Annotated in this window: 56 protein-coding genes and 1 pseudogene (2 of these 57 only partly in view); 26 read left to right on the top strand and 31 right to left on the bottom strand. The window is 72.1% G+C overall.

Going from position 1 to position 56,244, the window contains the following annotated elements:
- The 7 genes and pseudogenes from DEI85_RS03280 to DEI85_RS03255 form a co-directional block, all read right to left on the bottom strand.
- A protein-coding gene (locus DEI85_RS03280; RefSeq protein ID WP_502868687.1) for an ABC-F family ATP-binding cassette domain-containing protein crosses the window boundary here: on the bottom strand, positions 1-20 show its start. It extends 1,336 nt beyond the left edge of the window; only the first 20 of its 1,356 coding nucleotides appear in the window; the start codon lies at positions 18-20; its stop codon lies off the left edge, out of view.
- Positions 21-43: 23 nt separating this feature from the next.
- A pseudogene (locus DEI85_RS17635) lies at positions 44-512 on the bottom strand (ATP-binding cassette domain-containing protein); the annotation flags it as partial.
- Between the two features lie 167 nt (positions 513-679).
- On the bottom strand, positions 680-1,078 hold the full coding sequence (locus DEI85_RS03275) for a PLDc N-terminal domain-containing protein (protein WP_110858893.1): 399 nt from the start codon (positions 1,076-1,078) through the stop codon (positions 680-682).
- A gap of 154 nt (positions 1,079-1,232) precedes the next feature.
- Complete coding sequence (locus DEI85_RS03270; protein ID WP_111123840.1) at positions 1,233-1,673, bottom strand: molybdenum cofactor biosynthesis protein MoaE; 441 nt, start codon at positions 1,671-1,673, stop codon at positions 1,233-1,235.
- Positions 1,670-2,182, bottom strand: a complete 513-nt coding sequence (locus DEI85_RS03265; protein ID WP_027465087.1) for a MogA/MoaB family molybdenum cofactor biosynthesis protein — start codon at positions 2,180-2,182, stop codon at positions 1,670-1,672. The genes DEI85_RS03270 and DEI85_RS03265 overlap by 4 nt, the downstream gene beginning before the upstream one ends.
- Entirely contained in the window at positions 2,179-2,715 is a 537-nt protein-coding gene (moaC, locus tag DEI85_RS03260; RefSeq protein ID WP_111123839.1) for a cyclic pyranopterin monophosphate synthase MoaC, read from the bottom strand. Before moaC ends, DEI85_RS03265 begins: the two co-directional genes overlap by 4 nt.
- Positions 2,712-3,956 carry a molybdopterin molybdotransferase MoeA gene (locus DEI85_RS03255; protein WP_258376365.1) on the bottom strand — a complete coding sequence of 415 codons (1,245 nt, stop codon included), beginning with the start codon at positions 3,954-3,956 and terminating at the stop codon, positions 2,712-2,714. The genes moaC and DEI85_RS03255 overlap by 4 nt, the downstream gene beginning before the upstream one ends.
- A gap of 106 nt (positions 3,957-4,062) precedes the next feature.
- Here DEI85_RS03255 and DEI85_RS03250 point away from each other — a divergent pair, with 106 nt between their 5' ends.
- The 8 genes from DEI85_RS03250 (at position 4,063) to DEI85_RS03215 (ending at position 13,309) form a co-directional block, all read left to right on the top strand.
- Entirely contained in the window at positions 4,063-4,953 is an 891-nt protein-coding gene (locus DEI85_RS03250) for an MTAP family purine nucleoside phosphorylase (protein ID WP_111123838.1), read from the top strand.
- Complete coding sequence (locus DEI85_RS03245; RefSeq protein ID WP_110858889.1) at positions 4,950-6,020, top strand: NAD-dependent epimerase/dehydratase family protein; 1,071 nt, start codon at positions 4,950-4,952, stop codon at positions 6,018-6,020. Before DEI85_RS03250 ends, DEI85_RS03245 begins: the two co-directional genes overlap by 4 nt.
- A 386-nt stretch (positions 6,021-6,406) precedes the next feature.
- Entirely contained in the window at positions 6,407-7,156 is a 750-nt protein-coding gene (locus DEI85_RS03240) for a glycosyltransferase family 2 protein (RefSeq protein WP_110858888.1), read from the top strand.
- Positions 7,153-7,830: a TIGR04282 family arsenosugar biosynthesis glycosyltransferase gene (locus DEI85_RS03235; protein ID WP_258369777.1), complete on the top strand. Its 678-nt coding sequence runs from the start codon at positions 7,153-7,155 to the stop codon at positions 7,828-7,830. Before DEI85_RS03240 ends, DEI85_RS03235 begins: the two co-directional genes overlap by 4 nt.
- Positions 7,827-8,489 (top strand): class I SAM-dependent methyltransferase, encoded by a 663-nt coding sequence (locus DEI85_RS03230; RefSeq protein WP_110858887.1) that lies wholly within the window; start codon positions 7,827-7,829, stop codon positions 8,487-8,489. Before DEI85_RS03235 ends, DEI85_RS03230 begins: the two co-directional genes overlap by 4 nt.
- A gap of 126 nt (positions 8,490-8,615) precedes the next feature.
- Complete coding sequence (locus DEI85_RS03225; RefSeq protein ID WP_110858886.1) at positions 8,616-8,861, top strand: hypothetical protein; 246 nt, start codon at positions 8,616-8,618, stop codon at positions 8,859-8,861.
- A 145-nt stretch (positions 8,862-9,006) separates the two neighbouring features.
- Positions 9,007-10,626 (top strand): phosphoglucomutase (alpha-D-glucose-1,6-bisphosphate-dependent), encoded by a 1,620-nt coding sequence (pgm, locus tag DEI85_RS03220; RefSeq protein ID WP_111123837.1) that lies wholly within the window; start codon positions 9,007-9,009, stop codon positions 10,624-10,626.
- A 223-nt stretch (positions 10,627-10,849) separates the two neighbouring features.
- On the top strand, positions 10,850-13,309 hold the full coding sequence (locus DEI85_RS03215; RefSeq protein ID WP_111123836.1) for an MDR family MFS transporter: 2,460 nt from the start codon (positions 10,850-10,852) through the stop codon (positions 13,307-13,309).
- 116 nt (positions 13,310-13,425) lie between these two features.
- On the opposite strand, the gene DEI85_RS03210 is transcribed toward DEI85_RS03215, so the two are convergent.
- From DEI85_RS03210 to DEI85_RS03200, 3 genes are all read right to left on the bottom strand, one after another.
- Positions 13,426-13,932 (bottom strand): hypothetical protein, encoded by a 507-nt coding sequence (locus DEI85_RS03210; RefSeq protein WP_071248253.1) that lies wholly within the window; start codon positions 13,930-13,932, stop codon positions 13,426-13,428.
- A gap of 40 nt (positions 13,933-13,972) precedes the next feature.
- Positions 13,973-15,781 (bottom strand): alpha/beta hydrolase, encoded by a 1,809-nt coding sequence (locus DEI85_RS03205; RefSeq protein ID WP_111123835.1) that lies wholly within the window; start codon positions 15,779-15,781, stop codon positions 13,973-13,975.
- A gap of 101 nt (positions 15,782-15,882) precedes the next feature.
- Positions 15,883-16,773, bottom strand: coding sequence for a DNA-methyltransferase (locus DEI85_RS03200; RefSeq protein ID WP_111123871.1), 891 nt, complete (start codon positions 16,771-16,773; stop codon positions 15,883-15,885).
- Positions 16,774-16,900: 127 nt separating this feature from the next.
- On the opposite strand from DEI85_RS03200, the gene DEI85_RS03195 reads away from it, so the two are divergent.
- On the top strand, positions 16,901-17,191 hold the full coding sequence (locus DEI85_RS03195) for a GNAT family N-acetyltransferase (RefSeq protein WP_111123834.1): 291 nt from the start codon (positions 16,901-16,903) through the stop codon (positions 17,189-17,191).
- Between the two features lie 28 nt (positions 17,192-17,219).
- Here DEI85_RS03195 and DEI85_RS03190 read toward each other — a convergent pair whose 3' ends face one another.
- From DEI85_RS03190 to DEI85_RS03180, 3 genes are all read right to left on the bottom strand, one after another.
- Entirely contained in the window at positions 17,220-17,549 is a 330-nt protein-coding gene (locus DEI85_RS03190; protein WP_110858882.1) for a hypothetical protein, read from the bottom strand.
- A gap of 166 nt (positions 17,550-17,715) precedes the next feature.
- Positions 17,716-18,765: a lipoate-protein ligase LplAB gene (gene lplAB, locus DEI85_RS03185; protein ID WP_027465073.1), complete on the bottom strand. Its 1,050-nt coding sequence runs from the start codon at positions 18,763-18,765 to the stop codon at positions 17,716-17,718.
- 131 nt (positions 18,766-18,896) lie between these two features.
- On the bottom strand, positions 18,897-19,766 hold the full coding sequence (locus tag DEI85_RS03180) for an alpha/beta hydrolase (RefSeq protein ID WP_111123833.1): 870 nt from the start codon (positions 19,764-19,766) through the stop codon (positions 18,897-18,899).
- An 87-nt stretch (positions 19,767-19,853) separates the two neighbouring features.
- Between DEI85_RS03180 and DEI85_RS03175 the strand changes: the two genes are divergently transcribed.
- From DEI85_RS03175 to DEI85_RS03165, 3 genes are all read left to right on the top strand, one after another.
- Positions 19,854-21,011: an inorganic phosphate transporter gene (locus tag DEI85_RS03175; protein WP_111123832.1), complete on the top strand. Its 1,158-nt coding sequence runs from the start codon at positions 19,854-19,856 to the stop codon at positions 21,009-21,011.
- Between the two features lie 11 nt (positions 21,012-21,022).
- Positions 21,023-21,292 carry a hypothetical protein gene (locus tag DEI85_RS03170; protein ID WP_111123831.1) on the top strand — a complete coding sequence of 90 codons (270 nt, stop codon included), beginning with the start codon at positions 21,023-21,025 and terminating at the stop codon, positions 21,290-21,292.
- Between the two features lie 130 nt (positions 21,293-21,422).
- Positions 21,423-22,385: an acetamidase/formamidase family protein gene (locus DEI85_RS03165; RefSeq protein ID WP_111123830.1), complete on the top strand. Its 963-nt coding sequence runs from the start codon at positions 21,423-21,425 to the stop codon at positions 22,383-22,385.
- 177 nt (positions 22,386-22,562) lie between these two features.
- Here the strand turns inward: DEI85_RS03165 and DEI85_RS03160 are convergent, their stop codons facing one another.
- A complete protein-coding gene (locus tag DEI85_RS03160) occupies positions 22,563-23,315 on the bottom strand; it encodes an SDR family NAD(P)-dependent oxidoreductase (protein WP_071406021.1) in 753 nt (250 codons plus the stop codon).
- 95 nt (positions 23,316-23,410) lie between these two features.
- Between DEI85_RS03160 and DEI85_RS03155 the strand changes: the two genes are divergently transcribed.
- Together DEI85_RS03155 and DEI85_RS03150 are read left to right on the top strand one after the other, a co-directional pair.
- A complete protein-coding gene (locus DEI85_RS03155) occupies positions 23,411-23,821 on the top strand; it encodes a MarR family winged helix-turn-helix transcriptional regulator (RefSeq protein ID WP_110858879.1) in 411 nt (136 codons plus the stop codon).
- On the top strand, positions 23,818-25,155 hold the full coding sequence (locus DEI85_RS03150) for an MFS transporter (RefSeq protein ID WP_181435573.1): 1,338 nt from the start codon (positions 23,818-23,820) through the stop codon (positions 25,153-25,155). The genes DEI85_RS03155 and DEI85_RS03150 overlap by 4 nt, the downstream gene beginning before the upstream one ends.
- A gap of 168 nt (positions 25,156-25,323) precedes the next feature.
- On the opposite strand, the gene DEI85_RS03145 is transcribed toward DEI85_RS03150, so the two are convergent.
- On the bottom strand, positions 25,324-26,217 hold the full coding sequence (locus DEI85_RS03145) for an alpha-E domain-containing protein (RefSeq protein WP_110858878.1): 894 nt from the start codon (positions 26,215-26,217) through the stop codon (positions 25,324-25,326).
- A gap of 130 nt (positions 26,218-26,347) precedes the next feature.
- Here DEI85_RS03145 and DEI85_RS03140 point away from each other — a divergent pair, with 130 nt between their 5' ends.
- A complete protein-coding gene (locus DEI85_RS03140) occupies positions 26,348-26,866 on the top strand; it encodes a MarR family winged helix-turn-helix transcriptional regulator (protein WP_110858877.1) in 519 nt (172 codons plus the stop codon).
- A gap of 10 nt (positions 26,867-26,876) precedes the next feature.
- Positions 26,877-27,080 (top strand): hypothetical protein, encoded by a 204-nt coding sequence (locus DEI85_RS03135; protein WP_027465064.1) that lies wholly within the window; start codon positions 26,877-26,879, stop codon positions 27,078-27,080.
- A gap of 9 nt (positions 27,081-27,089) precedes the next feature.
- Here the strand turns inward: DEI85_RS03135 and DEI85_RS03130 are convergent, their stop codons facing one another.
- The 6 genes from DEI85_RS03130 to DEI85_RS03105 all read right to left on the bottom strand — a co-directional run bounded on the left by DEI85_RS03130 (position 27,090) and on the right by DEI85_RS03105 (position 33,241).
- The gene (locus DEI85_RS03130; RefSeq protein WP_258376369.1) at positions 27,090-27,926 is read right to left on the bottom strand and encodes an NAD(P)-dependent oxidoreductase; all 837 of its coding nucleotides are present in this window, start codon (positions 27,924-27,926) and stop codon (positions 27,090-27,092) included.
- Positions 27,927-27,999: 73 nt separating this feature from the next.
- Complete coding sequence (locus DEI85_RS03125; protein WP_220038940.1) at positions 28,000-28,614, bottom strand: M23 family metallopeptidase; 615 nt, start codon at positions 28,612-28,614, stop codon at positions 28,000-28,002.
- 286 nt (positions 28,615-28,900) lie between these two features.
- Positions 28,901-29,245, bottom strand: a complete 345-nt coding sequence (locus DEI85_RS03120; RefSeq protein ID WP_111123677.1) for a hypothetical protein — start codon at positions 29,243-29,245, stop codon at positions 28,901-28,903.
- Positions 29,246-29,380: 135 nt separating this feature from the next.
- Positions 29,381-30,127 carry a lysophospholipid acyltransferase family protein gene (locus DEI85_RS03115; RefSeq protein WP_027465061.1) on the bottom strand — a complete coding sequence of 249 codons (747 nt, stop codon included), beginning with the start codon at positions 30,125-30,127 and terminating at the stop codon, positions 29,381-29,383.
- Between the two features lie 87 nt (positions 30,128-30,214).
- On the bottom strand, positions 30,215-32,083 hold the full coding sequence (gene recQ, locus DEI85_RS03110) for a DNA helicase RecQ (RefSeq protein ID WP_110858873.1): 1,869 nt from the start codon (positions 32,081-32,083) through the stop codon (positions 30,215-30,217).
- Between the two features lie 9 nt (positions 32,084-32,092).
- Positions 32,093-33,241, bottom strand: coding sequence for a CPBP family intramembrane glutamic endopeptidase (locus tag DEI85_RS03105; RefSeq protein ID WP_146249000.1), 1,149 nt, complete (start codon positions 33,239-33,241; stop codon positions 32,093-32,095).
- A gap of 36 nt (positions 33,242-33,277) precedes the next feature.
- Between DEI85_RS03105 and DEI85_RS03100 the strand changes: the two genes are divergently transcribed.
- Positions 33,278-34,204, top strand: a complete 927-nt coding sequence (locus DEI85_RS03100; protein ID WP_146249001.1) for an EamA family transporter — start codon at positions 33,278-33,280, stop codon at positions 34,202-34,204.
- A gap of 45 nt (positions 34,205-34,249) precedes the next feature.
- Here the strand turns inward: DEI85_RS03100 and DEI85_RS03095 are convergent, their stop codons facing one another.
- On the bottom strand, positions 34,250-34,708 hold the full coding sequence (locus tag DEI85_RS03095; RefSeq protein WP_110858870.1) for a GNAT family acetyltransferase: 459 nt from the start codon (positions 34,706-34,708) through the stop codon (positions 34,250-34,252).
- Between the two features lie 94 nt (positions 34,709-34,802).
- Between DEI85_RS03095 and DEI85_RS03090 the strand changes: the two genes are divergently transcribed.
- Positions 34,803-35,612: a class E sortase gene (locus DEI85_RS03090; RefSeq protein WP_258369776.1), complete on the top strand. Its 810-nt coding sequence runs from the start codon at positions 34,803-34,805 to the stop codon at positions 35,610-35,612.
- Complete coding sequence (locus DEI85_RS03085; protein WP_181419972.1) at positions 35,609-35,785, top strand: hypothetical protein; 177 nt, start codon at positions 35,609-35,611, stop codon at positions 35,783-35,785. The genes DEI85_RS03090 and DEI85_RS03085 overlap by 4 nt, the downstream gene beginning before the upstream one ends.
- 17 nt (positions 35,786-35,802) lie before the next feature.
- Here the strand turns inward: DEI85_RS03085 and DEI85_RS03080 are convergent, their stop codons facing one another.
- The 4 genes from DEI85_RS03080 to DEI85_RS03065 form a co-directional block, all read right to left on the bottom strand.
- Positions 35,803-38,793: an AAA family ATPase gene (locus DEI85_RS03080; protein ID WP_111123680.1), complete on the bottom strand. Its 2,991-nt coding sequence runs from the start codon at positions 38,791-38,793 to the stop codon at positions 35,803-35,805.
- Positions 38,793-39,956, bottom strand: a complete 1,164-nt coding sequence (locus DEI85_RS03075; protein ID WP_111123681.1) for a metallophosphoesterase family protein — start codon at positions 39,954-39,956, stop codon at positions 38,793-38,795. Before DEI85_RS03075 ends, DEI85_RS03080 begins: the two co-directional genes overlap by 1 nt.
- A gap of 72 nt (positions 39,957-40,028) precedes the next feature.
- Positions 40,029-41,219 (bottom strand): S24/S26 family peptidase, encoded by a 1,191-nt coding sequence (locus tag DEI85_RS03070; RefSeq protein WP_111123682.1) that lies wholly within the window; start codon positions 41,217-41,219, stop codon positions 40,029-40,031.
- A 68-nt stretch (positions 41,220-41,287) separates the two neighbouring features.
- The gene (locus tag DEI85_RS03065; protein ID WP_110858866.1) at positions 41,288-41,887 is read right to left on the bottom strand and encodes a M73 family metallopeptidase; all 600 of its coding nucleotides are present in this window, start codon (positions 41,885-41,887) and stop codon (positions 41,288-41,290) included.
- 208 nt (positions 41,888-42,095) lie between these two features.
- Here DEI85_RS03065 and DEI85_RS03060 point away from each other — a divergent pair, with 208 nt between their 5' ends.
- Together DEI85_RS03060 and DEI85_RS03055 are read left to right on the top strand one after the other, a co-directional pair.
- Positions 42,096-42,674 carry a MarR family winged helix-turn-helix transcriptional regulator gene (locus DEI85_RS03060; RefSeq protein WP_111123683.1) on the top strand — a complete coding sequence of 193 codons (579 nt, stop codon included), beginning with the start codon at positions 42,096-42,098 and terminating at the stop codon, positions 42,672-42,674.
- Positions 42,675-42,710: 36 nt separating this feature from the next.
- The gene (locus tag DEI85_RS03055; protein WP_111123684.1) at positions 42,711-43,220 is read left to right on the top strand and encodes a mycothiol transferase; all 510 of its coding nucleotides are present in this window, start codon (positions 42,711-42,713) and stop codon (positions 43,218-43,220) included.
- Between the two features lie 253 nt (positions 43,221-43,473).
- Here DEI85_RS03055 and DEI85_RS03050 read toward each other — a convergent pair whose 3' ends face one another.
- A complete protein-coding gene (locus DEI85_RS03050; RefSeq protein ID WP_111123685.1) occupies positions 43,474-45,702 on the bottom strand; it encodes a DEAD/DEAH box helicase in 2,229 nt (742 codons plus the stop codon).
- A 270-nt stretch (positions 45,703-45,972) separates the two neighbouring features.
- Positions 45,973-46,827 (bottom strand): PPK2 family polyphosphate kinase, encoded by an 855-nt coding sequence (locus DEI85_RS03045; RefSeq protein ID WP_181436386.1) that lies wholly within the window; start codon positions 46,825-46,827, stop codon positions 45,973-45,975.
- Positions 46,828-46,937: 110 nt separating this feature from the next.
- Here DEI85_RS03045 and DEI85_RS03040 point away from each other — a divergent pair, with 110 nt between their 5' ends.
- Positions 46,938-47,954: an alpha/beta hydrolase gene (locus DEI85_RS03040; RefSeq protein WP_111123686.1), complete on the top strand. Its 1,017-nt coding sequence runs from the start codon at positions 46,938-46,940 to the stop codon at positions 47,952-47,954.
- 110 nt (positions 47,955-48,064) lie between these two features.
- Positions 48,065-48,361 (top strand): hypothetical protein, encoded by a 297-nt coding sequence (locus tag DEI85_RS03035; protein ID WP_110858861.1) that lies wholly within the window; start codon positions 48,065-48,067, stop codon positions 48,359-48,361.
- Here DEI85_RS03035 and DEI85_RS03030 read toward each other — a convergent pair.
- The 3 genes from DEI85_RS03030 to yczR form a co-directional block, all read right to left on the bottom strand.
- Positions 48,358-51,750 (bottom strand): efflux RND transporter permease subunit, encoded by a 3,393-nt coding sequence (locus tag DEI85_RS03030; RefSeq protein ID WP_258376351.1) that lies wholly within the window; start codon positions 51,748-51,750, stop codon positions 48,358-48,360. The genes DEI85_RS03035 and DEI85_RS03030 overlap by 4 nt on opposite strands.
- 63 nt (positions 51,751-51,813) lie before the next feature.
- Positions 51,814-52,488 carry a DUF6518 family protein gene (locus tag DEI85_RS03025; protein WP_110858859.1) on the bottom strand — a complete coding sequence of 225 codons (675 nt, stop codon included), beginning with the start codon at positions 52,486-52,488 and terminating at the stop codon, positions 51,814-51,816.
- 171 nt (positions 52,489-52,659) lie between these two features.
- Positions 52,660-54,111, bottom strand: coding sequence for a MocR-like transcription factor YczR (gene yczR / locus DEI85_RS03020; RefSeq protein WP_258376352.1), 1,452 nt, complete (start codon positions 54,109-54,111; stop codon positions 52,660-52,662).
- A gap of 61 nt (positions 54,112-54,172) precedes the next feature.
- Here yczR and yczE point away from each other — a divergent pair, with 61 nt between their 5' ends.
- The 3 genes from yczE to DEI85_RS03005 form a co-directional block, all read left to right on the top strand.
- Positions 54,173-54,850: a membrane protein YczE gene (gene yczE / locus DEI85_RS03015; protein WP_181419959.1), complete on the top strand. Its 678-nt coding sequence runs from the start codon at positions 54,173-54,175 to the stop codon at positions 54,848-54,850.
- Between the two features lie 156 nt (positions 54,851-55,006).
- Positions 55,007-55,867 (top strand): DUF4097 family beta strand repeat-containing protein, encoded by an 861-nt coding sequence (locus tag DEI85_RS03010; protein WP_110858858.1) that lies wholly within the window; start codon positions 55,007-55,009, stop codon positions 55,865-55,867.
- Positions 55,864-56,244 carry the 5' portion of a PadR family transcriptional regulator gene (locus tag DEI85_RS03005; protein WP_027465044.1) on the top strand. It continues 201 nt past the right edge of the window, so 381 of the gene's 582 nt are visible here — the first part of the coding sequence; the start codon lies at positions 55,864-55,866; its stop codon lies beyond the right edge, outside the window. Before DEI85_RS03010 ends, DEI85_RS03005 begins: the two co-directional genes overlap by 4 nt.

Raw genomic sequence — 56,244 nt, 5'->3', positions numbered from 1 at the left:
GACGACCAGCGGCGGTTGATGTGCCCGGCGAGCCACTCGATGCCCTCGACGTCCAGGTGGTTGGTCGGCTCGTCAAGGAACAGGACGTCCCAGTCGCCGACCAGCAGCCGCGCGAGTGCCACACGACGACGCTGCCCACCGGACAGGTCGTCGACGCTGACGTCCCACGGGATGTCCGAGACCAGACCGCCGATGATGTCGCGGATCTTCGGGTCACCGGCCCACTCGTGCTCCTCGAGGTCGCCGACGACGGTGCTGCCGACGGTCGCGCCCTCGGGCAGGATGTCGCGCTGGTCCAGGTAGCCGATGGTCAGCCCGCGGCGGTGCGTAACGCGGCCACCGTCCGGCTCGAGTCGCTGGGACAGCAGTGCGAGGAGGGTCGACTTGCCGTCGCCGTTCCGGCCGACGACGCCGATCCGGTCACCCTCGTCGATGCCGAGGGTGACGTTGTCGAAGACGACCTTGGTGGGGAACTCGAGATGCAGGTTCTCGGCGCCGAGGAGATGTGCCACGCGTCAAGGGTAGGTGGCGCGGCGGGGTGGTGGGTGCGGGTCGGGTGGTGCGGCTGGTGCGGCTGGCTCGTGCGCGTGGTGCGCGTGCAGGTGGTCGGCCCGTGCGCGTGGGCTCGCGCGGTGCGTCGGCGGCGCGGCGCGCCGGTGCGTCGGCCTGGAGGCCCGGGTCAGCTCGCGGGGGTGACGTCGCCTTCGCCCGCGGCCTCCTTGGCGCGCTTCAGGCGGGCCTGCGCCTCCCAGTACTCGATCTCGCGCTCGAGCTCGGCGAGCTCCTGCTCGGTACCGGTGACGCGCTTGGCGCCGTGGGCACTGCGGGCGTCGCCGAGGGTGGCGTACCGGTCCTCGTGGCGGGTGGGCTCGATGTAGCGACCGTGGTTGCGTTCGCCCGGAGCCCAGTCGTGGCCGATGGCGAACCAGACGATGCTGCCCACGACGGGGACCAGGATCACGAGGATCACCCACGCGATCTTCGGCAGGCCGCGGATCTGGTCATCCGTCTTCGTCAGGATGTCGATCAGGGCGAAGACCAGCAGGATGACGGTGATCCCGGGCAGCAAGACGCTCATGTTCGCGATTCTATGGATCCGCTTGGAGTCTCACCATGCCCCGAACGAGCGTCCCGGTTGCGAAGGTGCTCAGGGTGGGCGTCGAGCGGCCGGCGGGCGAGGCTGCAGGATCAGCGCGCCCGATGGCCGGCGGTCGCGGTCTGGGCGGAGGCGGTCACAGCGCCGCGACCCACTCGTCCGTCCCGTCGGTGAACCGCTGGTGCTTCCAGATCGGCACGCGCTCCTTCACCAGGTCGACCAGGGCACCGCACGCGGCGAACGCCTGCGCCCGGTGCGACGACGACACCGCTGCGGCGAGCGCGACGTCCCCGATCCCGAGCGCCCCGACCCGGTGCAGCACGGCGATCCGGACGTCGGGGTGGTCCTCGGCGATGGTGCGGGCGACCTCGGTGATGACGTCGCCGGCGCTGGGGTGCCGCTCGTAGTCGAGCGCGGTGACGCCCTTGCCATCGTCGTGGTCACGGACGATTCCGGCGAAGGTCACCAGAGCGCCGTCCTGCTCGGTGGCCACCGCGGCTGCGACCTCGTCGACGCTGATGTCGCGGTCGACGACGTCGGCGAGCACGACACGTGCGACGGCCTCGGTGGTGCTCACGAGGCGCTCCGCGGGGCGTGGCCCTCGCCGTGCACCTGTGCGACCACGTGGTCGAGCACACCGTCGAGCACAGCGAGCCCGTCGGACACCCCGCCACGCGACCCGGGCAGGGTGACGAGCAGGCAACCGGCGTTCGTGACCCCGGCGACGCCGCGGGTGAGCAGCGCGGTCGGGCCGGCACCCGCGAGTCCGCGCCGACGGATCTCCTCGGTGATGCCGGGCAGTTCGAGGTCGATCAGCCCCGCCACCGCCTCGGGGGTCCGGTCGGTCGGGGTGACCCCGGTGCCGCCGGTGGTGATGACGACACGTGCGTCGGCCAGGAGTTCGGCGGTGACGGTCTCGGTGATCGCGCCGCCGTCGGGGACGATGATCGGGTCGCTCGTGGTGAATCCGCGGTCGCGCAGCCAGTCGACGATGACGGGCCCGGTGCGGTCGAGTGCGGGGTCGGCGGCGGCCTGCGTGGACACCACGACGACGGCGGCCCGGCCCCTGGTCGGCTCGGCGGTCATCGGTTGCTCCAGTCTCCGGAGCGCCCGCCGTGCTTCTCGAGCACGCGGACGTCCGTGATCACGGCCGCTCGGTCGACGGCCTTCACCATGTCGTACACCGTCAGGGCGGCGACACTCGCCCCGGTCAGGGCTTCCATCTCGACGCCGGTGCGCGAGGTCGTGCGGACCGACACCTCGATCAGCACGCGGTCGTCGGAGCCGGTGATGTCGACCTGCACGCCGGCGATCGGCAGCGGGTGGCACAGCGGGATCAGGTCGGAGGTCTTCTTCACCGCCATGATCGCGGCGATGCGGGCGGTGCCGACGACCTCGCCCTTGGGCAGCGAGCCGTCCAGGATGCGTGCGACGACGTCGGGGCGGGTGACGACGGTGGCGGTGGCGGTGGCGGACCGGTCGGTGACGTCCTTCGCGGAGACGTCGACCATGTGTGCGCTGCCGTCGGCGCGGACGTGCGACAACTCGTCGGCCGGCGACAACTCGTCGGTCGGCGACGGTCCGGGCCGCACCTGGTCAGAGGCGGACGGGTCGGTCATCGGAGGCTCCAGACGGTCAGGGGGTCGCCGGGTTCGACGGTGTCGACGCCGACGGGGACGTGCACCAGGTGGGTGGCGGCGGCGTAGTGCACGAGCAGGTGCGAACTCGGCCCACCGACGAAGTGCACGGCCCCGTCCTGCACCCGGCCGCGACGGACCTGGTGCTTGCCGACGGGTGAGCCGGCAGCGGACGCCGCTGGCAGGACCTGGGTGGGACGGTCCGGCGTCAGCCCGACGGCGGTGGCGAGCAGCGGTCGCAGGAACACCTCGAACGAGACCAGCGCCGACACCGGGTTGCCCGGGAACGACACGACGGGCACGGAGCGACCGCCACCGGCGTCGCCAAGGAACACGACGCTGCCGAACGCCTGCGGCCCACCGGGTTGCATCGCGACCGGCGTCACCGCGAGCCCGCGGGGTTCGAGCGCCTGTCGGACGACCTCGTACGCCCCGGCGCTGATGCCCCCGGTGGTCAGCACGAGGTCGGCCCAGTCCCCCACGGCCGCATCGAGCGCCCCGACGAAAGCAGTGACCTCGTCGGGCACCCGGACGGCCCGCGATTCCGCACCGACCTGGGCCAGGGCCGCCCGAAGCGCGATGCCGTTCGCGTCGCCGATGGTCGCCGCCTCCGTGTCGGCGCCCTGCAGCTCCGAGCCGGTCGACACGACGAGGACCCGCAGCGGTCGGCGCACCGACACGGTCGTCACCCCCGCAGCAGCCAGGGCCCCGAGCAGCGCCGGCGTGACCGCGGAACCGGCCGGAGCGAGCTCGGCACCGGCGGGCAGGTCGCTGCCGGTGACCCGCACGAACGTCCCGGCGGTCAGGTCAGCGGGCACCGTCACCCGGGGCAGCTCGAGCGCCGCCGGGAACGCACCGGGCTCGGACGCCTCGACGGGGAACACCGCGTCGGCACCGGTCGGGATCCGTGCACCGGTCATGATCGGCGCCGCCGTACCGGGCTCGAGCGGTTCGGGCACCACGCCGGCCGGGATCGGTTCGACGACCCGGACCTGCTGCCCGGCCTCGGCGACCCGCACCGCGAACCCGTCCATCTGGCTGTTGTCGAAGGGCGGCAGCGGCACCGGCGACGCGACGGCCGCCGCGAGCACACGGTGTCCGAGCCCGGCGCCGATCCCCGCGCCGACGAGTTCGTCGATCGGCAGTTCTTCTGCTCCGAGGCCCGCCACCACCGGCGCGAGCAACGCCGCCAGGTCGTCGCGGTGCTGACCGATCGTTCGCACAGGTGCCTCCGAACAGGGGGTTGGTGGCGCCGCTCCCGGTTCGCCCGGTGGCGCCGTCAGTAGCGTATCCAGCGCGCAGCCCGCGCCGACGACCAACGGAGGACCTGTGGAGAACGACGAAGCCGTGACGATCGGTGTCATCGGAGGCTCCGGCCTGTACCAGCTGTTCGAGGAGGGCACCGCCGACGAGCTCGACGTCCCGACCCCGTTCGGCCCGACGTCGAGCCCGATCAGCATCGGCACGATGGCCGGACGACGGGTCGCGTTCCTGACCCGCCACGGCCGTGAGCACTCCGTCGCCCCCCACCGCATCAACCACCGCGCGAACGTGTGGGCGCTCCGTTCCCTCGGTGTCCGCGCGATCGTGTCCTCGAGCGCCGTCGGCGGCCTGCACCCCGACTACGCACCCGGCACCTTCGTCGTGACCGACCAGCTCATCGACCGCACCTGGGGACGCGCCGACACGTTCTTCGAGGACGACGTGCAGCACCTGTCCTTCGCCGACCCGTTCGACCCCACGCTCCGCCGCGCGGCGATCGACGCCGTCGCCGGCCTCGACGTGCCGTTCCGTCCGACCGGCACGTGCGTCGTCATCCAGGGCCCCCGGTTCTCCACCCGCGCCGAGTCCGTCTGGCTCCGGCAGGCCGGCGGCCACACGATCAACATGACGATGACGCCCGAGGTCCCGCTCGCCGCCGAACTCGGCATCGCCACCGTGAACCTGTCGTTCGTCACCGACGCCGACGCCGGCCTGGCCCCGACCGAGGACGAGACCGCAGCCGCAGCCGCAGCCAGCGGCCCCGACGTCGACGACGCCGGCGCCGTCGTCACCCACGCCCTCGTCATGGAACGCCTCGCCCGCGCCAACGAGGTCATCGTCCGCGCCATCGGCCAGATCGTCGCCGCCATCCCCGCCGACTTCACCCCGCGCGAACTCGTCCCGACCAGCGCGAGCGCCAGCATCATGCAGGCCCAGCCCACCACCGCCACCGCATGAGCCGCCTCCTCGTCACCGGCGGCGCCGGCTTCATCGGCTCCGCGATCGTCCGCCGTGCCCTGGCCGACGGCCACGAGGTCCGCGTCCTCGACTCCCTGCGCGACGACGTGCACGGCGACCCCGCCGATGTCATCCGCGCCCACCAGCAGCAGGGCATCGCGTTCGTGCACGGCGACGTCCGCGACCGGGTCGCCCTCGACACCGCGCTCGACGGCATCGACGTCGTGTGCCACCAGGCCGCCAAGGTCGGCCTCGGCGTGGACTTCCAGGACGCCCCCGACTACGTCTCGTCGAACGACACCGGCACCGCCCACGTCCTCGCCGGCATGGACCGGCACGACATCGGCCGGCTCGTCGTGGCCAGCTCGATGGTCGTCTACGGCGAGGGCGCGTACACCACCGTCTCCGGGGAACCCACCCGTCCGCCGGCCCGCCGCCGCGAGGACCTCGACGCCGGCCGCTTCGACCCGATCGGCCCCGACGGTCAGCCCCTGCTGCCCGGCCTGATCGACGAGTCCGCAGCGCTCGACCCCCGCAACGTGTACGCGCAGACGAAGGTCGCGCAGGAGCACCTGGCCTCGAGCTGGGCCCGTGCCACGGGAGGCCGCGCGATCGCGCTCCGCTACCACAACGTCTACGGACCGGGCATGCCGGCGAACACCCCCTACGCCGGTGTCGCGTCCCTGTTCCGCTCGGCACTGGCTCGTGGCGAGGCACCCCGCGTCTTCGAGGACGGCGCCCAGCGACGCGACTTCGTGCACGTCGACGACGTCGCCGGCGCGAACGCCGCGTCCATCGCGGCGACGGCCGACCTGCCGTCGGACACGTTCCGCGCGTACAACGTCGGCTCCGGCACCGTGCACACCATCGGCGACATGGCCGCCGCGATCGCCGGACCCGACGGCCCGCAGCCGGTCGTCACGGGCGAGTACCGCCTGGGCGACGTCCGCCACGTCACGGCGAGTTCGGCACGCATCGCCGCCGAGCTCGGCTGGCACGCCGAGGTGGACTTCGAGCAGGGCATGCGCGACTTCGCGACGGCTCCGCTCCGCAGCGCCGTCCGCTAGCCGGAACGCGTGCGCGAGCGGTTCGCCGCTGGTCGCGCCTGAGAGCGCGACCAGCCACCGGACGGGAGGCCCGTGACGGCCCCGCCCCGCGCCTCCCGTCCGCTGTCCCCGCCCCGACGGCTCCGCAAGACGCCGTCGTGTCGGCACCACGCACCCTGGTGCGTGAGACGCCGCCGCCTTCGGCGGTGTGTCGACGACACGACGGCGTCTTGCGACACCCACTCGCGCGACCCACGCGCGCGCTCTGTCCCCCGTTCTGCGGACCGCGCTCCCACAGAACGCGCTGCACGAACAGGACCCGGCAGTTTCCTGTACCCCGCAGCGCGTCGTCGTGTTACGTCGAATGCATGCCAGGACAGACCCGTCGATCCGACCGACCGCACCGAATGACGGACATGACTGTCGACGTGATCCTGCCGTGCCTCGACGAGGCGGATGCCCTGCCGAAGGTCATCGCGCGGCTCCCCACGGGCTACCGGGCCATCGTCGTCGACAACGGATCGACCGACGGATCAGCCGACGTCGCCCGCGCCCACGGTGCCCTCGTGGTGACGGAACCCGTCAAGGGCTTCGGTTCGGCCTGCGCCGCCGGGGTCGCCGCGGCGACCGCCGACTTCGTCGCGTTCTGCGACGCCGACGCCTCCATGGACCCCGCCGAGCTCCCGCCCCTGGTCGACCGCGTGGCCAGCGGCCGCGTCGACCTGGCACTCGGCCGCCGCGTCCCGACCGGCCGCGGTGCGTGGGCTCCGCACGCGCGCTTCGCGAACCGCGTCCTCGCCGTCCTCATGCACCGCGCGACCGGCTACCGACTGCGCGACCTCGGCCCGATGCGCGTGATGCGCCGCGAGGACCTCGTCTCCCTCGATCTGCGCGACCGCCGCAGCGGCTACCCGCTCGAGATGGTCCTGGCCGCCCACGCCGCCGGCTGGCGCGTCGACGAGTCCGACATCGGGTACGCGCAGCGCATCGGCGACAGCAAGGTCACCGGCACGCTCCGCGGCACGATCAACGCGGTGCGCGACATGTCCCGTCTGCTCCGTGCGTACCGCCGGGAGGCCCGTGCCCGGGTCGTCGCACCGGGGCCGCTCCGCCAGGCGGCCGAGTCCACCCCCGTGGTCGAGGAGGCCCGCTCGTGACCGTCGACCCCACCCACGTCAGCGACGCTGCAGCCGACGGCGTCTCCGTCCCGGTGACCGTCGCCGTCGTGGCGAAGGAGTGCCTGCCCGGCAAGGTGAAGACCCGGCTGACGCCGGCGCTCTCCCCCGAGGGCGCCGCGCGCGTCGCTTCCGCGAGCCTCGCCGACACCCTGGCGACCGTCCGCGCACTGCCCGCGGCCCGCCGGGTCCTGTTCTTCGACGGCGACGTCGTGCCGGCGTCGGCCGAGGGGTTCGAGGTGCTGCGCCAGCCCGGTGGCGGCCTGGACGAGCGCCTCGGGTTCCTGTTCGACGCCGTCGACGGTCCGCTGCTGCTCGTCGGCATGGACACCCCGCAGGTGTCCACCGCGGACCTCGCGCCGGTGTTCGACGACGCCGAGCGCGACGCCTGGTTCGGCCCGGCCGAGGACGGCGGCTTCTGGTCGCTGTACCTGCGACGGCCCACCGGCGACCTGCTGCGCGGCGTCCCGATGTCGCGTGACGACACCGGAGCCGTGCAGCTCGCACGCCTGACCGACGCCGGACTCGACGTGGGCGTGCTCGGGGAGCTGCTCGACGTCGACACGATTGCGGACGCCGAGCGGGTCGCCGACCTCGCACCCGACTCCGACTTCACCAGGGCACTCCGTGCCGAGACCGTGGGGAGCACCCGATGACCATGCACGCACCCGTCTCGTTCGGTGCCGGCGGCGGCGAGCCGTACGCCCGTGCCCTGCGCACCGACGGCCACCTGCGCCTGACCGACCCCGACCGGCCCGACGCCGTCACCACGATGGACGTCGGTCGCTGGAGCGCCGCCGCCGACCGCGTCGACCGCTCGCTGCTCGACGACGTCGACGGCGGGGTCATCGACATCGGCTGTGGTCCGGGCCGGATGCTCGTCGCCGCACGGTCGCGGGGCATCCCGGCGCTCGGCGTCGACGTCTCCGCCGAGGCCGTGGCCATCGCGCAGCGCGCCGGCGGCACGGCCCTGCAGGGCTCCGTGTTCGACGCGGTGCCCGACGAGGGCCACTGGGACACCGCGCTGGTGATCGACGGCAACATCGGCATCGGTGGCGACCCCACGGCCCTGCTCACCCGTTGCCGCGAGATCGTGCGCGCCGGCGGCCGGGTCATCGTCGAGACGAACCCCGAAGCCGCGGCCGACCGCGTGTACACCGCTCGGGTGGTGGACGCCGACGGCAACGAGAGCGCCGGGTTCCCGTGGGCCGAGGTCGGCCTCGACGCCCTGCACCGGCACGCGGCGGACGCCGGGATGGTCCCGCGGCAGAGCTGGACCGCCGAGGGCCGGAACTTCTGCGAGCTGCTCGCCTGAGCCTCCGACACGCGCTTGTTTTGCACCATGCAAGACAAGCGCGTAGGGTGGTGGTCATCCAGCCGACGGCGTCGCGGTCGCCGGCTCGGTGACCTGCGGACCTCGGCACGACGACGAGGAGCACCCATGCAGAACCGTCAGAACCCCCTGGGCGGCGCCTACGTGACCGGCCTCGAGACCCGCGCCGAGCTCGGCAGCTACACGGGCGACGCGACCCGCAGCCCGATCGGCAGCTACACGGGCGCCGGCATCGGACGAGCACTCGGACGCTTCGTCGACACGCAGTTCCGCCGCCCTGGCACCGCGACGTCCTCGACGCGCACCGTGACCGGCTCGTTCCGCACGGCGACGGGATCGTTCCGCACCGCCTGAGGCACCTGCCTCCACAGACCGCGAGCGGTCGTCCGACCCGGGGGTCCCCCCTCATCCCGGGTCGGACGGCCGCTCGCTCGCGTTCCGCCGAGGCACGAGTCGCTTCCCCCGAACGCGCCAGGGCCGCCGATGCCAGGATGGACGCATGAACGACCGTGCCGGCACCCCAGCGACCGCAGACGACCTCGTCGACCTCGACGAGCTCCTCGCCGCCTACCACGACCGAGTGCCCGACGTCTCGGTCCCCGAGCAGAAGGTCGTGTTCGGCACGTCCGGACACCGCGGGTCGTCGCTCGACACCGCCTTCAACGACACCCACATCGCCGCCATCACGCAGGCGATCGTGGAGTACCGCCGCGACCAGGGCACCGACGGGCCGCTCTTCATCGGCCGCGACACCCACGCGCTCTCGGCCCCCGCCGAGCAGACCGCTCTGCAGGTCCTCGCCGCCAACGGCGTGCGCGTGCTCGCCGACAGCCAGGACGGTTTCGTGCCGACGCCCGCGCTGAGCCACGCGATCATCCGCTACAACCGCGCCGGCAATCCGGACACGGCCGACGGCATCGTCATCACGCCGAGCCACAACCCGCCCCGCGACGGCGGCTTCAAGTACAACCCGCCGCACGGTGGCCCCGCCGACAGCGACGCCACGAGCTGGATCGCGAACCGGGCGAATGCGATCATCGAGGGCGGCAACGCCGAGGTGCAGCGCACCGAGGACTCCGAGCCCGAGCGCTACGACTTCCTGAACACGTACGTGGCCGACCTCGAGAACATCATCGACATCGCCGCGATCAAGCGTGCCGGCGTGAAGATCGGCGCCGACCCGCTCGGTGGCGCCTCGCTGCCGTACTGGAACGCCATCCGCGACCACTACGGCCTCGACCTGACCGTCGTGAACCCCGAGGTCGACCCCACGTGGGCGTTCATGACGCTCGACTGGGACGGCAAGATCCGGATGGACCCGTCGAGCCCCTCGGCGATGGCCTCGGTGCTTGCCCGCAAGGACGACTTCGACGTGCTCACCGGCAACGACGCCGACTCCGACCGGCACGGCATCGTCACGCCCGACGGCGGACTGATGAACCCGAACCACTACCTCGCGGTCGCGATCGAGTACCTCTACGCGCACCGGCCCGAGTGGCGCGACGACGCCGCGATCGGCAAGACCCTGGTGTCGTCGAGCATCATCGACCGCGTCGCCGAGTCCCTGGGCCGTCGCCTGTGGGAGGTCCCGGTCGGCTTCAAGTGGTTCGTCCCCGGCCTGATCGACGGCTCGGTGGCGTTCGGCGGCGAGGAATCCGCGGGTGCGTCGTTCCTGCGCACCGACGGCACCGCGTGGACCACCGACAAGGACGGCATCATCCTGGCGCTCCTGGCGTCCGAGATCGTCGCCGTCACCGGCAAGACCCCGTCGCAGCTCTACGCCGAGCTGACCGAGCGCTTCGGTGCCCCGGTCTACCAGCGCGTCGACGCCGCGGCCTCGAAGGAGCAGAAGGCCCGCCTCGGCAAGCTCGACGGCGACGCCATCACCGCGGACACCCTGGCCGGCGACCCGATCACCGCGAAGCTGTCGAAGGCGCCGGGCAACGACGCAGCCGTCGGCGGCGTGAAGGTCGTCACCGACAAGGCGTGGTTCGCCGCGCGCCCGTCGGGCACCGAGGACGTCTACAAGATCTACGCGGAGAGCTTCGTCGGGCAGGAGCACCTCGAGCAGGTGCAGCGCGAGGCCAAGGAGATCGTCGACGCAGCACTGGGCGCCTAGCGCCCTCGTCGGACGGGCTGCGGGTCTCGGACACCGCAGCCCGTCCGCCGGAACCGAGCCGGGCCTCCAGGCCGTGTGCCAGCGGGGCCCACTGGGCGTACCGTGACTGCCGATCCACTCAGGAAGCCGTCTCGGCGCGACCGAGCACTTGCGGCAGTTGTAACTTTGCAGGCAGCGCAAAAATCGTTCTGCCAGCGCATCGGTACCCCGGGAGACCCTGCTCATGACCCAGACGGCGACCGCACCCGCGGCCCCCACCACGGCGTCCAACGTCGTGATGAACCACCGACAGATCCTGTTGGTGATCTACGGCCTGATGGCCGGCATGTTCCTCGGCGCCCTCGACCAGACGATCGTCGGCACCGCTATCCGCACCATCGGCGACGACCTGCACGGACTCGACCAGCAGGCCTGGGTCACCACCGGGTACCTGATCGCGTCGACGGTGACGACCCCGATCTACGGCAAGCTCTCCGACATCTTCGGTCGCCGGCCGCTCTTCATCACCGCGATCGGCATCTTCATCGTCGGCTCGTTCGCGGCGTCGTTCTCCGACTCGATGCTCATGCTCGCCGGGTTCCGCGCACTGCAGGGCCTGGGTGCCGGTGGTCTGATGTCCCTGCCGCTGGCGATCATGGGCGACATGCTCGCCCCACGCGAGCGGGCGAAGTACCAGGGCTACTTCCTGGCGGTCTTCGGCATCTCGTCCGTCATCGGGCCGCTCGTCGGCGGCGTCTTCGCCGGTGCGGACCAGCTGCTGTTCATCGCCGGCTGGCGCTGGGTGTTCCTGATCAACGTGCCGATCGGCATCATCGCCCTGTTCATGGTGCTGACGTTCCTGCACCTGCCGAAGTTCGGCGACCGCGGCAAGCCCCGCATCGACTGGTGGGGCGCGACGCTCGTCATCGTCACGCTCGTGCCGCTGCTGCTCATCGCCGAGCAGGGCCGCGAGTGGGGCTGGGACTCCCCTGCCGCGTTCGCCTGCTACGCCATCGGCGCCCTCGGCCTGATCGCGTTCATCATCGTCGAGCGCGCGATGGGCGACGACGCGATCCTGCCGATGAAGCTGTTCGGGTCGCGGGTGTTCTCGATGTCCGCGATCCTGTCCGTGCTCGTCGGCTTCGGCATGTTCGGCGCGATGCTGACGATCCCGCTCTACCTGCAGATCGTCAAGGGCGTGACCCCGACCGAGTCCGGGTTCGCCATGCTGCCGATGGTGCTCGGCCTGATGATCTCGTCGATCGCCTCCGGCCAGATCATCTCCCGCACCGGCAACTACCAGGTCTTCCCGATCACCGGAACGGCGTTCACGGCGATCGGCTTCACGGTCCTGACGTTCCTGACCGCCGACCGGCCCCTGTGGTTCCTGATGCTCGGCATGTTCGGCATCGGGCTCGGACTCGGACAGCTCATGCAGACGCTGACCCTCGCCGCGCAGAACTCGGTGTCACCGCGGGACATCGGTGTCGCCACGAGCGCCGCGACGTTCTTCCGCCAGATCGGCGGCACGATGGGCACCGCTGTCCTGCTCTCCGTGCTGTTCACCCTGATGCCGACGAACATCAGCGCCGCGATGCAGAACGAGTCCGACCTGAAGAGCGCGCTCAACGCCGCGATGACGCCCTCGGTCGCGAACGCGTCGAAGAACCAGGGCGTGATGGACGAGATCTGGACGAAGATCGTCGACCCGGTGCAGCAGAACGTGCAGGACGGTCTCGACCAGGGCACCGCGCAGGCGAAGCAGGCCGCCGATGCCGCCGTGACCAAGCAGGTGACGGCGGCGGTGCAGCAGCAGGTCGCCGCGGGGACCGTCCCGGCCGCAGCAGCGGACACGATCATCGCCCAGCAGGTCGACGACGCCAAGCCCGCAGCCGAGCAGCAGGCGCTCGAGACCGCCGCCACGAAGGCGAACGCCTCGGTCGTCGACGGCAAGCTGCAGATCGACTACTCCGACAAGGGGCAGCGGGAGAACGTCGTCGACCAGGTCGCCCCGACGCTCATCAAGCAGCTCAAGAGCGGTGACTCGGCCGCAAGCTCGTCCACCGACTCGGCGACGAGCGACACGTCGTTCCTGAACGGGGCGGACCCCCGGCTCAGCCGTCCGTTCCTGGTCGGGTTCAGCGACTCTGCCGTCCGCGTCTACTACGTCGGCCTCGCGGTGATCCTGCTCGCGTTCGTGCTGACGTGGTTCTTCCGGGTGCCGCCGCTCCGCAAGACCTCGGCGCTGCAGGAGCAGGCCGATGCCGCGCGCACGGCTGCCGGTGCGGGGTCGGACGGGAGCGCCGCTGCAGCCGCTGCCGCCGCCGCACCTGGAGCTGCCCCGGTGCCGACGGGGTCGTCCTCTGCCGAAGTACCGACCTCGCCCGACGTGCCGACGTCGCCGGACGTACAGCCTCGTTCCTCCCGGGCCACCGGGGCGTCGGACGTCTCGGTGCTGCCGCACGGGGTCGACGACACCCGCGCGCCGCTGCCGAACGCCACGACGCACGGTGCACACTCGGCTGCTGCGCCGGTCGACGAGCCCCCGACGACGACCGGTGCCATCCGGACCCGGGCTGCCCACGCCGCCCCGGTCGTGGAGCCGGACGCCCACGGGGCCGGAGCCGATGCGGCGGAGGCGAGCCGGGCCTCCCGGCCGGACGCTGGCGACGCGCACGCGCACGGGCGGCACTCCGCGGAGTAGTCGGCGCGGGCGCTCGCTCGGTGCGTGTGCATGTTCCGACGATCCACGCGTCGAACGACTCGTGGATCGTCGCAGACCCCGCTCGCCTCAGCCCGCCTGACGATCCCGTGCGGAGGCTACGAGCGCTCTCGCTCGCGCATCTCGACGTAGTCCCCGGCAGCGCACGCCGAGGTACCACTGACCGTGTCGCCCCCGCCGAGGTCGGAGGACTGGAACCCGATGTTCGCCACGCCGTCCCCGCTGCCGTCGACGCCGCTGTAGGACGCGTCGGCATCGGAGAACCGCTTCGTGTCGAGTCCGCGCTCGCCCCACAGCTTCTCGAGCGTCCGGATCCCCTGCTCGACATCGCCGCGATCAGCGCGGGACTTGATGTACGTGTAGTTCACACCCTCGCCGACGCCGCGCTCGTCCTCGCACGTGCCGAGCCGCGGCCCTTCCTGGACCGTCCACGTCCCACCGAGCGCATCGGTCGTGTCGTCGACGAGCTGCTGGATGCTGCGCTTCGCATCGGCCGGCTCCTGGGTCGGTCGGTTCTCCATCTGTCCTCCAGAACAGCCGGCAGTCGTGCCGACGATCGCGATCGTGGTCACGGTGACTGCGATCCACTGCTTCAGGGCGGTCATCGGCGTCGGTTCTCCGTAGGGTCGTCGGGCGTCCAGCATGTCACCCTGCCGGCGTCACGCGGTCGCCGTGACCGGTCGTCGTCTTTGCCACGTTCCTCAGCGACTCCGTGCCCGGGTCGAGGTAGCCGTTGCCGCTTGCGGTGTGCACGCCGTGGTCCTTCACCGGGTCGAAGCCGTCGGCGCCGTCCGCGCCGAACGTCTCCGCGCCGAAGCTAGAGTTCGTCGGGTCGAGCCGGTACGGCACGCTGAACCCTCTGCCGATGTAGGCGTACTGGTCGCCCAGCCCGGGAATGCCGACGAAGGTGTCCTGGGCCTGCCCCGCGTAGACGTGGTCAGCCTGGATGTCCTGCGCTGTCGGGATGGTCTGCGGGATGCCGGCAGACGCGATCGACGTGAACGAGTCGACGTGGACGCCGGGTGCTGTCAGTCCGATCGACGCCGTCGTGGTGCCGTACGAGTGTGCCAGGACGTTCGTCCGGGGCATGTCGCCGGCACGAACGGCGTCGAGCCCACGGATCGATGCCGCCAGCTTCGCCCCACCGCTCTCGGCCGCGTCCTCGTTGAAGACACCGAGATCAGGCGGCGCTGGAGGCGCCTCGTAACCCATCCAGGCGATCACCGCACGGTTTCCCGGGCCGTCCACCTTGACCTGCTCGTCCGCGACGTTCTGCGCTGCTTGTACCCAACCGGTCATCGTCTTGGTACTGGATCCCATCCCCGGAACGGCCCACGTGACGTTGGTCGCGGTGTCCAGGTCTCCGATCGAGACGGCGGCCAAGGGCGGGACGTCTCCCGTCAACGAGATGAGGAACCGGTTGTCCCCCAAGCTGGCCCGGATGCTCCTCAGCGCTTCGCGCTCATCGGGATCGAGGTTCTCGCGCGCGAGACGGTCGTCGAGGACCTCTTGGTTCGCGGTGTTCCGTGCCCAGTACGGGATCCCCTCGAGGTTCCCGAGCATCGCGAGCACCTCGGGCGGCAACGCCAGGAGGTCCACCCCGTTCGCCTTCGTCAGGCCGAGACCCGCCCAGGTCGCCGCGACCTCGGCCGGCGTGGCCCCGGGTGCGAGCAGGGTTTGGAACGACGGGGGGATCGTCGCAGCAGCAGCGAAGTCGAGGACGGAGTTCGAGAGCGTGCTGATCGCGCCGGCGCGTTCGAACGCGGACGCTATCCGCTCGATCCAATCTGCATCGGAAGCGTTCTCCTGCAGGTACCGGTCGAACCCCGGGAGCAGGGTCGAACTGGACACCTCTGCCCAGGAGCAGTTGCTCGTGAAGCCGGACCATGCCGTCCGCAGCTTCACCGCATGCTCCGAGAACCCGCGATCCGAGGCCCGCGCCGACGCCACGAAGGTCCGGAGCCGCTCGGGGTCCGCCGAACTGCGACCCATGCTCGACCCGCCAGCCGTTCGCGGACGGTCCGATGCGGAGAACGACGCCGAGATCGGTGTTGGTCGGATCGGGATGTCCGAGGGCTTCGGGTCGAACATCGGAGTCGGCTTGACCTCGAAGATCCCCAGCGGTTCATCGTCGGCCTGCTGACGCGCGGTCTCGCGTCCCTGCCAGGCGTCGACGGCGGCCAGCCGTTCGCGCTCTCGCTGGGCCTCACCGGTGACGACCTGCACCGCGTCCGCAAGTCGACCGAGCGCACCGGCGAGGCGGACACGATCAGCGGCTTCGGCCACCGCAGCTTCGGCGAAGCGGTCAGCGTAGGCACCGGAGAAGTCAGTGGAAGCGTCCTCGGCAGCTGATCGACGGGCGGAAGCCGCGAACAGCAACGTGATGTCCGCTCCAGTCGCCGCCTTGATCAGGCGGTTCGCCGCGCTTTCGTCGAACGGTATGGTCCCCAACATCGCCCCCGTGATGCTCGCGTCCGCTCATCGACGGCCGAGGCCTCAACCCTACCCATCGACGACGATGTGCGGACACTCCCGTCCCGGACCCTGCCCACGCCTCAGACCGCCGGCGCCGCGTCCCCCGCCGCTGCCTCCGGTGCTCCGGCCACCTCGAACGATGCCCCCGGCAACCGCTTCCGCATCACGTCGATCGCCGCAGGGTTGTCGTCCACCAGTACGTACCGCCGCCCCAACGCCCGTGCCACGGCGCCCGTGGTCCCACTGCCCGCGAAGAAGTCGAGCACCCAGTCCCCCTCGCGTGAGGACGCCTGCACGATCCGCCGCAGCACCCCCTCGGGCTTCTGCGTGGGGTAGCCGGTCTTCTCGCGGCCGGTCGGCGAGACGATCGTGTGCCACCAGACGTCGGTGGGCAGCTTGCCGCGCTCGCGCTTCTCAGGGGTGACGAGACCCGGCGCCATGTACGGCTCGCGGTCGACGGCCTCGGAGTCGAACCAGTACCGCGCCGGGTCCTTCACGTAGACCAGGATCGTGTCGTGCTTGGTGGGCCAGCGCGTCTTGGACTTGGCACCGAAGTCGTAGGCCCAGACGATCTCGTTCAGGAACGACTCACGGCCGAACAGCGCGTCGAGCAGCACCTTGGCGTAGTGCGACTCGCGGTAGTCGAGGTGCAGGTACAGCGTGCCGTCGGCGGCGAGCAGTCGCCAGGCCTCGATGAGTCGGGGTTCGAGGAACGACCAGTAGTCCTCGAACCGGTCGTCGAAGCGCATCAGGTCGCCGCGCACCCGCTCGTAGGTCCGGCCGTGGAACCCCATCACGGGGCCGTCGGCCTTCGGCACGGCGGAGGTCGCGTGCCGACGCTGGTACCGGCCGGTGTTGAACGGCGGGTCCAGGTACACCAGCGTGAAGGAGCCGTCCGGGTACGCGGGGACCACGTCGAGGGCGTCGCCGAGGACGACGCGGTCCGGGCCTCGGTCGTCTCCCCTGCGCACGGACCCATTGTCGCGCACCGAGCGAGCACGCTCGACGCGCACCGCACCGCACCGAGCGGACGCGCAGCACACGAAGCAGGCGTGCAGCACAGAGCGCACGTCCAGGCCCCGGCGTACGGTCGAGTGCATGGCAGCAGCACCCGAGGTCCGCAACGACACCGACAAGCAGCAGTACTCCCTGATCGAGGACGGCGAGGTCATCGGCCTCGCTGCGTACGAGGTCGACGGCGACGAGATCCGCTTCGTGCACACCGAGGTCGATCCCGAGCACCGCGGTGGTGGGCACGCGTCGATCCTGGTGCAGCACGCGCTCGACGACGTGCGCGCGAGTTCGTCACGCCGGGTCGTCGCGCAGTGCAGCTACGTGCACGCGTGGATCGAGCGGCACCCGGACTACCAGGAGCTCACGACCCGCTGAGCGAGCAGCAGGTCGCGCAGCAACGCCCTCAGTACGAGCGGTCGTGCGTCCCGGCGCGGGCCTCGTGCCGCCCGGCGCTCCGCACCGTCGGCACCCGGATGAGCACGCTGCCGCTGAGCAGGTCGTGGTCGTCGTCTGCCGGCGACGGGGCCTGTTTCGGCAGGCGTGCCTGCCGTTCGTACTCGGCTTGCGTCTCGTGCCGGGTCGGTGCGAACACCTCGTCCAGCATCCCGACCATGCCTCCGGATCCACCGCTCCGCTGGGACTTGTTCGACAGGTCGATCCACCCCATGCGATCGGCGATCCACACCACGACGGCCACGGCGGCCACCGCCCCCAGGAAGATCAACCAGTTCACGGCAGCGACGCTACGTGGGCCGCGCGGCGAGCGGATCAGCCGCGCGGGGGATTCTCATCATCCACACGTCTGGTTCATGAGGTCGAGGCGCACACTCGAGTCAGCGGCGGCCGGAACGTCCCCCCTCAGGTCCGGCCGTCGCGTCCACCGTCGATCGGAACGGGGCTCACGGCACCCGCTCGAGCCACTCCTTCGTCGCGAACTTCGTCCGCACCAGCTCCTGCGCCCGCTCCCGCTCGGCCTCGGTGACGTGCCCTTCGGTCGCTCCGTACAGGCGGGTGAAGGTGCCGATCAGCCGCTCGATGATCTCGGCGCGGGACAGCCCCGTCTGCGAGCGGAGCGGGTCGACGCGCTTCGCGGCGCTGGTGGTGCCCTTGTCGCTCATCTTCTCGCGCCCGATGCGCAGCACCTGCACCATCTTCTCGCCGTCCATGTCGTAGCTCATGGTGGCGTGATGCAGCAGCGAACCGGTGCCGAGGCGCTTCTGTGCGGCCCCGCCGATCTTGCCCTTGGTCGAGGTGATGTCGTTGAGGGGCTGGTAGTACGCCTCGATGCCGAGCGACTTGAGCGCCTCGATCACCCATTCGTCGAGGAACGCGTACGAGTCGGCGAAGGTCATGCCCTGCACCAGGTCGGACGGCACGTAGAGCGAGTACGAGATCACGGCGCCCGCGTCCATGAACATCGCGCCGCCGCCGGAGATGCGTCGGACCACCTGCACGCCGTACTTCTCGGCGCCGGCGGGATCGACCTCGTTCTTCAGCGACTGGAACGAGCCGATGACGACGGCCGGCTGGTCCCACTCCCAGATGCGCAGCGTGGGACCGCGACGGCCGGCACCGACCTCTTCGGTCAGCACCTGGTCGAGCGCGAGGTGCTCGTTCGGGCTGATCGGCCCCTCGTGCACGATCTGCCAGTCGTGGTCGCGCCAGGTCGAGGCCCGCGACAGCGCGCGGCGCACCGCGACGCCGACGGACTCGGGCGTGAAGCCGAGCAGCACCGCATCGGTCGGCAGGGCCGCCCGCACGGCTGCGGCGATGCCCGCGGCGTCGGTGGTGGCGGGGAGCCCGTTCACGGCCGCGTCGATGAGCGGCAGCGCGTCGTCGGGTTCCAGGAAGAAGTCACCCGCCAGGCGGAACTGCTGGATCGTGCCGTCGACGACCTCGAGGTCGACGACGACCAGCTTGCCTCCGGGGACCTTGTACTCACCGTGCATGCCGCAACCCTATTCCGGACAGCCGACTGCCCGGCAGTGGGCCGGCCTGGTGACGGACGGGAGGCCCGTGGCGGCGTCGCCACGGGCCTCCCGTCCGTCACCGGTCGCGTCGCAGGACGCGGCGAGCGCCGTCAGCGCGCCGACACCCGGTCGAGCCACGCGACCAGGTCGCCCACGACCTCGTCGCGGTTCGTCTCGTTGTAGACCTCGTGCCGCGCGCCCTCGTACACCTGCACGGTCACGTCGGACAGCCGGCCGCGTCGGCGGTACGCCTGCGCCAGTCGCTCGACGGAGCGCGGCCCGCCGAGGGCATCGTCGGAGCCGACCTGCAGCAGCATCGGCAGGTCGTGCGGGATGCCCCGTCGCGGGACCCCGAGCAGTCGGAGGGTGTCGGCGAGCCCGAACAGCCCGATGACGTCGGCCTCGACCGCCAGGGGGTCGATCGCGACGGCGTCGATGATCTTCCGGTCGCGGGTGAGCCACTCGTACTTGGTGGGCCCCGACCCCGCGTGCCGGGCGTTGAGGTCGCCGCTGTTCATCCAGCCGGGCAGCCGGTAGGCACTCGCGGACAGGACGACGCCGTCGTAGCGGTCCGACGAGGTGTTCACGATCCGCTGCGCCATGAGCGACCCCCACGAGTGCCCGAGCAGCACGAGCGGCAGCCCGGGTTCGTCGGCCCGCGCGACCGCGCTCATCTGCTCCACCGCAGCGATCGCCGCGCGCAGGCCGCCGGGGCCGAGCCGACCGAGCTTGGTGTGGTCGCCGTCCCACTGGGTCAGCCCGGTGCGTCCGTGCCCGCGGTGGTCGTTGGCGTGCACGGTGTAGCCGGCGCGCACCAGGTCCTGCGCGAGCGGTTCGTACCGGAGCCCGTGCTCCCCGACCCCGTGCGCGATCTGCACGACGCCCTTCGGCCGCGCCGCACGCCAGGTCGAGTAGACGATCTCGACGCCGTGGGCGTCGGTGAACGAGGCGTCGCCGCGAGCGGCGGAGAAGGTGGGCACACCCGCATCTTCGCAGACGCGCTCCATCCCGGACCTGTTCACCCGGCGTTCACGCAGGGGGTTCCGGGCGGGCCTACCGTCCTGCGCATGGACGTCATCGTCATCGTCACGCTGGTGATCGTCGTGGCCCTCGTGTTCGACTTCACGAACGGCTTCCACGACACCGCGAACGCCATGGCCACGTCGGTCGCCACGGGAGCGCTCAAGCCCCGGACCGCGGTGCTCATCTCCGCCGTGCTCAACGTGGTCGGCGCGTTCCTGTCGACCGAGGTCGCCAAGACCGTGTCGCAGGGCATCATCCGCGAGGGGCAGGACGGCATCCACATCTCCCCCACGATGATCTTCGCCGGCCTCGTCGGCGCGGTGCTCTGGAACCTGGCGACCTGGTACCTCGGGCTGCCGTCGTCGTCCACCCATGCGCTGTTCGGCGGGCTCATCGGCGCCTCGATCATCGGGGCGGGTCTGAACTCGATCAGCTGGGCGACGGTGGTGTCGAAGGTCGTGCTGCCGGCGCTGCTCTCCCCGGTCATCGCCGGGGTGATCGCCCTGGTCGCGACGTACCTGGCGTACGTGCTCACGAAGAACGCGACGACGCACGGTGCCGCGACCGGGTTCCGGCACGGGCAGACGATCTCGGCGTCGCTGGTGTCGCTCGCACACGGCACGAACGACGCGCAGAAGACGATGGGCGTCATCACGCTGACCCTCATCGCCGCGAACTACCAGGCCGCCGGCACCGGTCCGGCGCTCTGGGTGATCCTGGCCTGCGGGCTCGCGATCGGCCTCGGCACGTACACGGGCGGCTGGCGGATCATGCAGACCGTCGGCAAGAAGATCTCCGACGTGCAGTCGCCGCAGGGCTTCGCCGCCGAGACGAGCTCCGCCGCGACGATCCTCATCTCGTCGCACCTGGGCTTCGCGCTCTCGACGACCCACGTGACGAGTGGCGCGGTCGTCGGCTCGGGCCTCGGCAAGAAGCTCGCCGACGTGCACTGGTCGGTCGTCGGCCGCATCGTCGTCGCGTGGGTGATCACGCTGCCCGCCGCTGCGGTGGTCGGGGCGCTCGCGACCTGGCTCGCGTCGACCTCGGCGTTCGGGCTGGTGCTCGTCGCGGTCCTCGCCCTGGCCGGCGGGCTCACCTTCTCCGTCCTCGCCAAGCGCAAGCCGATCTCGCACGAGGACATCACCACCGAGTCAGGGCCGGCCGAGCAGACCGAGCCGCAGCCGACCGGCGCGACGAACTGAGGGGAACGACGATGGACATCGACTTCACTGCGATCGGCACCGTCGCCGGCGTCGGGTTCGTGGCCGCCGTGGGCCTGGTGCTCGTGTACACGCTCGGCCTGCGGCTGCTCGGGACGGGGCAGCCGGACGACGCGGGCGGCGAGCGCACCCAGTACTCCGACGAGAACCCGCGCTCCGGGCACACCCCGCCGGTCGCCCTGGCGGGTGCGGTGTTGTGCTTCGCCGTGTGTGTCGCCGCGGTCCTGGCGGGCATCTGGTTGACGATCCCCCAGTTCCACTGAGGACGTTCCTTCCAAGAGCGCTCGCGCTGGGAAGCGGAATCGGGCGTACCTGGTCGAAACTTCCGACCAGGTACGCCCGTTCCGACCAGGTACGCCCGTTTCGACCAGGTACGCCCGGAATGATCGAGTGGTGACCGACCACACGAACGCGACCACCCACCACCACCTCGACACCGCGGTCGAGTCCGCCGTCGACGTCTTCACCGCCGAACGCCAGCCGGTCCTGACCGTGGAACCGGGCGACACGGTGACCGTCCGAACCCTGAGCGCCGCGGGCTACACGGAACGCCAGCCGGGCCCGGGCCTCGACGCCCCGACCCTGATCGACCCGCGCCGGGGGCACTGCCTGGTCGGGCCGATCGCCGTCGCGGGAGCACGTCCGGGGATGGTCCTGGCGGTGCACTTCGACGACCTCGTGCCCGACGACTGGGGCTACACGGCCTCGGGCGGGGTCGACTCACCGGTGAACCGCGCACTCGGCCTGACCGATCCGGCGTCGCGCGGCCCGCTGCTCTGGGACATCGACGTGTCCGCCGGAGTCGCCGTGAACCAGCTCGGCCTCGGGGTGCGGACGGCACCGTTCCTCGGCGTCGTCGGCGTCCCGCCCGAGCCCACCGGGGAGCACTCGACGATCCCGCCCCGCACGGTCGGCGGCGGCAACGTCGACTGCCGCGAGCTGATCGCCGGCTCGACCCTGTACCTGCCCGTGACGGTGCCGGACGCCCTGCTCCACGTCGGCGACGGGCACGCGGCCCAGGGCGACGGCGAGGTCTCCGGAACAGCGGTCGAGTGCGGCATGACCACGACGATGACCCTGACGCTCCTCGACCGGGCTCCGGTCGAGGGTGTGCACGCCGACACCCCCGCCGGACGCATCACCTTCGGCTTCGACGCGGACCTCAACGTCGCGACGGCCACGGCGCTCGACCGGATGGTCGACTGGATCGCCGGGCTGCACGGGATCGGCCGCGCCGAGGCACTCGCGATGGCGAGCGTGGCGGTGAGCATGCGCATCACGCAGGTCGCGAACCGCACGTGGGGCGTGCACGCCCTGCTCCCGCACGACGCGATCCTGACGGACGCGCGGCACTGAGGCCGGGAGGCCCGCCCCACGCGAGCCGACCGGCGCACGCTGGGCGGGCCTCCCGTCCGACGTTCCTTCCCATCGCACCCGGCCTGGAAAGCGGAAACGGGCGTACCTGGTCGAAGAATCGCCCAGGTACGCCCGTTTCGACCGGGTACGCCCGGAACGACCAGGTGCACCGAGCCGTCAGTGGGCGGAGTAGCCGCCGTCCACCAGGTGGTAGCTGCCCGTGATGAACGAGGCCTTGTCGCTCAGCAGGAACAGCACGAGCGCGGCGACCTCGGCGTCGGTGCCGAGCCGCTTCGAGGCGTGCTCGTCCTCGAGTGCCGCGATGGCCTCGGGCGAGAGCGACTTGCGGAGCAGCGGGGTGTCGATGAACCCGGGGCCCACGGCGTTCGTGCGGACGCCCTGCGACGAGTACTCCAGCGCGGCGACCTTGGTCAGCCCGGCGAGCGCGTGCTTCGAGGCGACGTAGGCCGCGTTCTGCGCCATGCCGACCGTGCCGAGCACCGACGCCATGTTCACGATCGCGCCACCGCCGGCAGCCACCATCGCGGGGATCTCGTAGCGCAGCCCGTAGAAGACGCCGTCCAGGTCGACCGCACGGACGCGGTCCCAGGCGGCGATGTCGTACTCGCCGATCGGCTGCGGTGCTGCGCCGATGCCGGCGTTGTTCACGGCCAGGTGCAGCGCGCCGAACGTGTCGACCGCGAACTGCACCATGCGCTCGTTGTCCGCGGCGACCGCGGAGTTCGCCTCGAACGCGCGGGCGGTGCCACCGGCCTCCACGATCGACGCGGCGACGCGCTCGGCGCCCGCCAGGTTGATGTCGGCGACGACCACCGTGGCGCCCGCCGCGGCGAGCTCCTTCGCGACGGATTCGCCGATGCCGCTGCCACCACCGGTGACGACGGCGACCTTGCCCTCGAACTCGGACATGTTCTCCTTCTCTCTCGGCAACACGTGTTGTCCAAGACCACGGTACACCCGAAATCAAGTTCGTTCGCTGAACTAATGAGATAGGCTAACGATCGATGACCGACGCCACCGACCTCCGCATCGCGGTGAACCGGCTGTCCCGCACACTCCGTGCCCAGAAGGCCGACACGAGCGTCACGGACGCGCAGTTCTCGGCCCTCGCCCGGCTGCACCGCGACGGCGCCATGACCCTGGCCGACCTGAGCCGACAGGACGGCGTGACCCCGCCCTCGATGACGAAGACCGTCGCGGTGCTGGTCGAGCGGGGCCTGGTGTCGAAGTGCGGGCACGGGGACGACCGCCGCAAGGTGCTGCTCGGTGCGACACCCGCCGGGGCCGCCTTCGTCGAGGAGACCCGACGCCGCCGCGACGGCTGGCTCACCCCCCGACTCGCAGCGCTCACCGCCGACGAGCGGAGCACCCTCGCCGACGCCACCGAGATCATGAGGAGGCTGGCCCAGCAGTGACCGCCATGTTCCGCTCCCTCGCCGGACGCAACTACCGGATCTGGTTCGCCGGGGCCCTGGTGTCGAACGTCGGCACCTGGATGCAGCGCACCGCCCAGGACTGGATCGTGCTGACCCAGCTCTCCGACGACGACGCCGTCGCGGTGGGCATCACGATGGCCCTGCAGTTCGGCCCCCAGCTGCTGCTCCTGCCGCTCACCGGGCTCGCCGCCGACCGGTTCGACCGCCGGAAGATGCTCATGCTCACCCAGGGCCTGATGGGGCTGCTCGGGCTGGGACTCGGCGTCATGGTCCTCACGCACACCGCCACCCTGCTCGCGCTGTACGGCTTCGCCCTGGCACTCGGCATCGTCGCCGCGTTCGACGCCCCGATCCGGCAGGCCTTCGTCTCCGACGTCGTGCAGGGCGAGGACGTCTCGAACGCCGTCGCCCTGAACTCCGCGTCGTTCAACGCCGCACGCCTGATCGGCCCCGCGGTCGCCGGGGTGCTCATCGCGGCGATCGGCTCCGGATGGGTGTTCGTCATCAATGCCGGGTCGTTCCTGGCGGTCCTGCTCGCACTCCGCTTCGTCGACCCCGCCCAGCTCGCCGAACGGGTCCGGGCGGGCCGCGGCAAGGGGCAGATCGTGGCCGGCTTCCGGTACGTCCGCACCCGGCCGGACATCGTCGTCGTGCTCTGCATGATCTTCGTCGTCGGCACGTTCGGCGTGAACTTCCCGATCTTCACCTCGACGATGGCGCGGGTCGAGTTCCACCAGGGCGCCGGCGAGTTCGGGCTGCTCAACTCGGTGATGGCGGTCGGCTCGGTGCTCGGCGCGCTGCTGTCCGCCCGCCGGGACAGGCCGCGGATGCGCACCCTCGTCCTCGCCGCCGGCGGGTTCGGGCTCGCGTGCACCGCCGCGGCCCTCGCCCCGACGTACTGGACCTTCGCGATCGTGCTGGTGTTCGTCGGGCTCGCGTCCCTGACCTTCATGACCACGGCGAACGCCCTGGTGCAGACCACGACGAAGCCCGCGATGCGCGGCCGCGTGATGGCGCTCTACATGGCGATCTTCGCGGGCGGCACCCCCATCGGCGCCCCGCTCGTCGGTGCCGTCGCCGACGCCTTCGGCCCACGCTGGGCGATCGTGGTCGGCGCGGCCTCGGGCTTCGTCGCACTCGGGATCGCGCTCGTCTGGCTCGTCCGGTACCAGCGGGTCCGGTTGCGCTACGACGCCGACTCACGGCTGCACCTGGCGATCACGCACGCCGTGCCGGTGGTCGGCTCACGCGCGGCGCTCCGCCGCGAGCTGGAACGCGACGAGACGCTCGCCGACCGCTCCAGCGCCGTCTGACGGACCGACGGGTCGACCTGTCCGTCGGCTGACGGCCCGTGACACACCGGCCGTCGGACGGGAGGCCCGCAACGGCGCCGCCACGGGCCTCCCGTCCGACGCCACCCCCGCCCACGGCCGCGGTCGCGAGGCACGGACCGACCCCGTCCCGGGCCCGCGCGCCGTCGGTCAGAGCACGGGTGCGGACGACGCGAAGACCCGCTCGTCGAGGGCCGCGGCGACGCGGTCGGCAGCCACCGCCAGCCGTTGCCCGACGTCGCCCGCCACGGCGAGCGCCGACTCCTCGGGGATGCCGTCGAGCAGGGCGCGGACCTCGTCGAACCCGGCGACCTCGTCCGCGACGCAGGACGGGGCGACGTCGGCCAGGCACTCGGCCGCGCGGTGCACGGTGAAGCGCAACGACCGTGGGCTGTGTGCGTCGAGGAGCAGGAAGGCGGCGGCGTCGGACGGCACCGGATGGTGGTCGCGTCCGCGCAGGAAGGCCTCGCCCGCGCCGCACGCCCGGAGCGCCGCCGTCCACGAGGTGACCGCGTCCGGCTCGAGCAGCCGCGACGCCAGCAGCCGTGCGGTGGAGGCACAGCGGGTGAGTGATCGTCCGAGGGTGAAGAACTCCCACACCTCGTCACGGCTGGCGTCCCCCTCGACCACCCCGATGGCGAGGGCACTGCGCTCCCGCACCCAGCCGAGGAACTCGTGCGCACGGTCGGGGGCGATCTTCCGGGGCATCCTCGACCGCGTCACGTCGAGGCAGTCCCAGAGCTCACTCGAGACGACCTCGCGGGCACGGCGTGCGTGGTCGCGGGCGACGGCGACCGCTGCAGCGATGGACGCGGGCTCGTGCCGGTCGAGCGCGAGGGCGTCGACGGTGGCGGCGCGGTCCGGGTCGTTCGCGGGGCCGGTGGTCCCGATGACGCTGCGGAGCTCGGTGGACACGAGCCGGTCGTCGTCGAGGGTGCCTGGTTCTCGGCGAGCGACGTAGACGTCGAGCAACCGTGCGACGACGTCGGTGCGCTCCACCGCGCTCCCCACGTGGAAGACGTTCCCCGCGAGGCGGCTCAGCACGGCTGCTCCTGCATGTCGAGAACCTAACGAGCCGGCGTTGCCGGGGTGTTACAGAACCGCGTCACGGGTGTTGCAGTGTCCCGTCTCCGCGCTCGCTAGACAAACTAACTAGAGCGTCTAGCATTGGGGCATGACGTCCGAGGTGATGACCAGCACCGCAGGGTACTGGTACGAGGACTCCGCGGTCTCCGCCGTGGACGTCCTCAACGCCCTGCGGCGGTACCGAACGGCCGAGAGCGCTGCCCAGCGCCGAGCGCGCGAGGCACTGGGGATCGGCGAGAACGCACTGCTGGCGCTCCGGTTCCTGATCGACGCCGAGCACGACGGCCGCACAGTCAACGCGAAGGACCTCGCCGAGCGGCTCGAGATCACGGCGGCGTCGACGTCGGCGCTCGTCGACCGGCTCGTCCGCAGCGGCCACGTCGAACGGCACGCCGACCCGAACGACCGCCGTGGCGTGATCCTCACCGCCACCGGCACCTCGATGCGGCACGCGCTCCGGGTCATCGAGGAGCTCGACGCCCGCGCGCTCGAGGTCACCGAGCACCTGCCGAGCAACGAGATGGCCGTGGTCGTGGACTTCCTGGACGAGATGGTCCGCGTCGTGGACGAGCTCGACGCCGGGTCGGACCACTCCCGTCGCGCGTAGCCTGGACCGCATGGACCCTCGCGGCGAGCACCACCCCGAGGACGACATGCCGTTCGCGGAGCTCGACTCGCGGGCCCGTGCCGACGCCGCACTCCGACGCATCCAGGCCGGGTCCGATCCGGCCCGTGAGGCGTTCGACCTCGCCAACACCATGAACGACGAGGCCGTAGGGCGGCTCACGAAGCGCCTGCGGCGGCTGTTCCGCCGGGGCTGACCGCCCGCGTCAGAACGCGGTGCCGACCGCGGCGATGTCGTCGCCCCCGTGCCCGGCTGCGCTGGCATCGGCGTAGACGCGCCCGAGTGCCTCGAGCAGCGTGGTGGACACCCCTGCGGTCCGGGCGGCATCGGTGATGAGCCCGATGTCCTTCCGCAGCCCGTCGAGTGCGAACTGCGCGGGGAACTCGCGGGCGATCATCGCGGCACCCTTGGTGTGGGCGTAGGCGGAGTCGCTCGCGCTGCCCTCGATGGCCTGCAGGAACAGCGCGGGGTCGAGCCCGAGCGCGGCTGCGAGGGCCAGGGACTGCCCGGTCGCCGCGGTGATCGACGCGATCCAGGCGTTGGCGGCGAGCTTGAGTGCGGTGCCGTCGCCGACGTGGTCGCCGGCACGGAGGGTCTTCGCGCCGATCGCGTCGAGCACGGGGTCGACACGGTCGAGCAGGTCTGCCGGTCCGGCCGCGAGCATCGTGAGCTTGCCCTGTTCGGCGGGGGCCTTCGTGCCGAGCATCATCGCCTCGACCAGGGTGATGCCGTACTTCTCGGCCAGTTGCACGACCGTCGCGGTGCCGTCGACGCCGATCGTCGAGGCCTGCACCCACACGGCGTCGGTCGGGGCGTCACCGGCGGCCTGCTCGAGGACGTCGACGACCGCATCGGTGTCGAACAGGGTGAGCAGGACGACCTCGGCGTGCTCGACGGCACTGCCCGGGTCGCTCGCCACCGTCGCGCCGCGGTCGCCCAGGGGTGCGGCCTTGTCGGCACTCCGGTTCCAGACCGTCACCTCGTGGCCGTCGCGGAGCAGTGATCCAGCCACGCCGGCGCCCATCGCACCCGTCCCCAACACCGTCACTCGCACGTGCGTCTCCGTCCTGGCGCGGCTCCGTGCCGCGACCGTCCCGACGCTACGCCCGACGCCGTCAGAGGAGCCCGCGAGCCCGCAGCCAGGCGGCCGGGTCGATCGGGGTGCCGGCCACGATGACCTCGAAGTGCAGGTGGGCGCCGGTCGAGACCCCTGTGTTGCCGACGGCCCCGAGCCGCTCCCCCACGCGGAGGACCTGGCCGGGGCGGACGTCGATCGCCGACAGGTGCCCGTACCGCGTCGCGGTGCCGTCGGCGTGCCGCAGGAGGACCTGGTTGCCGTAGCCACCGAGCACACCCGCCGAGACGACCCGGCCGGGCAGCGCGGCGACGACCGGGGTCCCGATGGCCGCGGCGAAGTCGACCCCCTGGTGGTTCGACGAGCAGGCCGCGCAGCCGACGACCCAGCGGGAGCCGAAGCCACCGGCGTCCGGGATCGCACCGGCCGTGGGGCGGACGGCTCCACCGGTCGGGCCCGAGCCACCGGGAACCCGGAGGGCTGCCGCAGCACGACCCACCGAGAAGTCGTCGCGGCCGGCGGTCGGCCCGGTCGAACCGTCGGCGACGAAGTGCTGCACGCCGGCGGATGCCGACGTGGGTTCCGGAGAGGCCGGAGCGGCGAGGGCGGTCTGCGGGGAGCCGACCGCGACGAACAGGCACGTGACGGCTGTCACCGCCGCGGCGGGCAGTGTCCGCCGGGCGGGGATCCGGAAGGACACGGAACGGCGGCGCGCGGGAGCAGCGGGCCGTTCGGGCGGGAGCGGGGTGGGCCGGGTGGAAGCCGGGGTGACGGGAGGGGGCACCGCCACCCCGGCGGCTCGGAGGGGCCCCGGCTGCGCAGCGTGCCGTGCACGGCGCAGCGGGGGCGCGGTCGGTCGGTCGGCGGTGCGGCGCTCGGCTCCGCGCGGGCGCCGGGGCAGACCGTCGTCGAGGGTCGTCATCGTGCGGTGACCGGCCCGGTCAGACGCGGACGACGCCGTCACGGGCGATCCGGTCCAGCTCGCACACGACGGCGTCGACGACCGCGCGGGTGATCGCGTCGGCGACGGTCTCGACCAGGACGAGGTGCTCGGGACGGATCGTGACCTCGGTCACGAGGGCCGATGCCACCCGCACCGGGATCTCGTCGATCGCGGCGACGAGGGCGGCCGGCACCAGCGTGGAGTCACCCGGGCGGACGGGCGCGGACATCGGTGAGGTCGGCGCCGGGGTCACGACGGCGAGCGCCGGCGACGGGGTGGAGTGCGGCGCGTCGGCCTGATCGCGGCGCTGGGCGATGGAGTCGAAGAGCGGGGTGGAGGACATGCTGCGGATGGTCCGATCTGGATGTCGTGGCTGGTCGTTATCGGGCGACCGGCGATGGCGGCGTGCCGAGCGGCACGTCCGCCATTCAACCATCGATATTTCAGATGTGCAATAGTGACCGGACAGTCGCGGTGGTCAGTCCGGGTCGACGGCAGCCGCGGTCGGGTCGTCCGGCTGCAGCGCACGACGGACCCGTTCCACGATCGTCGCCGGCGGATTGTTGTAGGCGTTCGCCGGCTCCTGGCCGCTGAGCTCCTGGATCGCCGCCATCACCGCATCGGTCGCGTGGCGCCGAGCACGTCCGGACGACGCCTCGCCGAAGGACGACAGGTCGATCGGCTGCCCGAACTCGATCGTCACGCGGGCGAGCTTCGGCAGCCGGGACCCGACCGGCTGCACGTCCTCGGTGCCGGTGAGCGCGACGGGCACCACGGGGGCGCCGCTCGTCAGCGCCAGCCATGCCACACCCGTGCGGCCCTTGTAGATCCGGCCGTCGAGCGAGCGCGTGCCCTCCGGGTAGATCGCGAACGCCTCGCCCTCCTGCAGGCGTGCCAGCCCGAGGTCGAGGGCCTGCTGGGCCGCCGCACCCGCGCCACGCTCGACCCCGATGGCGCCGATGCCACCGAAGAACGCCCGCGAGACGGCTCCCTTGAGACCCGAGCCCGTGAAGTACTCCTGCTTCGCCAGGAACGACACCTTGCGCGGCGCCATGAGCGTGATCGCGGGCGAGTCGATGAAGGAGCGGTGGTTGCTCGCGAGGATCACCGGGCCGCGCTTCGGGACGTTCCGACGACCGATGATCTTCGGGCGCCACAGCAACCGGGCGAGCGGGGTCACCACCGCGCGACTGAGCACGGTGGCGAACTTCGTCGAACCGGACACCGGACCTCCTCGTGGTGACGAGCTACCGAGTGTAATGAGGCGCGCGGAGGGCACATGCCCGGAACGGCATGCAGTGGCGGCAGAGCGTCAGTCGGCCGCCGCGACGACGTCGAGGACCGCGCGCCCGTACCGCTCGAGCTTCGCTGCGCCGACGCCGGAGATCTCGCCGAGCTGGTCGACGTCGGCGGGGCGGACGGCGGAGATGCCCCGGAGTGTCGCGTCGTTGAACACCACGTACGCGGGGACGCCCTGCTCGCGAGCCTCGGCAGCACGCCAGGCACGAAGGGCCTCGAACAGGCCGACCGCTTCCTGCGGCATGTCGGTGACGACCGTCCGTCGACTGCTGCGGCCGGCCCGCGGCGCCTTGACCGGGTCGCGACGCATCCGCACCTGCACCTTGCCCGTCAGGACCTCGGCGCTCGTGGGACTGAGGACGACGGTGCCGAAGCCGTCGCCCGACACCGCCGCGTAGCCCTGGGCCAGCACCTGTCGGGCGACCGCCCGCCACTCGGCCTCGGACAGGTCGGCGCCGATGCCGAAGGTCGCCAGGGTGTCGTGCTGCAGCTCCTGCACGCGGGGCGACCGCTTGCCGATCAGGATGTCGACGAGGTGCGCCACGCCGTACCGCTGGCGACGCTCACGCTCGAGCCGCACGACGGTGGACAGCAGCTTCTGCGCGGGGACCGTGCCGTCCCACGACTCCGGCGGCGCGATGCACGTGTCGCAGTTGCCGCACGCCGTGCTCTCCTGCCCGAAGTACGCGAGCAGCCGCACCCGGCGGCACTCGATCGTCTCGCACAGGCTGAGCATGGCGTCGAGGTGGGCGCTGAGCTGTCGACGGTGTGCTGCGTCGCCCTCGGACTGGTCGATCATCCGCCGCTGCTGCACGACGTCGTTCAGGCCGTACGCGAGCCACGCGGTGGCCGGCAGCCCGTCACGACCCGCACGGCCCGTTTCCTGGTAGTACCCCTCGACCGACTTCGGCAGGTCGAGGTGCGCCACGAACCGGACGTCGGGCTTGTCGATGCCCATGCCGAACGCGATGGTCGCCACCATGACGACACCGTCCTCGCGCAGGAACGTCGACTGGTTGCGGGCACGCACCCGGGCGTCGAGGCCCGCGTGGTACGGCAGGGCGTTGATCCCCTGCTCGGCCAGGGCCGTCGCGGTGCGCTCGACCGAGTTGCGGGACAGGCAGTACACGATGCCGGCGTCGCCGCTGTGCTCCGTGCGGATGAAGGTGAGCAGCTGCTGCAGTGCGCCGGTCTTCGGCTCGATGCGGTACTGGATGTTCGGCCGGTCGAAGTCGGCGACGAAGTGCGCGGCGTCGTCGAGGCCGAGCCGGGCGGAGATCTCGCGGTGGGTCTGCGGCGTCGCGGTGGCGGTCAGGGCGATGCGCGGCACGGTCGGCCACCGCTCGTGCAGGACGCTCAGCTCGAGGTAGTCCGGGCGGAAGTCGTGACCCCACTGGGCGACGCAGTGTGCCTCGTCGATGGCGAACAGCGAGACGCGCGCCCGGTCGAGGAGCGCTCGGGTGGACTCGAGCCGGAGCCGTTCGGGCGCGAGGTAGAGCATGTCGACCTCGCCCTGCACCACGGCACGCTCGACCCGGGACCGTTCGTCGGGGCCCTGCGTGGAGTTGAGGAACGCGGCCCGGACCCCGTTCGCCGCCAGGGCGTCGACCTGGTCCTGCATGAGGGCGATGAGCGGCGACACCACGACCCCGACGCCGTCACGGACGAGCGAGGGCACCTGGTAGCACAGGGACTTGCCGCCACCGGTCGGCATGAGCACGAGGGCGTCGCCACCGGCCACCACCTGGTCGATGATGGCCGCCTGCTCACCGCGGAAGGCGTCGTAGCCCCACACGCGGTGCAGCACGTCGAGCGCAGCGGCACGGGGTGCGGACACGGCAGCGGGAGCAGACACGGCAGCGGGCGCGGGCGTGGTGCTCATGCCACGAGCCTACGGGCGACCGGCGACACCCACCGCACTGTCCACAGCACCGTCCGTGCCGGAGTCGGCACGGTGGTCGGAACCGGCCACGTCGTCGGCGCGGGCCGGCGTGGTCGCCCAGCCCGTGCCTCCAGGCCGGAGCCAACGGGCGCCGCCCGCCCAGGCCGGGGTCACACCGCGGAACCGGGGTGCCTCGTGCCCGGCGAACCGGCGGTCCAGCTTCCGCCACCACGCCAGGAACTCGACCATGGCCCAGAACGCGAGCGACGTGCCGAGGGTGACGAGGGTCCCCTGCCACGTGCCGTTCGCGTCCGACGAGGTCAGGTCGACCTTCGACCAACCGGGCGCCTGCAGCACGAAGATCATGATGTTGTTGAAGGCGTGCTGCAGGACCGTGGCCTCGAGCCCGCCGGTCCGGAGGACGATGATCGCCGCGATCAGGCCGAACGAGCCGACGTCGAGGATGCCCCAGACGTTGTAGCCGTTCGGGATGTGCAGCACCGCGAAGACGACCGTCGAGACCGCCACGGCGATGATCGTGCCGACGCGACGCGGGATCCACGACGCGACGGTCTGCATGAGGAAGCCGCGGAAGATGTACTCCTCGGCAGCGCCCTGGAACGGGACGAGCAGGACGACGAGGACGATCGTCAGGGTGAGGGTGCCGAGGGAGACCGTCGACTGGCCGATCGCGTCGTGGTTCCAGGCGAAGCCGCCGTCGGTCGTGATCATCCCGCCGTCCCAGAACAGGCCGGTCTGGACGACGAACATGACCGCGGCGATGACGAGCGTCGGCAGCAGACACCACGCCGTCCAGGCCCACCGGACCCGGAAGCGCGTCGACGACAGGATGCCGGCCGGTCCGATCCGCGCGATCTTCACGGCGAGCAGGATCCCCGGCAGCAGGACCACGAGCGACACCAGGGTCAGCGAGAGGGTCAACGGATCGGTCGGGTCGAGGGCACCGCTCTGCAGGTCGTCGAGCAGGCCGTACAGCCCGGACGCACCCCCGACCGCGGCGACCGGGATGAAGTAGGCGACCGTGATCAGGATCTGCGACACGAGGTACCACCCCGCCAGGAACGCGAGCGCCACGAGCGGCCGCCACCACCTCCAGCGCGCGTCGATCCGGGGCAGGCGCTGGTAGGGAACACTCACGCACCGCAGGCTACCGCGCGGGGCAGGATGGGAGCCGTGCTCACCGTTTTGTTCGGCCTGTCCGGCGCGATCGTCTACGGGTTCGCCGACTTCCTGGGCGGACTCGCCTCGCGCCGGGTCCGGCCGGTCGTCGTCGCCGCGGTGGCGGCCGCGATCGGGATCGTCCCGTTGCTGGTCGGCCTGGTGGTCCTCGGTGGCGTGTTCTCGTGGCCGGCCGCGGTCTGGGGTGCGGTCGCGGGGCTCTCGGGCGGCGTCGGGGTGCTGCTGCTCTACGCGGCACTCGCGATCGGACCGATGAGCGTGCTCTCCCCCGTCACCGCCGTGTTCGCAGCCGTCGTGCCGGTGCTCGTCGCGGTGCTCCGCGGCACGGTGCTGTCACCGGTGGCCACCGGGGCGCTCGTGGTCGCGGTCGTCGCGGTGGTCCTGGTCGCGGTGGTCCGGGACGCCTCGGGCGCACGGCTGACCGCCCGAGGCGTGGCCGCCGCCGCCGTCGCCGGGTGCGGCTTCGGCGGGATCGTGCTGGCCTACGACTTGACGCCGTCGGACTCGGGCGTCGCACCCCTCGTGGTCGCGCGGGTGCTGCAGGCGGTGCTGCTGGGCGCGGCGGCGATCGTCGTCGTGCTCCGGACGGGAGGCCCGGTGCACGCCCCGACGGCGACGGCCCGCTCCGACGGGGCTGCCGCCGTCCGCGAGCCTCGGTCGGGTCGCGCATGGGGTCCGCGGCTGCTGGTCACCGTGGCCGTGTGCGGCGTCTTCGACGCCATGGCGAACGTCTTCATCCAGGCGGGGCTGCACAGCAGCGACGACCCGGCGACCCTGCCCGTCGTGAGTGTGCTCAACGCGCTCTACCCGATCGGCACGGTGGTGCTGGCCGGGGTGGTGCTCCGGGAACGGTTGACCGCGCAGCAGTGGATCGGCATCGTGCTGGCGTTCGTCGCGTCGGTGGCGCTGGCGCTGGCGTAGCGGGCGGCGCTCGGGCGCGCGGCGCTCGGGCGGGAGCGGGGGCGGTCAGGCGTCGGGGATGAGGCGCTTGCCGAGCGAGACCGTGCGGTCGTCGGTGTAGCCGAGGGACGCGTAGAACCCGAGCACCTGCTCGTTGCCCGCACGCACCTGCAGGTTGAGCTTCGGGCAGCCGAGGTCGGTCAGGAGCCGCTCGAACTCGGCCATCAGGGTGCGACCGAGGCCGGAGCCCTGCAGGTCCGGGCGCACGGCGAGGTAGTTCACCCAGCCGCGGTGCCCGTCGAAGCCGGCCATGCCCGCGGCGACCACGTCGGTGTCGGCGGTGTCTGTGTCATCGCCGTCGGTGCCGTCCGGCTCGGCGACCAGGAAGAGCTCGGGCTGGACGGTCAGCTTGCGCTCGATGTCGCGCCGGGGGTCGTTCCAGGGGCGGACGAGCCCGCAGGATTCCCACAGGGCGACGACCGCGTCGGTGTCCTCGGTGCGGAAGGGGCGGATCCGGTACTCCATGCCCCCACGTTAACGGGGGTGGGGAGAACGTCGTCACCGGCCTGTCGTCGTGATCTGATAGACCTGTCCGACCACCCAGCCGATCAGGAGCCCCGTGACCGCACACGACACCATCCCGTCGCGCCGCAGCGCACGGGACGACGAAGCCGGCTCGCGGTCCCGGCGTTCCCCGCGCAGACGCCAGACGGTCGGCGGCGCGATCGTGTCGCTCATCGCCGAGTTGCTCATCATCGCGGGCGCCGGCACCGGCCTGTACGTCGTGTGGACGGCGTGGTGGACCGACGTGGTCGCCGTGAACGAGCAGACGAAGCTCGTGCAGGGCCTCGACCAGGTCAAGACCCCGAAGGTCGAGGGCACCGAGCACCGCGGCACCGCACCCGTGCTGGACGAACCGCCGGCGTTGTCGGACGTGTTCGGGACGATGCAGATCCCCCGGTTCGGCAACGACTACAACCGGCCGATCGGCGAGGGCACGGATCGTGAGAAGGTCCTCAACACCATCGGGCTCGGGCACTACCAGGGCACCGCGATGCCCGGTGCACCCGGCAACTTCGCCGTCGCCGGACACCGGGTCACCTACGGCAAGCCCCTCAACCAGATCGCGGAGCTGAAGAAGGGCGACTCGGTCGTGGTCCGGGTCACCGACGCGAAGACGAAGTTCGACGTCTGGTACGTCTACAAGGTCACCGACAGCCAGATCGTCACGCCCGACAAGATCGAGACGATCGCGCCGGTGCCGAACAAGCCCGGCGTGGAACCGACCGCCCAGGACCGCTGGCTCACGCTGACCGCCTGCCACCCGATGTGGTCGGCGGCGGAGCGGTACGTGACGCACGCGAAGCTCGACTACTGGATGCCCGCGTCCGAGGGCACCCCGAAGGAACTCTCGGAGACGGCCAAGTGATCTTCCCCCTGGTCTGGCGGCTGCTGCCCGGCCCCACCGCCCTGAAGGTGCTCGAGCTGCTGGTCCTGCTCGCGGCGATCGTGTTCGTGCTGTTCCAGTGGGTGTTCCCGTGGATCGCAGCGGACATCCTGCCGCCGCCGGACGGCACGGTGGGGGCCACGCCGACCCCGTAGCGTCTGGTCTGGTCTGGTCAGACCGTGGTCGTCACACGCGACCCGCCGGTCGGGGTGCGGCGCACGGCGATCCGCTCCGGGATCCGCTGCTTGAGTTCTTCGACGTGGCTGACGATCCCGACCTGTCGCCCGCCCGCGGTCAGTCGGGACAGCTGCCCGATGACGTCGTCGAGGGTCTCGGGGTCGAGTGTGCCGAACCCCTCGTCGACGAAGAGCGTGCCGAGCGACACCCCGCCGGCCTCGGCCTGCACGACGTCGGCCAGCCCGAGCGCCAGACACAGTGACACGGTGAACGTCTCGCCGCCCGACAGGCTGCGGGGGTCACGGACGGTGTCGGTCGTGTGGTCGTGCACGGCGAGGGCGAGCCCCGTCCGTCGCGACCGTGACCCGGATTCCCGTTCGTCGGAGGTCTCGAGGGTGAACCGCCCGGCGAGCATGCCGCGCAACCGGTCGTTCGCCGCCGCCACGACGTCCTCGAAGCGCCGCATGAGCACGTAGGTGCCGAGCGTGATGCCGGTCGGGTTGACCGAAGCCACGCCGTTCGCGACGTCGGCGAGCCGGACGACGGCGCGGCTGCGGGCCGAGGTCTCCTGTCGCGCACGGACGGTGCGGTCGACCTCGGTCGCACACTGCTCGACGGCCTCGGCGCGGTGCGCTGCGGTCACCGCGAGCCGGGTGGCCTCGTCGAGCTCGGCCGTCGCGCGGACCCGTTCGGCCTGCGCCGCCGGCACGTCGAGCTGCTCCGGATCGTCGCCGGCGGCCTGCACCACCGCGGGGTCGTCGAGCCCTGCCCGCACGACGGCGCGTTCGGCCTCGGCTGCGCTGATGCTGCTGCGGAAGCGCGCGACGGTGTCGGGGTCGAGCAAGCCGGCGCGTGCGGCATCGACGTCGGGGAAGGCCTGCACGTCGAGGACCCGGGCCACCTCGGCGCTGCGCTCGTCGCGGGCTCGGGCCGCGGCCGCCGCACGGTCGTCGGCCTCGGCGACGGCGCGGAGCACCGTCAGCCGCCCGTCGAGCTCGTCGACCACGGCACGGAGCGAGACAGGCGCGCTGCCGTCGTCGCTGTCGAGCAGTGCTCCGAGCCGGTCGATCGCCTCGTGCACCGATCGCAGGTCGGCCTCGAGCCGCTCGGCATCGGAGGCCGCGGTTGACGCGAGCACCGTGCGCCGGGCGTCGAGATCGTTCCGCTCACGCTCGAGCGCCCGGGTCGCGGTGTCGTGCGCCGTCCGCTCGCGCTCGTGCTCCAGCACCAGCGCCGCAGCGTCGTGCGCCGCTCGGACCCGCTCGTCGGCGGCCACCGCCATCGCGTCGAGGGCGATGCTGTCGACCGTGCCGACGACGCCGGTCAGTCGGAGGTGCTCCGCACGTTCGACGGCCAGGTCGGCCGCGGCGTCGGCGAGCTGCTGGTCGGCCCGACGCGTGGCGTCGCCCGCGGACTCCACCGCTTGGATCGTCGGGTGGTCGTCCTGCGGCGCGGCCACCGACGGGTGCGCGGTCGACCCGCAGACCGGGCACGGGTCGCCGGGGGTCAGCGCGGCACCGAGCTCTCCGGCGAGCCCGGCGATCCGGCGCTCGCGCAGGGAACGTTCGGCATCGAGCGCCTCGGTGGCCCGACGGCGGGCATCGGTCACGATGCGTTCGGCATCGGCGACGCGCTGCTCGGCGCGGTCGCGCGCGGCCAGGTCGGCACGGAGCGACTGCACCCGAGCGACCTCGTGCGCGGCGGCGTCGGCGTCGGCAGCGGTCGCCGAGGCGGTCCGGGCGGCCTCGACGATCCGTGCTCGTTCCGACGGCCGTGCCTCGAGCGCGGTGTCGAGGGCGGCGAGGTCGTCGGTGAGTCGCGATGCGGTCGCGGTGGCCTCGGCGATCGCGGTGCGCCTGGCATCCGCTTCGGCCTCGACCGCGACGAGGTGCCGGACGTCGGACAGGGCGTCGGTCAGCGTGTCGCGGCGCCGGACGATCTGCTCTGCGTCGACGGCGGAGAGCGCGTGCTGGTCGCGCAGCCGGGCCGCTGCCGCGGCGGTGTCGTCCGCCCGTACGGTTGCGGCGTCGAGGCCGTCGGCCACCGCGGCGACCCGGGCGGCGCGATCGGCCGTCGCGACCGCGGCCCGTGCCTGCTCGATCGCCGGGGCGTCTTCGTCGAGGAGCGCCTGCCGCCGCAGCAGCGCCGCTCGTCGCTCGAGGGCGGCCGCACGGGCCGTCACCGATCGTTCGTGCTCGGTCGCCGCCGTCGCAGCGGCAGCCGCAGCCGTCCGGGCTGCCCCGGCTGCGTCGGCCGTCGCGCGGAGGAACGCCACCGTGTCGGGGACGACGGACTCGTCGGCATCGGCGAGGTCCGCCGCCTGCGCGAACCGGGCCAGGGCGTCGCGGACGCGGTCGTCGGCTCCCTCGACCTCGGCCTGCACGGCTCGGCGGCGAGCGGCGAGTTCGTCGGCGGTGCGGTCGTAGACCTGGGTGCCGAACAGCGACTGCAGGAGCTTCCGGCGGTCTTCACCCGGGGAGCGGAGGAACCGTGCGAACTCGCCCTGCGGCAGCACCACGGTCTGCAGGAACTGCGCGCGGTCGAGCCCGACGATCCGGGCGATCTCGACCCCGACCTCGGGGATGCGGGACGACATGGGTTCGCCGGCGACGTCGGTGGGCGCGGCGAGTCGGAACAGCTGCACGGACGCCTGCTGCTTCACCGTGCCGGTCCCCCGCTGCTTCGGGCGGTCGTACTGCGGGGTGCGCCGGACCCGGAACATGCCTGCACCGGTCTCGAACACGAGCTCGACGAACGGTTCGACCGCGGGGTCGGCGTGCTGGCTGTGCAGCCGGTCGGAACTGGCGTCGGAACCGGCGAGTCCGCCGTACAGGGCGAACACGACGGCGTCGATGATCGTCGACTTGCCGGAACCGGTCGGCCCCTCGAGCAGGAAGACCCCGGACGCGGCCAGCGCCGCGAAGTCGATCGTCACGAGGTCGGGGTACGGCCCGATGGCGCGCAGTTCGAGTCGGTGCAGGTACATCAGCGGTCCCCCTCGCGCTGCAGGGCGAGCGCCGCGGCCTCGTACGCCTCGGTCAGCACCGCCCGTTCGTCGTCGTCGGGCAACCCGCCGGTGGCGAAGGCCACGAAATCGCCGGCGACCTCGACCGGGTCGGACGTGGCGGTGACGGCCCGCGCGGCGGTGGCGGCCGGCCGGTCCGCCGGCTCGTGCGTGATCGCCAGGGCGTGCGGGAAGAGGTCCTTCACGCGGGCGTACATGCGTTCCGGGTGCACGGTGTCGGTCACCGCGACGCGGACCCAGGCGTCGGCATCGGCCCGGAACTCCCCGGACTCGATGGCGTCGATGCTGCCCCGGACGTCGACGAGCCGCCGCGGCACCGGGGTCGGTACGAGCTCGACGGTGACGGCACCCACCGCGTCGAGGTCGGCGATGGTCACGGACTTCCGCTGGTGCCGCTCGCCGAACGAGAACGCCAGCGGGGACCCGGCGTACCGGATCCGGTCGTCGTCGCCGACGCGCTGCGGGCCGTGCAGGTGCCCGAGGGCGACGTAGTCGAACCCGTCGAACACGGACTCGGCCACACGGTCGACCCCGCCGACGCGGATGTCCTGCTCGCTGTCGCTCGGGTCGGCGCCCCCGACGAAGGCGTGTGCGACGACGACGCTCCGGGTGCCGGCCCGCGTCTCGAGGTCGGCGCGGATCCGTTCGGTGGCGGCGTGCACGACGGCGTGGTGTGAGCGGGCGAGGGGTTCGTCGGGGACCGCCGCCAGGGCGTACCGCGTGAGGTCGGGGTGCAGGTACGGGATGCCGTACACGGCCACCGGGCCGTCGTCGTCGGTCACGAGCACCGGATCGGCCACGTGTGCGGGCTCGGCGAGGATGCGCACGCGCTGCCCCATCACGCCGGCACCGAAGCCGAGCCGCGCGGCGGAGTCGTGGTTGCCCGGCGTGAGGACCACCGTCGTGGTCTCGGCGAGGCGCTCGAGCACGCGGGAGAGCATGCGGACGGCGTCCACCGGCGGGATCGCGCGGTCGTAGACGTCGCCGGCGATGACGACGAGGTCGACCGCCCGTTCGCGGGCGAGGTCGACGAGCCAGTCGGTGAACGCGGCCTGGTGCTCGAGCAGGTCGGCACCCAGCAGTGTGCGGCCGAGGTGCCAGTCGCCGGTGTGCAGGATCCGCATGCGGCCACGGTAACGCCGGCCGGGGACATCCCCGGACACCTCGCTGTGCCCTGTGGACAACGGATCAAGGCGTCAGTTCGCGCAGCTCAGGTTCGTGCCGACGAGCGCGGTCTGGATGCGCGCCGTCGCCGTGCTGTCGACGTGCCAGGAACCTGCCCAGTTGGTGCGGATCTTCACGGTGACGACCGCACCGAGCGTCAGGATGCCGCTGCCCGTGACCCGGATCGGCGCCGTGCTGCCCGCCGGTCCGGTCGCCGCGATCGTGTTCGCGTTCGTGTTGAGCACCGAGAAGGACGTCGCGGGCGGCCCGTTGTACGTGAAGCCGATGTTGACCGAGCCGTCACCGTTCGGGGTGCAGGTCAGCGCGGTGGCTGGGGTCGCCGTGCCCGCCGAGAAGGTCGCCGTCGGTGCGACGGTGGTCCGCGACCACGGGGCCGCGTCCGCCGCTCCGGGCAGCAGGACGCCGGCGGCCGCAGCGAGCACGAGCACCGCGGCGCCCCCGCCGACGCGGCGAAGCCGCCGCACGCGACGCGCTCGTCGACGCGACGCCCGACGGGTGAGGACGGTGGACGAAGCGGTCTGGAGGCCCGTGGCGGTGCCGTCCCGCGCCTCCCGGCCGTCTTCGGTACCGTCTGCCGGACCGGCGGCGTCATCCGGACCAGCCGCGTCGTCCGGACCACCGGCTGCGCCGTCGGTGTCGTCGTCGGCCTCGACGAGCCGCCGGAGCGACCCGTCGATCGTGCAGAGCGCGAGCACCGCGGTCAGGCCGAGCGCGAGCATCGCGACCAGGCCCCACTCCCCGGCGCTGATCCACCGGATCGGCGTCCCGATGAACGGGATGCGCAGGAAGGCGACGCCGTGCACGGCGGAGCGCTCGATCGGCGTGGAGTCCTGCTCGGGGTTGGCGTCGCCCTTCGTGACCATGGTGCCGCGCGGGCCGTCCTCGACGTAGCGGTGCATGCGCAGGTGGTCCGGCTGATCCGGGTCGTCGGCCAGCAGGACCTTGCCCGTCGCGATCTCGCCCGAGCCGACCGGACGCGAGACGACCACGTCACCGGGAACGATCCGCGGCTCCATCGAGCCGGTCATCACGGTGGTCGGTTGCCACCCGATGAGCGCCGGCGCGGCCGCCCAGAGCGCGAGCCCGAGCAGCGTCGCGACCACGCCCCGGGCGAGGGTGGCGACGACGACGCGCCCCCAGTCGACGGCGTCACGGACCGCTGCGTGCGGTGCGGGACCACCGTGCACTGCGATGCTGCTCATGACTGCCTTCGACCGGGGGCGCGTTGCGGGGAGGGAACGGACGGGGCTGGTTCGGCCCCGGTCCCGACTCAGCTGTTCTGGGCCTCCCAGGTGAAGCCGAGGGCTGCGGTGCCGCCCTGCACGGTGTTCGGGGCGGTGCTCGACACCGTGTAGGTGACGCGGTACACGCGCGTCTCGGACGCGGTGCCGGTCGGGGCCCAGGTGCCGACGCCGGTCGCGTAGTTGGTCGAGGCGGCGCCGAAGCCCGCGACGGTGCCGCTGTAGAGCGAGCCACCCGTGGCGGCCGGGGTGAAGCCGGAGCAGGAGCCGAAGCCGCCGCCGGTGCCCTGCTCGATGGTCAGGTTGACGTTCGCCGCCAGGTCCTTCGTGGTCGAGACGTTCGTGCCGTAGAGCTTCACGGCCGAGGGCAGCGAACCGGTCGAGGTCACCGCGATGCAGTTCGCACCGGTCGAGCCGGGCTTCAGGTTGTTCGCCGTGAACAGCGCGGTGTTGTTGTCGTCGTCGGACAGGGCGACACTGCCGGCCGTCCAGTTGTTCGTCGGGTTGACGGTGGTCGAGGAGAAGGCCGCGTACGAGGCCGTCGAGACGACGACCCCCGAGGCGACGAGGGCGGCGGGGATGGCGATCCAGGCGGCGAGGCGGGCAGCACGAGGCGTGACACGAGACATGGTTGGACTCCGTGAGGAAGAGATCTGATCGGTGGTTCGGACGGGCCCGCGGTGGTTGGTCGCGCTACGTGCCGAGGTGGTACGACGATCAAGCTACTTGGCCCTCGAGCAGCTCACAAGACCTGAGGTGTCCCCACTGATGGGGGTATCTTGACGAGTGAGTTACTTGTTGACTGAAGTTCCCAACCTGTACCCGAGAAGAGCTCCCATGACGGACACCGACCCGGTCGTCCTCCCCCCGCACGCACCCGCCGTCCCCGCGGCGCGCGTCGCCCCCACCACACCGCCGGCACCGGTGTCGCCCGACGTCACGGCGCTCGACCCCGTCACCGCCGACACGGACCGCGACGCCGACCTGCCGCGACTGCTCACCGCCTTCCGGGTGCTCCAGACGCAGCACGCGCGCGTCCTGCACCACGAGAGCACGATCCGCGGGCTGAACGCCACGGACACCCGCTTCGTGTTCTTCCTCAGCGCCGCCGACGGCCACGGCGTGACCCCGAAGCAGGCCGGCGAGTACCTCGAACTCACCACCGGTGCGATGACGTCGCTGATCGACCGGCTCGAGAAGCACGGACACCTCGAGCGTCGCCCGAACCCGGAGGACCGCCGGAGCGTGCTGCTGCACCTCACGCCGTCGGGCACGGCGGTCGCCCACGAGGTCGGCGCCGTCTACTCCGACGCGTTCCGGCAGGTCGTCGCACCGTCGGACCGCGCCGTGGTCGCCGCCGCGTTCGAGGGGCTCGGTGCCGCCCTGGAGCGCCACCACCGCAGCGCCGCCGTGTGACAGCGGGTGTCACGGTCCGCGCGTAGCGTGAGCGCCATGACCCCCTCTGAACTCCTCATCGAAGCGTTCTCCCGCGTCCCCGAGACGGTCGAGCGGGCCGTCGACGGGCTCTCCGAAGACCAGCTCGCGACACGACCGGCCGCCGGGGCGAACACCCTCGCGTGGCTCGCGTGGCACATCGCCCGTGGCCAGGACGTGCAGATCGCGGAGCTCGCCGGCTCCGAGCAGGTCTGGACGGCGGACGGCTGGTACGACCGGTTCGGGCTGCCGTTCCCGGCCGAGGCGCTCGGGTACGGCATGTCCCGCGACGACGTCGGGCGGGTGCGGGCCTCTGCCGAGCTGCTCACCGGATACCTGCGCGCCGTGCACGAGCGCACGGTCGCGTACCTCGGCACGCTCGGCCCGGACGACCTCGACCCCGTCATCGACGACGCGTGGGACCCGCCCGTGACGGCCGGCGCGCGACTAGTGAGCATCCTGGACGACTGCACGCAGCACGCCGGGCAGGCCGGCTTCGTGCGCGGGCTGCTGTTCTTCAACCGCTGAGCGCGCGCGGTCGGTCGCTCGGTCGCTTCGTGAGCAGCAATGGTCGGGTCCGACGTCGCGACCCGACCATTGTGACGGACGGGAGGCCCGGTACCAGCTGGTACCGTCCCTCCCGTCACGGCCGTCATGCCGCTGGCGCGTCACGCCGGTACCGGCGGGTGGGGCCCACCTCCCGTCACGGCCGTCGTGCCGCTGGCGCGTCACGCCGGTACCGGCGGGTGGGGCCCACCTCCCGTCCGTCGTGTGGTCGCGACTAGCGCGCGGCGAGCTCCGACACGATGCCGTCACCGGGTGCGGCCTGCACCAGGTCCGCCTCGATCTCGGCGCGCTCGAGGATGCCCTCGATCTTGCGGATGCGGCCACGCGGAACGATCGTCACGACCGTGCCCTCCTTGCCGGCACGACCCGTGCGGCCGGAGCGGTGCATGTACGCCTTGTAGTCGTCCGGGGCGTCCGCCTGCACGACGAGCGAGACGTCGTCGACGTGGATGCCGCGGGCGGCGACGTCGGTGGCGACGAGCACGTTCACCCGGCCGCTCGTGAGCAGCTGCAGGTTGCGCGTGCGGCGCGACTGATTCAGGTCGCCGTGGAGCGAGGTCGCGCGGATGCCGGCGTCCTCGAACTGGTCGGCCAGACGCTCGGCGTAGGCGCGGGTCCGGGCGAAGACGATGGTCTTGCCGTCGCCGGCGACCAGCTCCTCGAGGAGACGGTCCTTCTCGCGCTGCTCGACCACGAGCACGCGGTGGTCGATGGTCGAGGACGCCTGGTCCTCACCCGCGACCTCGTGCACGCTCGGCTCGTGCAGGAACTGCTCGACGAGCGCCGCGACCTGGGTGTCGAGCGTCGCGCTGAACAGCAGCTTCTGCGCGCGGTTGCCCTGCGGGGTGACCTCGGCCGTGGCGGAGAGGATCTCCTGCACCGGCTCGAGGAACCCGAGGTCGCACATGTGGTCGGCCTCGTCGAGCACGGAGATGATGACCTCGCTGAGGTCGAGCTTCCCCTTGTTCATGAGGTCCTGCACACGACCGGGGGTGCCGACGATGATGTCGACGCCGCGCTCGAGCGCGCCCTCCTGACGGCCGTAGGGCACGCCGCCGTAGATCTGCGTCGTGAACAGGCCGACCGAACGCGCGATGGGCTGCACGGTGCGGTCGATCTGCAGGGCGAGCTCACGGGTCGGCGCGAGGATGAGCGCACGCGGGGCGCGGCCCATCTTGCGCTTGGTGCCGCCGCCGTGCTCCATGAGCTTCTCGACCAGCGGCGCACCGAAGGCGATGGTCTTGCCGGAGCCGGTGCGGCCGCGGCCGAGGACGTCCTTGCCGGCGAGCACGTCCGGGATCGTCGCCGCCTGGATCGGGAACGGGCTCGAGGCGCCGAGCTCCTGCAGGGCGCGGGAGATGTTGCCGCCGATGCCCAGGTCGCCGAAGGTCACGCCCTCGACGTCGGCCGCGATGGTGGCCTCGGCCTGGAGCTTCTCGAGCTTGACGTCGTCGGCCGGCACGAACTTGCCGCGCTCGGGCTCGTCGAACGAGCGGCGCGGGGCGCGGTCGGTGCGGTCGTCACGGTCGAACTTGCGCGGGGCGCGGTCGTCACGGTCGAACTTGCGCGGGGCACGGTCGTCACGGTCGAACTTGCGCGGGGCGCGGTCGTCGCGGTCGAACGAGCGACGGGGGCGGTCGTCGTTGTCACGACGGGCCGCACGGTCGTCGCGGTCGAACGAACGACGGGGGCGGTCGTCGTTGTCACGACGGGGCGCACGGTCATCGCGGTTGAACGAGCGCGGTGCACGGTCGTCACGGTCGAACGAGCGACGCGGGCGGTCGTCGTTGTCACGACGCGGCGCACGGTCGTCACGGTTGAAGCTGCGCGGAGCGCTGGGCCCCTGCGAGCCGGTTCCGGCGCGACGCGGAGCTTGCGGAGCGTCGGGACGGCCGTGCGAGTAGGGAGCGTCACGGTCGAACGAGCGACGCGGGCGGTCGTCGTTGTCACGACGGGGCGCACGGTCGTCACGGTCGAAGCGACGCGGACGGTCGTCGTTGTCACGACGGGGCGCACGGTCATCGCGGTTGAACGAGCGCGGTGCACGGTCGTCACGGTCGAAGCGACGCGGTGCTCGGTCATCGCGGTCGAACGAACGACGCGGACGGTCGTCGTTGTCACGACGGGGCGCGCGGTCGTCACGATCGAAGCGACGCGGGGCGCGGTCATCACGGTTGAAGCCGCGGCCGCCACGGTCATCGCGGTCGGGGCGACGCTGCCCGCCACTGTCACGCGGCTCCCAGTTCGGGCGGGCCGGACGCTCGCCCTGCGACGAGCGGCCGCGACGCTCCTCGGCATCCCAGCGCTGCTTCTGGCGGGGCTGCGACGGGTCGGCGGCGCGGAACCCGCGGTGCTTGCTGCTGCGGGCGGCGGGGGTGCCGTTCGGGTGGCGGACGCGGTCGGAGGCGCGGTTGTCCGCGCCGCCCTTGTTGTACGGGGCCATGGCTGCTTTCTCGGGTGCGCAACGTACCGCAGCGCCCGACAGCGACATCGGCGGGGGCTGCTTGCGGAGAGGGGGTTCATCCCGTCGCGAGTCGACGTGATTCCAGCCCTCGAGCAACACACACCCAGCAGAATTTCCGTGATCACAATGTCACGACGTCGAAGGCCGACCGAGCGAGTCTACGCGAGCCGGTGCCCTGACGCCAGCCCCGCGCGGTCCGGCGGCGGCGTGCCGGGCGCGGGACGGGCCTCCGGTCCGGTGGTCGCGCGCTCAGGACTCCGCGAGCCGCCGACGCTGCTCGGCGACGTCGAAGTCGGCCTTCGGCCAGGACAGCTGCATGTCCTCCAGCGCCCGGAGCAGGAGCTGCTGCACGGCGAGGCGGGCGTACCACTTGCGGTTCGCGGGCACCACGTACCAGGGAGCCTGCGGGGTCGAGGTGCGGTCGAGGGCGATCTGGTACGCCTGCTGGTAGCGGTCCCAGAGCAGGCGGTCGTCGATGTCGGCCGGGTTGAACTTCCAGTGTTTGTCGGGGCGGTCGAGCCGGTCGCCGAGGCGCTCGCGCTGTTCGTCCTTCGAGATGTGCAGCATCACCTTGACGATGGTCGTGTCGGCGGCGGCGAGGCCGTCCTCGAAGGCGGTGATCGCGCCGTACCGGCGTTCGATCTCGTCCGGTGCGGCGAGCCCACGGACCCGTTGTGCGAGCACGTCCTCGTAGTGCGAGCGGTCGAACACGCCGAGCTGCCCGGCTGCGGGCAGCTGCTTCTCGATGCGCCAGAGGAAGTCGTGCTCGCGCTCCTCGGCCGTCGGGGCCTTGAAGCCGGCGTAGCGCACCCCGTTCGGGTCGACCGCACCGACGACGTGCGAGACGATGCCGCCCTTGCCCGCGGTGTCCATGGCCTGCAGCACGAGCAGCACCCGGCGCTCGTCACCGGCGGTCGACGCCGCGTACAGGCGCTCCTGCAGGGCAGCGAGACGGGAGGCGCCGGCGGCGAGGGCTTCGAGGCCGTCGATCTTGCGACCGGGGAAGCCCGGGGTGCCGTCCGGGTCCACCTGGTCGAGGCGGAACCCGGGGTCGACGCGGAGCAGTGGTTCGGGATCGGCGCTCCAGGCCTTGCGACTGCTCACGGGTCCTCCTGCGGTGCTCCGGTCGGCGGCTGCCGTGCTCATCCTCGCACTGCCGCTGATCGTCCGCTCGGGTGACGTGGGCGGCCGCCGGTGCGGCTAGCGTTGACGTGATGAAGTCCGGCCGCCGCTCAGTGCTCGCGCTCGTCGCCGCGGTCGTGGCGCTCGGCGCGATGGCGTCCTGCAGCACGGACCCGGTCGGCGACGAGAACGCCACGGTGACCGCGGACAGCATCATCTACCCGCTGTCGCTGCGGTACCACGGCATCGACGTGGTGGCGGACGTGCCCTACGGCACCGATCCGCTGCAGCGCCTCGACGTGTGCCTGCCGGCCGACAGCGACCCCGCGACGACGGCGACCCCCACCGCGACGCCGTCGGCCTCGGCCGCCGCCGACCCCGATGCCCGAGCGGTCGGGGCCACCACCGGACGCCCGGCGGTCCTGATGATCCACGGCGGCAGCTGGTCGCACGGTGACAAGGCGACCGCCGCCTACCGGTCCGTGTGCAAGTACCTGGCATCCGAGGGCTTCGTGACGTTCAACGTCGACTACCGCCTGGCGCCGACCGACCCGTTCCCGGCCGGGCTCGACGACGTCCGCCGTGCGCTCGACTACGTGTTCCGTCCGGCGACGCTCGAGACCTACGACGTCGACTCCCAGCGCGTGGGCGTGTTCGGCGGGAGCGCCGGCGGCAACCTCGCCGCGATGCTCGCGGTCACCGACCACGACTCCGCCGCGTACGCCGACGGCGACCGGATCCGTGCCGTGGTCGACCTGAGCGGGCCGACGAACCTGACCACCCGGTCCACCGAGCCCGACGGGGTCTCGGCGGCCTTCCAGCGCAAGCAGCTGCTCTACCTGGGGTGCCGGTCGTACGCCAGGTGCCCGGCGGCCAGCCGGGCGTCGCCGGAGTTCCACGTCACCTCGGACACCGCTCCGTTCTTCATCGGGCACTCCACCGACGAGTTCATCCCGATGTGGGAGTCGCAGGAGTTCGCCGCGACGCTCCGGTCCCACGACGTCCCGGTGACGTTCGTGGTGGTCGAGGGCACGGCACACTCGATCGCCCAGCTCGACGAGGCGATGAGCCGCCGCGTGGCCACGTTCCTGCGGACGCAGCTGGGCTGACCACGCGAGCTGACCGGCTGGCCTCGCAAGGCGACCGGCCGCGTGCCCCGGGTGGGTGCCACCCGGAGTCGGGACTGCCGCTGTCGAGCCCCCGGCCGCAGACTTCGGGGGTGACCGACACCTCGACCCGCCCTGCCCGTGCCGCTGCGACCCGCTGGGACCGCCCGGCGCTGCAGACGTTCGGGGAGCTGCTGCTCGGGCTGTCGTTCGTCGCCGCAGTGGCCTTCGGCGGGTACGCCTCGGTCACCGGGCAGCTGGCCGTCGTGTCGCAGGGCGCCGCCGTGGTGTTCCTCGTGACGCTGACCCTGGTGCTCGTGTCGTGGTTCCGAGCGGTCGAGCGCGAGGAGCGGACCGAGCGTGTCGTCGTCTCGCCCCTCGCCGCCATCGACGCCGAGTACCGCCGCTAGGCCGCTTCGCCCGGCTCCGTCTGCTTCGCCGCCCGCCGATCCACGCGGCGTTCGCGAGCCCGCTCGACCACGAAGTACAGCGCCGGCAGCACCACGAGCGTCAGCAGCGTCGAGGACACCAGGCCACCGATCACGACCAGTGCCAGCGGCTGCGAGATGAAGCCGGACTTGCCGGTCAGCCCGATCGCCATCGGCAGCAGCGCGAAGATCGTCGCCATCGCCGTCATCAGGATCGGACGGAGGCGTCGTGTCGCGCCCTCGATCAACGCCTCGCGCACCCGCAACCCGCGCCGTCGGTACTGGTTGACGAGGTCGATGAGCACGATGGCGTTCGTCACGACGATGCCGACGAGCATGAGCAGACCGATCAGCGACGCGACGCCGATCGGGACGCCCGATGCGATCTGCAGCAGGATCGCGCCCGTCGCCGCGAACGGCACCGACACGAGCAGCAGCAGCGGCTGGAGCAGGCTCCGGAACGTCGCGACCATGATCACGTAGACGATCAGCACGGCGACCAGCACCGCGAGCCCGAGCTGCGAGAACGCGGACGACTGGCTGGCGGCGACACCACCGATCGAGGCGGTCGCGCCCTTCGGCAGGTCGAGCTCGTCGACGGCGGTCGTGACGGACTGCACGGCCGCACCGAGGTTCGTGGCGTCCGGCGTCACGGTGATCGTGGCGGTGCGGGCCGCGTTCGTCGTGGTGACCGTTGTCGGTCCCTCGGACTCCTCGACCGTGGCGACGTCGGACAGCGGGACCGTGCCGGTGCTCGTCGGGACGTCGAGGGCACGGAGTGCGGCGATGGTGGTCGGCGGCTCGGGGTCGGCGATGTAGACGTCGAGCGTCGCGTCGTCGATCTCGATGCTGCCGGTGTCCCGTGGCGAGACCGCTGCGGCGACGAGGCCACCCACCTGCGTCTCGGTGAGGCCGAGTGACGCGGCCTTCTGGCGGTCCACCCGGACGGCGAGGAACGGCTCCGCCGCGGACAGGTTGCTCGTGGCGCCTGTGGTGTCCGGGACCGACCGCATGGTCTTCAGCACCTGACGCGACGCCGTCTCGAGCTGCGCCTGGGTCGGCGCTGTGACGTCGACCTCGATGTCGCTGCTGCCGCCGAACCCGCCGCCGGAGGACGCGATGGTGACCTCGCCGACGTCCTCGATCGCACCGATCGACTTCCGGGCGTCGGCCTGGATCGTCGGCTGGTCGGCCTCGGCATCGGTCGTGACGGCGTACTGCACCGAGGCGCTGCCGCCCCCGCCGAACGCCGCCTGGATCGACTGGCCGCTCGTGCCGATGGTGGTCTGCACGGTCTCGACGCCGTCGACGTCCTGCAGTGCCCGCTCGACCTTGCGTGCGGACTCGGACTGGACGGCGAGGCTGGAGCCGGCCTTCAGGTCCTGCGTGACCGTGAAGGTGTTCTGCCCGGAGTCGCCGAGGTAGTTCGTGGTGACGAACGGCAGCGTGGCCACCGTTCCGCCGAGCACGATCACGGCGAGCAGGATGACGACGACCGGCTTCCGGACGACCCACCGGAGCACCGGCAGGTAGACGCGGCGCAGACGGTCGGCGGTTCCGGCGTCGTGCAGGTCCGCGGCGGAGGCGAGCACGCCCTCGGACCGGTCGTGATCGTGCCCGGCGACGCCCGCCGACGGCGCTGCATCCGCTTCCGAGTCCGCTGCCGTCGTCGCATCGCCCGGCTTCGCCTTCGGCGGGCGCAGCCACCAGTACGCGAGCACCGGGACGATGGTGAGCGAGACGAACAGCGACGCGACGAGCGCCAGGGTGACCGTCACGGCGAACGGTCGGAACAGCTCCCCCACGAGTTCAGCGACGAAGGCGACCGGCAGGAACACCGCGACGGTCGTCAGCGTCGACGCGGTGACCGCTCCGGCGACCTCGCGCACGGCGTCCCGCACGGCACGGCCGCGGTCGACGCCGGGGAGCATGTGCCGCTTGATGTTCTCGATGACGACGATGGAGTCGTCGACCACGCGGCCGATCGCGATCGTGAGGGCCGCCAGCGTGATGATGTTGAGCGTGTACCCGGCGGCGCGCATGCCGATCGCGGCGAGGAGCACCGACGTCGGGATCGAGATCGCGGTGACGAGCGTGGAACGCCACGACAGCAGGAACACCAGGATGACGATCACCGCGAAGGCGAGCCCGAGCAGGCCTTCTTCGGCGAGGGAGTCGATGGACTGCTGGATGTAGGGCGCCTGGTCGAAGACGACGGTGAAGCGGGGGTCACCCTCGATCTTGTCCTCGATACCGGGCAGGGCGTCGCGCACGGTCGTCGAGACGTCGACGGTGTTGGCTTCCTGCGTCTTCGTGATCGAGATCGTCAGGGCCTGCTGGCCGTCCACCCGGCTGATCGAGGTGCGCGGCGACTCGGTGATGGCGACCTTCGCGACGTCACCCAGGGTGGTGTCCGTCGGCGTGGCCGCGGTCGTGGACCCGCCAGTCGCGGCGTCACCGGTGGGGGCGGTGTCGGTCGCCCCGGTGCCGGTCGCACCCGTGTCGCTTCCGGTCGCACCGGCGCCGGTCGCACCCGTACCGGCGGCACCCGCAGCCGTGCCGTCACCGGACGACGTCGTCCCGTCGGCGGCACCCGACCCGGATCCGTCCGAGCCCGACGAGCCCGAAGAACTCGACGAGCTCGTCAGCGGCAGCGCGCGGATGTCCTCGAGCGAAGCGATCCGCTCACCCGTCTGCACCGACAGGGTCGAGCCGTCCTCGGTGATGGTGCCGCCGGGGATCAGGGTGCCGTTGTCGTCGAGCGCGTCCGAGATCGCCGTCTGGGTCAAGCCGCGGGCGGCGAGCTCGTCCTGGTCCGGCGTGATGACGACGCGACGGCCCGGGTTGCCGAAGACGTCCGCCTGCCGCACGCCGTCGAGCTTCTCGAGGTCGGGGATCGCCGAGGCCTGCAGCCGGTCGACGAGCTGCTCCTGGTTGCCGGACGCCGAGACCGCGACCTGCAGCACCGGCAGGTCGTCGAAGGACCCGGTGACGATCTGCGTCTGCACCGAGTCGGGCAGCGACAGCGCGTTCACCGCGGTCTGGATCTTGTCCTCGGCGCTGGCCAGGTTCGATCCGTACTGGAACGACGCCGACACCACGCTCTGCCCGGTGGACGAGGTCGCACTGGTCGACTCGAGGTCCGGGACGACCTGGATCGCCTGCTCGATCTTCGTCGAGACGTCGTTCGACACGACCTCTGGCGTGGCTCCGGGGTAGGCGCTGACGATCGCGACCTGCGGGAACTCGACGCTGGGGATCAGCTCCTGCTTGAGACTCGAGAGCGCGATGCCGCCGAAGACCGCGACCACGATCGTGACGAGCGCGATGAGGGCCCGGTTGCGCAGGCTGAAGACCGAGAGGAGGTGCACGTCATCGATCCTCGCAGGACCGACCGACGAACGTTCGGCTGGCAGCCAGAACCCGCCGTCGGATCAGAACCCGCCGAGCAACAGGTACGCCCCGAGCACCGCGACGGTCCCGACCACCCCGGTGCCGAGCGCCACCACGCGCGCGACGGGTGAGCGGGTGCCGAGGACCCCGATGCCGAGGAGCACCACCCCGACGACGATCTCGACGACCCAGGTGACGTGCCCGGTCGTCGCGGCGACCTGCAGCAGCCCGCGGATCCCCTCACCGACGAGCACCGCGGCCGTCACACCGAGCGCCCCCGCGCGCCACCGGGCGTCGCGGGACCGCACCGCCACGGCGACCGCCCCGGCCAGCAGCCCGGCCGGCACCCCGAGCAGCACCCACGGGTTCGTGATCGACAGCACGTCCGGGAACCCGCGCAGGACCGTCGTGGCCCAGTACCCGACGTGCATGAGCTCGAGGAGCACGACGCCGAGCACCATCGCGAGCGGCAGGGCGACGCGGCCCGCTCGTGCTCCGGCCGCCAGGCACAGCAGCGCCGCGACGAGGAACCACGGTCCGGCCGAGTTCGACACGGAGGCGAGTGCGGGCACCGCCTGCCCGAACGACGTCAGGACGCCGGCCAGGACCGCCCCGCTCAGCGCGATGGTGACCCGCACCACGGCGGGGACCGGCGCGGGCGGGTCGACGGGCGTCGGCACAGCGGAGCGGGTTCCGGCGGACAGGGTCGCGTTCATGGCTCCAGCCTCGCCGGACCCCACCGACGCCGCATCACCCCGGGGAGCGAGAACCCCGGACCCGGCCTCACCCCAGAGGATGACACCGAGCCCCCGGCGCACGACACCGAGCCGCGGCGCATGACACCGAGCCCGGCGGATGACACCGAGCCCGAGAGCCCGACGCACCTCTTAGACCACCGCCGCCAACGACCCCCGCACCCCGGTCGACTCGCCACCGACCCGCTCCCACGCACGCGACAGCACGTCGACCAACCGCCCCCGGTCGGCCGGGGCCATCGTGAACGGCACCCGCAGGAACCGCTCGAACCCGCCGTCCGGCCCGAACACCCCGCCCGAGGCCAGCACCACGCCCTCGGCCCTCGCGGCGAGCACGAGCGCGCTCGACACCGGCCGGCCGAGCCCGACCCACGTCGTCAACCCGCCCGCCGGCGCCGGGACGTCCCACTCCGGGAGCCGCGCCCGGAGCGCCCCCACGACCGCGTCGCGACCTTCGCGCAGGGACGCACGCCGCCCCTCCAGGACGGCCGCCGTGCGCGGGACCAGCTCGCGCACGACCAGCTGGTCGAGCACGGGGGTGCCGAGGTCGCCCGTCGGGCGGGCGAGCAGCAGCCGCTGCAGCAGCGCCCGGTCGGCACGGATCCAGCCGATCCGCAGCCCGCCCCAGAAGACCTTGGCGGCGGAACCGATCATCACGACCGACGCCCCCGACGGGTCGGCCGCTGCCAACGGCGGCGACGGCGAACCGTCGATCCGGAGCTCCCCCATCGTCTCGTCGGCGATGACGGTCGTGCCGACCGAGGACGCGACCGACAGCAGGAGCTGGCGGGTCGATGCGGACATGGTCGCACCGGTCGGGTTGTGGAGCTCGGGCATGACGTACGCGACGGAGGGCGCGGTGCGACGCAGCGTCGTCTCGAGCGCGGCGGCGTCCCACCCCGTCCGCGCATCGACGGGGACGCCGACCAGACGGCCGCCGGCCTCGCGGAAGGCCTCGTGCGCGTGCGGGTAGGTCGGGGACTCGACGAGGACGGCGTCGCCACGGCGGACGAGCACGCGCGCGAGCAGGGCGATGGCGTGCTGCGCGCCGATGGTGACGATGACCTGGGAGGGCTCGGTCGGCAGTCCGCGCTCGGTGTAGCGCGCTGCGATCGCGGCGCGGAGGCCGGGGTCGCCGACGGTGTCGTAGCCGATGCCGGCGAGCGCCGCGGGCACGTGCCGGACCGCCCGCTCGACCGCCTCGTCGATGCCGGGGGCCGCGTGCAGGGCCGCCTTGCGCAGGTCGAGCAGGTCCCCCTCGACGACCCCGCCCAGGCGTTCGGGGTCGGGCCGGCCGACCAGGTCACGGGGCAGGTGGACCACGCTGCCCGAGCCACGGACGGACACCAGGAACCCGTCGGAGCGCAGCCGGGCGTAGGCGTTCGCGACGGTGGTGCGTGAGACACCGAGGGCTGCGGCCAGGCCGCGCTCGGCCGGCAGCCGGACGCCCTGGGCGACCCGCCCGTCGATGACGAGGACCCGGAGGGCATCGGCGAGGGCCTCGTAGGCCGGAGCGTCGGTGCTCGCGCGCCAGTCGGTCAGCAGGTGGGCGGCGGCACGGGCACTGATCAGGACAGGGGGCACGGGTCCACGGTAGCGCGATTGGCTCTCGACCAGCAGGCCAATCTGTCGGGACGATGGCCACATGCCCCGCCGCACCGCCCTCACCCTGCGCTTCGTCCAGCTCTTCGTCGGACTGTTCCTCTACGGCGCCTCGACCGCACTGCAGGTCCGCGCGGTGGTCGGCGTGAGCTCGTGGACCGTGCTGACCCAGGGGCTCGAGAACGTCGTGCCGTGGTCGTTCGGGGTCATCACGGTCGTGTCGAGCGGCGTCATCCTGCTGCTGTGGATCCCGCTGCGCCAGAAGCCGGGCATCGGGACGCTGCTGAACGCCCTGGCGATCGGGCCGAGTGCCGACCTGGTGCTCTGGCTGGTTCCGGAGCCGTCGGGGCTCGTCGCCCGGATCGGGCTGTTCGCCGCGGGACTCGTGCTGCTCGCGATCGCGACGGCGTTCTACATCGGTGCGGGGTTCGGCACGGGCGCGCGGGACGGCCTGATGGTCGGGTTGCACCAGCGGCTCGGCTGGCCGATCTGGCTCGCGCGGACCCTGGTCGAGGTCACCGTGGTGATCGTCGGGTGGATCCTCGGCGGGGACGTCGGCGTCGGCACCGTCATCGCGGCGTTCGCGATCGGCCCGATGGTCCAGCCGCTCATGCCGCACTTCCGCCGGTTCCCGTGGAGCCCCGAGCGCACCGCCGCAGCGCCCGGCGTCGCAGCACCCGCCCTGGAGGCCCGCCCCACCCCCGCCACGCCCGCTTCGTGAGCAGGGACGGTCGGGTCCACGGCGCCGACCCGACCAGTCCTGCTCACGATCGCCCGGCGATCGCCCGGCGATCGTGTGCGACCCCTTGCGGCCGTAGGGAACGCGATATAGCGTGACCTGCACAGACGCGATACATCGCGAGTTCCAGGAGGCAACATGGCGCAGGAGAAGTGGCTCGTCGACGAGCCCAAGGTCATCGACACCGGCATCGTGCGCACCGTGCGTGTCGGCCTCGTCGGCGGGCAGGTGGACGTCGTCGCGCACGACGAACCCACGGCCCGGGTCGAGATCCACAGCGTGTCCGGCAAGCAGATGCTCATCGAGGTCGACGGCGACACCCTCACCGTCGACCACCCCCAGGTCCGGTGGGACGACCCCATCGGGTTCCTGAAGTCCTTCCGCGGCAAGGCCCACGCCGACGTCAGCATCCTGGTCCCCCGCGACGCCGGCATCACGCTCGGTGTCGTCTCGGCCGGTGCGCTGCTGTCCGGCACGAACCGTGGTGCCACGCTCAACACGGTGTCCGGCGACCTGGTCGTCGACGGCGTCGCGGGTGACGTCACGGTCAACGCCGTCTCGGGCGCCACCACGATCCGCGACCTCGACGGCGCGCTCGCGGTGCACACCGTCTCCGGCGACGTCGTGGCCACCGGCGAGATCCCGCGGTTCCAGGCCGACGGTGTCTCAGCCGACGTCGTGCTCGACCTGCACGGGGTCCCCGAGTCCGCGCGCGTCAACACGGTGTCCGGGTCGGTGAGCGTCCGCCTGGCGGACGGCGTCGCCTACAAGTGCACGGTGAACACCGCGACCGGCAAGCTGCAGTTCGACGACGCCGAGATCCGCGGGGTACGCGGTTCGTACGTCAAGCAGGGCGGCGAACTGTCCGGCCAGTGGCTCGACCTGCGGGTGAACTCCGTCTCCGGCGACATCGCGGTGCTGCACGCCCCGCCGGTCGCCGAACCTGCACCCCCGACGACACCGACCACCCCGACCAACGAGAGCGAGGTGCCCGAATGAGCCCCGTCTTCGCCCACGGTCACCTGCGCCTCTACCTGCTCGTCCTGCTGGCCGACCACCCGATGCACGGCTACGAGCTCATCCAGGCACTCGGCGACCGCTTCGGCGGCACCTACGTGCCGAGCGCCGGCACCGTGTACCCCCGGCTCGCCAAGCTCGAGGACGACGGCCTGGTCACCAAGACCGCCGACGGGCGCAAGACCGTCTACGCGATCACGGACGCCGGCCGTGCCGAGCTCGCGGCGCGTGCCGACGAGATCGCCGCGGTCGAGTCCGGCGTGAGCGACTCGGTGAAGTCGTTGGCCGACGGCGTGCGCGCCTCGGTCGGCGAGGCCATGCGCTCGCTCCGTGCCGACCTGGCCGCCGCAGCCGAGAGC

Origin of the sequence: Curtobacterium sp. MCBD17_026, assembly GCF_003234895.2 — a bacterium.
In the GTDB taxonomy this organism is placed as follows: Bacteria; Actinomycetota; Actinomycetes; order Actinomycetales; family Microbacteriaceae; genus Curtobacterium; species Curtobacterium flaccumfaciens.
This window is presented reverse-complemented; position numbering and strand designations above follow the sequence as displayed.

Excerpts from the sequence above, each read along its gene's own strand:
- DEI85_RS03245 (WP_110858889.1), top strand. The coding sequence starts at position 4,950 with ATGAGCCGCCTCCTCGTCACCGGCGGCGCCGGCTTCATCGGCTCCGCG.
- DEI85_RS03240 (WP_110858888.1), top strand. The coding sequence starts at position 6,407 with ATGACGGACATGACTGTCGACGTGATCCTGCCGTGCCTCGACGAGGCG.
- DEI85_RS03040 (WP_111123686.1), top strand. The coding sequence starts at position 46,938 with ATGAAGTCCGGCCGCCGCTCAGTGCTCGCGCTCGTCGCCGCGGTCGTG.
- DEI85_RS03050 (WP_111123685.1), bottom strand. The coding sequence starts at position 45,702 with ATGGCCCCGTACAACAAGGGCGGCGCGGACAACCGCGCCTCCGACCGC.
- DEI85_RS03225 (WP_110858886.1), top strand. The coding sequence starts at position 8,616 with ATGCAGAACCGTCAGAACCCCCTGGGCGGCGCCTACGTGACCGGCCTC.
- DEI85_RS03065 (WP_110858866.1), bottom strand. The coding sequence starts at position 41,887 with ATGTCTCGTGTCACGCCTCGTGCTGCCCGCCTCGCCGCCTGGATCGCC.
- DEI85_RS03275 (WP_110858893.1), bottom strand. The coding sequence starts at position 1,078 with ATGAGCGTCTTGCTGCCCGGGATCACCGTCATCCTGCTGGTCTTCGCC.
- recQ (WP_110858873.1), bottom strand. The coding sequence starts at position 32,083 with ATGAGCACCACGCCCGCGCCCGCTGCCGTGTCTGCTCCCGCTGCCGTG.
- DEI85_RS03215 (WP_111123836.1), top strand. The coding sequence starts at position 10,850 with ATGACCCAGACGGCGACCGCACCCGCGGCCCCCACCACGGCGTCCAAC.
- DEI85_RS03060 (WP_111123683.1), top strand. The coding sequence starts at position 42,096 with ATGACGGACACCGACCCGGTCGTCCTCCCCCCGCACGCACCCGCCGTC.
- DEI85_RS03160 (WP_071406021.1), bottom strand. The coding sequence starts at position 23,315 with ATGTCCGAGTTCGAGGGCAAGGTCGCCGTCGTCACCGGTGGTGGCAGC.
- DEI85_RS03265 (WP_027465087.1), bottom strand. The coding sequence starts at position 2,182 with ATGACCGCCGAGCCGACCAGGGGCCGGGCCGCCGTCGTCGTGGTGTCC.
- DEI85_RS03230 (WP_110858887.1), top strand. The coding sequence starts at position 7,827 with ATGACCATGCACGCACCCGTCTCGTTCGGTGCCGGCGGCGGCGAGCCG.
- DEI85_RS03155 (WP_110858879.1), top strand. The coding sequence starts at position 23,411 with ATGACCGACGCCACCGACCTCCGCATCGCGGTGAACCGGCTGTCCCGC.
- DEI85_RS03070 (WP_111123682.1), bottom strand. The coding sequence starts at position 41,219 with ATGAGCAGCATCGCAGTGCACGGTGGTCCCGCACCGCACGCAGCGGTC.
- DEI85_RS03025 (WP_110858859.1), bottom strand. The coding sequence starts at position 52,488 with ATGAACGCGACCCTGTCCGCCGGAACCCGCTCCGCTGTGCCGACGCCC.
- lplAB (WP_027465073.1), bottom strand. The coding sequence starts at position 18,765 with ATGCACGGTGAGTACAAGGTCCCCGGAGGCAAGCTGGTCGTCGTCGAC.
- pgm (WP_111123837.1), top strand. The coding sequence starts at position 9,007 with ATGAACGACCGTGCCGGCACCCCAGCGACCGCAGACGACCTCGTCGAC.
- DEI85_RS03205 (WP_111123835.1), bottom strand. The coding sequence starts at position 15,781 with ATGTTGGGGACCATACCGTTCGACGAAAGCGCGGCGAACCGCCTGATC.
- yczE (WP_181419959.1), top strand. The coding sequence starts at position 54,173 with ATGCCCCGCCGCACCGCCCTCACCCTGCGCTTCGTCCAGCTCTTCGTC.
- DEI85_RS03055 (WP_111123684.1), top strand. The coding sequence starts at position 42,711 with ATGACCCCCTCTGAACTCCTCATCGAAGCGTTCTCCCGCGTCCCCGAG.
- DEI85_RS03095 (WP_110858870.1), bottom strand. The coding sequence starts at position 34,708 with ATGGAGTACCGGATCCGCCCCTTCCGCACCGAGGACACCGACGCGGTC.
- DEI85_RS03075 (WP_111123681.1), bottom strand. The coding sequence starts at position 39,956 with ATGCGGATCCTGCACACCGGCGACTGGCACCTCGGCCGCACACTGCTG.
- DEI85_RS03195 (WP_111123834.1), top strand. The coding sequence starts at position 16,901 with ATGGCAGCAGCACCCGAGGTCCGCAACGACACCGACAAGCAGCAGTAC.
- DEI85_RS03010 (WP_110858858.1), top strand. The coding sequence starts at position 55,007 with ATGGCGCAGGAGAAGTGGCTCGTCGACGAGCCCAAGGTCATCGACACC.
- DEI85_RS03210 (WP_071248253.1), bottom strand. The coding sequence starts at position 13,932 with ATGACCGCCCTGAAGCAGTGGATCGCAGTCACCGTGACCACGATCGCG.
- DEI85_RS03080 (WP_111123680.1), bottom strand. The coding sequence starts at position 38,793 with ATGTACCTGCACCGACTCGAACTGCGCGCCATCGGGCCGTACCCCGAC.
- DEI85_RS03175 (WP_111123832.1), top strand. The coding sequence starts at position 19,854 with ATGGACGTCATCGTCATCGTCACGCTGGTGATCGTCGTGGCCCTCGTG.
- DEI85_RS03120 (WP_111123677.1), bottom strand. The coding sequence starts at position 29,245 with ATGTCCTCCACCCCGCTCTTCGACTCCATCGCCCAGCGCCGCGATCAG.
- DEI85_RS03140 (WP_110858877.1), top strand. The coding sequence starts at position 26,348 with ATGACGTCCGAGGTGATGACCAGCACCGCAGGGTACTGGTACGAGGAC.
- DEI85_RS03170 (WP_111123831.1), top strand. The coding sequence starts at position 21,023 with ATGGACATCGACTTCACTGCGATCGGCACCGTCGCCGGCGTCGGGTTC.
- DEI85_RS03135 (WP_027465064.1), top strand. The coding sequence starts at position 26,877 with ATGGACCCTCGCGGCGAGCACCACCCCGAGGACGACATGCCGTTCGCG.
- moaC (WP_111123839.1), bottom strand. The coding sequence starts at position 2,715 with ATGACCGACCCGTCCGCCTCTGACCAGGTGCGGCCCGGACCGTCGCCG.